At 70.1% G+C, this 54516-nt stretch carries 55 protein-coding genes, 2 tRNA genes and 1 pseudogene (1 of these 58 only partly in view); 40 read left to right on the top strand and 18 right to left on the bottom strand.

The window, feature by feature from the left end; translation table 11 throughout:
* On the bottom strand, window positions 1-133 hold the start of the coding sequence (trhA, locus tag ACTJKJ_RS22300; RefSeq protein WP_147241475.1) for a PAQR family membrane homeostasis protein TrhA. Its footprint begins 539 nt before the window's first position; only the first 133 of its 672 coding nucleotides appear in the window; it begins with the start codon at window positions 131-133; its stop codon lies beyond the left edge, outside the window.
* Between the two features lie 145 nt (window positions 134-278).
* On the opposite strand from trhA, the gene ACTJKJ_RS22295 reads away from it, so the two are divergent.
* The 10 genes from ACTJKJ_RS22295 (at window position 279) to ACTJKJ_RS22250 (ending at window position 12344) form a co-directional block, all read left to right on the top strand.
* Window positions 279-959 (top strand): helix-turn-helix domain-containing protein, encoded by a 681-nt coding sequence (locus tag ACTJKJ_RS22295; RefSeq protein WP_440822133.1) that lies wholly within the window; start codon window positions 279-281, stop codon window positions 957-959.
* A gap of 43 nt (window positions 960-1002) precedes the next feature.
* Window positions 1003-2175 carry a hypothetical protein gene (locus ACTJKJ_RS22290; RefSeq protein ID WP_440822131.1) on the top strand — a complete coding sequence of 391 codons (1173 nt, stop codon included), beginning with the start codon at window positions 1003-1005 and terminating at the stop codon, window positions 2173-2175.
* Window positions 2176-2375: 200 nt separating this feature from the next.
* Window positions 2376-2465 carry a K(+)-transporting ATPase subunit F gene (kdpF, locus tag ACTJKJ_RS22285; RefSeq protein WP_091733683.1) on the top strand — a complete coding sequence of 30 codons (90 nt, stop codon included), beginning with the start codon at window positions 2376-2378 and terminating at the stop codon, window positions 2463-2465.
* A 1-nt stretch (window position 2466) separates the two neighbouring features.
* Window positions 2467-4260: a potassium-transporting ATPase subunit KdpA gene (kdpA, locus tag ACTJKJ_RS22280; protein WP_440822128.1), complete on the top strand. Its 1794-nt coding sequence runs from the start codon at window positions 2467-2469 to the stop codon at window positions 4258-4260.
* A gap of 16 nt (window positions 4261-4276) precedes the next feature.
* The gene (gene kdpB / locus ACTJKJ_RS22275) at window positions 4277-6508 is read left to right on the top strand and encodes a potassium-transporting ATPase subunit KdpB (RefSeq protein ID WP_440822126.1); all 2232 of its coding nucleotides are present in this window, start codon (window positions 4277-4279) and stop codon (window positions 6506-6508) included.
* A gap of 16 nt (window positions 6509-6524) precedes the next feature.
* Window positions 6525-7115, top strand: coding sequence for a potassium-transporting ATPase subunit KdpC (kdpC, locus tag ACTJKJ_RS22270; RefSeq protein WP_440822124.1), 591 nt, complete (start codon window positions 6525-6527; stop codon window positions 7113-7115).
* Window positions 7116-7303: 188 nt separating this feature from the next.
* Window positions 7304-10048, top strand: coding sequence for a DUF4118 domain-containing protein (locus ACTJKJ_RS22265; RefSeq protein ID WP_440822122.1), 2745 nt, complete (start codon window positions 7304-7306; stop codon window positions 10046-10048).
* A complete protein-coding gene (gene kdpE, locus ACTJKJ_RS22260; RefSeq protein ID WP_183480068.1) occupies window positions 10045-10740 on the top strand; it encodes a two-component system response regulator KdpE in 696 nt (231 codons plus the stop codon). Before ACTJKJ_RS22265 ends, kdpE begins: the two co-directional genes overlap by 4 nt.
* A gap of 96 nt (window positions 10741-10836) precedes the next feature.
* Window positions 10837-11109, top strand: coding sequence for a hypothetical protein (locus ACTJKJ_RS22255; RefSeq protein ID WP_147241639.1), 273 nt, complete (start codon window positions 10837-10839; stop codon window positions 11107-11109).
* A 347-nt stretch (window positions 11110-11456) separates the two neighbouring features.
* Window positions 11457-12344 (top strand): RNA ligase family protein, encoded by an 888-nt coding sequence (locus ACTJKJ_RS22250; protein WP_440822119.1) that lies wholly within the window; start codon window positions 11457-11459, stop codon window positions 12342-12344.
* A 119-nt stretch (window positions 12345-12463) separates the two neighbouring features.
* Here the strand turns inward: ACTJKJ_RS22250 and ACTJKJ_RS22245 are convergent, their stop codons facing one another.
* Together ACTJKJ_RS22245 and ACTJKJ_RS22240 are read right to left on the bottom strand one after the other, a co-directional pair.
* Complete coding sequence (locus ACTJKJ_RS22245; protein WP_440822117.1) at window positions 12464-13189, bottom strand: glutamine amidotransferase; 726 nt, start codon at window positions 13187-13189, stop codon at window positions 12464-12466.
* Window positions 13190-13331: 142 nt separating this feature from the next.
* Window positions 13332-13841 carry a hypothetical protein gene (locus ACTJKJ_RS22240; RefSeq protein ID WP_440822115.1) on the bottom strand — a complete coding sequence of 170 codons (510 nt, stop codon included), beginning with the start codon at window positions 13839-13841 and terminating at the stop codon, window positions 13332-13334.
* A 208-nt stretch (window positions 13842-14049) separates the two neighbouring features.
* Between ACTJKJ_RS22240 and ACTJKJ_RS22235 the strand changes: the two genes are divergently transcribed.
* The 4 genes from ACTJKJ_RS22235 (at window position 14050) to clpB (ending at window position 18674) form a co-directional block, all read left to right on the top strand.
* The gene (locus tag ACTJKJ_RS22235) at window positions 14050-14544 is read left to right on the top strand and encodes a molybdenum cofactor biosynthesis protein MoaE (protein WP_440822113.1); all 495 of its coding nucleotides are present in this window, start codon (window positions 14050-14052) and stop codon (window positions 14542-14544) included.
* Window positions 14541-14921, top strand: a complete 381-nt coding sequence (gene crcB / locus ACTJKJ_RS22230; RefSeq protein WP_297390285.1) for a fluoride efflux transporter CrcB — start codon at window positions 14541-14543, stop codon at window positions 14919-14921. Before ACTJKJ_RS22235 ends, crcB begins: the two co-directional genes overlap by 4 nt.
* Window positions 14918-15964 carry a S66 family peptidase gene (locus ACTJKJ_RS22225; protein ID WP_440822111.1) on the top strand — a complete coding sequence of 349 codons (1047 nt, stop codon included), beginning with the start codon at window positions 14918-14920 and terminating at the stop codon, window positions 15962-15964. The genes crcB and ACTJKJ_RS22225 overlap by 4 nt, the downstream gene beginning before the upstream one ends.
* 97 nt (window positions 15965-16061) lie before the next feature.
* The gene (gene clpB / locus ACTJKJ_RS22220; protein WP_440822109.1) at window positions 16062-18674 is read left to right on the top strand and encodes an ATP-dependent chaperone ClpB; all 2613 of its coding nucleotides are present in this window, start codon (window positions 16062-16064) and stop codon (window positions 18672-18674) included.
* 55 nt (window positions 18675-18729) lie between these two features.
* Here the strand turns inward: clpB and ACTJKJ_RS22215 are convergent, their stop codons facing one another.
* Both ACTJKJ_RS22215 and ACTJKJ_RS22210 read right to left on the bottom strand, forming a co-directional pair.
* Window positions 18730-19440, bottom strand: a complete 711-nt coding sequence (locus ACTJKJ_RS22215; protein ID WP_091733712.1) for a DUF599 domain-containing protein — start codon at window positions 19438-19440, stop codon at window positions 18730-18732.
* Between the two features lie 61 nt (window positions 19441-19501).
* Complete coding sequence (locus ACTJKJ_RS22210; RefSeq protein ID WP_297388869.1) at window positions 19502-20224, bottom strand: pirin family protein; 723 nt, start codon at window positions 20222-20224, stop codon at window positions 19502-19504.
* Between the two features lie 122 nt (window positions 20225-20346).
* On the opposite strand from ACTJKJ_RS22210, the gene ACTJKJ_RS22205 reads away from it, so the two are divergent.
* The 4 genes and pseudogenes from ACTJKJ_RS22205 (at window position 20347) to ACTJKJ_RS22190 (ending at window position 23158) form a co-directional block, all read left to right on the top strand.
* Window positions 20347-21309: a LysR substrate-binding domain-containing protein gene (locus ACTJKJ_RS22205; RefSeq protein ID WP_091733716.1), complete on the top strand. Its 963-nt coding sequence runs from the start codon at window positions 20347-20349 to the stop codon at window positions 21307-21309.
* Between the two features lie 104 nt (window positions 21310-21413).
* Window positions 21414-22307: a tRNA glutamyl-Q(34) synthetase GluQRS gene (gene gluQRS, locus ACTJKJ_RS22200; protein WP_440822201.1), complete on the top strand. Its 894-nt coding sequence runs from the start codon at window positions 21414-21416 to the stop codon at window positions 22305-22307.
* Window positions 22308-22432: 125 nt separating this feature from the next.
* A pseudogene (locus ACTJKJ_RS22195) lies at window positions 22433-22777 on the top strand (FKBP-type peptidyl-prolyl cis-trans isomerase); the annotation flags it as partial.
* Window positions 22778-22810: 33 nt separating this feature from the next.
* Window positions 22811-23158: an FKBP-type peptidyl-prolyl cis-trans isomerase gene (locus tag ACTJKJ_RS22190; protein ID WP_147241905.1), complete on the top strand. Its 348-nt coding sequence runs from the start codon at window positions 22811-22813 to the stop codon at window positions 23156-23158.
* 252 nt (window positions 23159-23410) lie between these two features.
* Here the strand turns inward: ACTJKJ_RS22190 and mnmH are convergent, their stop codons facing one another.
* From mnmH to ACTJKJ_RS22170, 4 genes are all read right to left on the bottom strand, one after another.
* A complete protein-coding gene (mnmH, locus tag ACTJKJ_RS22185) occupies window positions 23411-24478 on the bottom strand; it encodes a tRNA 2-selenouridine(34) synthase MnmH (protein WP_183491878.1) in 1068 nt (355 codons plus the stop codon).
* A 4-nt stretch (window positions 24479-24482) separates the two neighbouring features.
* The gene (locus tag ACTJKJ_RS22180) at window positions 24483-27146 is read right to left on the bottom strand and encodes a [protein-PII] uridylyltransferase (RefSeq protein WP_440822106.1); all 2664 of its coding nucleotides are present in this window, start codon (window positions 27144-27146) and stop codon (window positions 24483-24485) included.
* Between the two features lie 16 nt (window positions 27147-27162).
* Complete coding sequence (gene map / locus ACTJKJ_RS22175; RefSeq protein ID WP_091733726.1) at window positions 27163-27981, bottom strand: type I methionyl aminopeptidase; 819 nt, start codon at window positions 27979-27981, stop codon at window positions 27163-27165.
* Between the two features lie 113 nt (window positions 27982-28094).
* Window positions 28095-28922 (bottom strand): undecaprenyl-diphosphate phosphatase, encoded by an 828-nt coding sequence (locus tag ACTJKJ_RS22170; protein WP_147243002.1) that lies wholly within the window; start codon window positions 28920-28922, stop codon window positions 28095-28097.
* A 264-nt stretch (window positions 28923-29186) separates the two neighbouring features.
* On the opposite strand from ACTJKJ_RS22170, the gene ACTJKJ_RS22165 reads away from it, so the two are divergent.
* The 6 genes from ACTJKJ_RS22165 (at window position 29187) to ACTJKJ_RS22140 (ending at window position 34541) form a co-directional block, all read left to right on the top strand.
* Window positions 29187-29882, top strand: a complete 696-nt coding sequence (locus ACTJKJ_RS22165; protein ID WP_183480053.1) for a TetR/AcrR family transcriptional regulator — start codon at window positions 29187-29189, stop codon at window positions 29880-29882.
* 48 nt (window positions 29883-29930) lie between these two features.
* Window positions 29931-30584: a protein-L-isoaspartate O-methyltransferase family protein gene (locus ACTJKJ_RS22160; protein WP_440822103.1), complete on the top strand. Its 654-nt coding sequence runs from the start codon at window positions 29931-29933 to the stop codon at window positions 30582-30584.
* 256 nt (window positions 30585-30840) lie between these two features.
* Window positions 30841-32193: a TolC family outer membrane protein gene (locus ACTJKJ_RS22155; protein ID WP_091733733.1), complete on the top strand. Its 1353-nt coding sequence runs from the start codon at window positions 30841-30843 to the stop codon at window positions 32191-32193.
* Window positions 32194-32313: 120 nt separating this feature from the next.
* Entirely contained in the window at window positions 32314-33099 is a 786-nt protein-coding gene (gene yaaA, locus ACTJKJ_RS22150) for a peroxide stress protein YaaA (protein ID WP_440822100.1), read from the top strand.
* A gap of 53 nt (window positions 33100-33152) precedes the next feature.
* Complete coding sequence (locus ACTJKJ_RS22145) at window positions 33153-34013, top strand: 2OG-Fe(II) oxygenase (protein WP_440822098.1); 861 nt, start codon at window positions 33153-33155, stop codon at window positions 34011-34013.
* 90 nt (window positions 34014-34103) lie between these two features.
* The gene (locus ACTJKJ_RS22140) at window positions 34104-34541 is read left to right on the top strand and encodes a hypothetical protein (RefSeq protein ID WP_440822096.1); all 438 of its coding nucleotides are present in this window, start codon (window positions 34104-34106) and stop codon (window positions 34539-34541) included.
* Window positions 34542-34657: 116 nt separating this feature from the next.
* Here the strand turns inward: ACTJKJ_RS22140 and efp are convergent, their stop codons facing one another.
* Together efp and earP are read right to left on the bottom strand one after the other, a co-directional pair.
* On the bottom strand, window positions 34658-35212 hold the full coding sequence (efp, locus tag ACTJKJ_RS22135) for an elongation factor P (protein ID WP_091733741.1): 555 nt from the start codon (window positions 35210-35212) through the stop codon (window positions 34658-34660).
* Window positions 35213-35358: 146 nt separating this feature from the next.
* Window positions 35359-36465 (bottom strand): elongation factor P maturation arginine rhamnosyltransferase EarP, encoded by a 1107-nt coding sequence (earP, locus tag ACTJKJ_RS22130; protein ID WP_440822094.1) that lies wholly within the window; start codon window positions 36463-36465, stop codon window positions 35359-35361.
* Between the two features lie 32 nt (window positions 36466-36497).
* Between earP and uvrC the strand changes: the two genes are divergently transcribed.
* From uvrC to ACTJKJ_RS22095, 7 genes are all read left to right on the top strand, one after another.
* Entirely contained in the window at window positions 36498-38648 is a 2151-nt protein-coding gene (gene uvrC / locus ACTJKJ_RS22125; protein WP_440822092.1) for an excinuclease ABC subunit UvrC, read from the top strand.
* 29 nt (window positions 38649-38677) lie between these two features.
* On the top strand, window positions 38678-39223 hold the full coding sequence (locus ACTJKJ_RS22120; protein WP_440822090.1) for a hypothetical protein: 546 nt from the start codon (window positions 38678-38680) through the stop codon (window positions 39221-39223).
* A gap of 48 nt (window positions 39224-39271) precedes the next feature.
* On the top strand, window positions 39272-39838 hold the full coding sequence (gene pgsA, locus ACTJKJ_RS22115) for a CDP-diacylglycerol--glycerol-3-phosphate 3-phosphatidyltransferase (RefSeq protein WP_091733749.1): 567 nt from the start codon (window positions 39272-39274) through the stop codon (window positions 39836-39838).
* Between the two features lie 115 nt (window positions 39839-39953).
* Window positions 39954-40226 carry an HU family DNA-binding protein gene (locus tag ACTJKJ_RS22110; protein ID WP_067270581.1) on the top strand — a complete coding sequence of 91 codons (273 nt, stop codon included), beginning with the start codon at window positions 39954-39956 and terminating at the stop codon, window positions 40224-40226.
* A gap of 9 nt (window positions 40227-40235) precedes the next feature.
* Window positions 40236-40311: transfer RNA gene (locus ACTJKJ_RS22105), tRNA-Val, on the top strand.
* 147 nt (window positions 40312-40458) lie between these two features.
* Window positions 40459-42369 carry a peptidylprolyl isomerase gene (locus ACTJKJ_RS22100; RefSeq protein ID WP_440822087.1) on the top strand — a complete coding sequence of 637 codons (1911 nt, stop codon included), beginning with the start codon at window positions 40459-40461 and terminating at the stop codon, window positions 42367-42369.
* Between the two features lie 116 nt (window positions 42370-42485).
* Window positions 42486-42561, top strand: a tRNA-His gene (locus ACTJKJ_RS22095).
* A gap of 209 nt (window positions 42562-42770) precedes the next feature.
* On the opposite strand, the gene ACTJKJ_RS22090 is transcribed toward ACTJKJ_RS22095, so the two are convergent.
* Window positions 42771-43079: a T6SS effector amidase Tae4 family protein gene (locus ACTJKJ_RS22090; RefSeq protein ID WP_440822085.1), complete on the bottom strand. Its 309-nt coding sequence runs from the start codon at window positions 43077-43079 to the stop codon at window positions 42771-42773.
* A 110-nt stretch (window positions 43080-43189) separates the two neighbouring features.
* Between ACTJKJ_RS22090 and ACTJKJ_RS22085 the strand changes: the two genes are divergently transcribed.
* From ACTJKJ_RS22085 to ACTJKJ_RS22075, 3 genes are read left to right on the top strand one after another with little or no spacing between them, the layout of a single operon-like run.
* Window positions 43190-43432: a hypothetical protein gene (locus tag ACTJKJ_RS22085; RefSeq protein ID WP_440822083.1), complete on the top strand. Its 243-nt coding sequence runs from the start codon at window positions 43190-43192 to the stop codon at window positions 43430-43432.
* 9 nt (window positions 43433-43441) lie between these two features.
* Window positions 43442-43639, top strand: coding sequence for a hypothetical protein (locus tag ACTJKJ_RS22080; RefSeq protein WP_440822081.1), 198 nt, complete (start codon window positions 43442-43444; stop codon window positions 43637-43639).
* 33 nt (window positions 43640-43672) lie between these two features.
* Window positions 43673-44290 (top strand): hypothetical protein, encoded by a 618-nt coding sequence (locus ACTJKJ_RS22075; protein WP_440822079.1) that lies wholly within the window; start codon window positions 43673-43675, stop codon window positions 44288-44290.
* A 52-nt stretch (window positions 44291-44342) separates the two neighbouring features.
* Here the strand turns inward: ACTJKJ_RS22075 and ACTJKJ_RS22070 are convergent, their stop codons facing one another.
* Window positions 44343-44918, bottom strand: coding sequence for a hypothetical protein (locus ACTJKJ_RS22070; protein ID WP_440822077.1), 576 nt, complete (start codon window positions 44916-44918; stop codon window positions 44343-44345).
* Between the two features lie 50 nt (window positions 44919-44968).
* On the opposite strand from ACTJKJ_RS22070, the gene ACTJKJ_RS22065 reads away from it, so the two are divergent.
* From ACTJKJ_RS22065 to ACTJKJ_RS22045, 5 genes are all read left to right on the top strand, one after another.
* Entirely contained in the window at window positions 44969-45154 is a 186-nt protein-coding gene (locus tag ACTJKJ_RS22065) for a hypothetical protein (protein ID WP_440822075.1), read from the top strand.
* 142 nt (window positions 45155-45296) lie between these two features.
* Window positions 45297-46829 carry a YXWGXW repeat-containing protein gene (locus tag ACTJKJ_RS22060; protein WP_440822073.1) on the top strand — a complete coding sequence of 511 codons (1533 nt, stop codon included), beginning with the start codon at window positions 45297-45299 and terminating at the stop codon, window positions 46827-46829.
* A gap of 30 nt (window positions 46830-46859) precedes the next feature.
* Window positions 46860-48491, top strand: a complete 1632-nt coding sequence (locus ACTJKJ_RS22055; RefSeq protein ID WP_440822071.1) for a sensor histidine kinase — start codon at window positions 46860-46862, stop codon at window positions 48489-48491.
* The gene (locus ACTJKJ_RS22050; RefSeq protein ID WP_091733757.1) at window positions 48488-49177 is read left to right on the top strand and encodes a response regulator transcription factor; all 690 of its coding nucleotides are present in this window, start codon (window positions 48488-48490) and stop codon (window positions 49175-49177) included. Before ACTJKJ_RS22055 ends, ACTJKJ_RS22050 begins: the two co-directional genes overlap by 4 nt.
* A 254-nt stretch (window positions 49178-49431) precedes the next feature.
* Window positions 49432-49878 carry an SgcJ/EcaC family oxidoreductase gene (locus ACTJKJ_RS22045; RefSeq protein ID WP_091733912.1) on the top strand — a complete coding sequence of 149 codons (447 nt, stop codon included), beginning with the start codon at window positions 49432-49434 and terminating at the stop codon, window positions 49876-49878.
* Here the strand turns inward: ACTJKJ_RS22045 and ACTJKJ_RS22040 are convergent, their stop codons facing one another.
* The 4 genes from ACTJKJ_RS22040 to ACTJKJ_RS22025 form a co-directional block, all read right to left on the bottom strand.
* A complete protein-coding gene (locus ACTJKJ_RS22040; protein WP_440822069.1) occupies window positions 49879-51426 on the bottom strand; it encodes a S8 family peptidase in 1548 nt (515 codons plus the stop codon). It abuts the gene before it with no gap.
* 3 nt (window positions 51427-51429) lie between these two features.
* The gene (locus ACTJKJ_RS22035) at window positions 51430-51852 is read right to left on the bottom strand and encodes a hypothetical protein (protein WP_440822067.1); all 423 of its coding nucleotides are present in this window, start codon (window positions 51850-51852) and stop codon (window positions 51430-51432) included.
* A complete protein-coding gene (locus tag ACTJKJ_RS22030; RefSeq protein WP_440822065.1) occupies window positions 51801-52163 on the bottom strand; it encodes a zf-HC2 domain-containing protein in 363 nt (120 codons plus the stop codon). The genes ACTJKJ_RS22035 and ACTJKJ_RS22030 overlap by 52 nt, the downstream gene beginning before the upstream one ends.
* Window positions 52160-52780, bottom strand: coding sequence for an RNA polymerase sigma factor (locus ACTJKJ_RS22025; protein ID WP_147240562.1), 621 nt, complete (start codon window positions 52778-52780; stop codon window positions 52160-52162). The genes ACTJKJ_RS22030 and ACTJKJ_RS22025 overlap by 4 nt, the downstream gene beginning before the upstream one ends.
* A gap of 52 nt (window positions 52781-52832) precedes the next feature.
* Here ACTJKJ_RS22025 and ACTJKJ_RS22020 point away from each other — a divergent pair, with 52 nt between their 5' ends.
* A complete protein-coding gene (locus ACTJKJ_RS22020) occupies window positions 52833-53594 on the top strand; it encodes a hypothetical protein (protein ID WP_440822062.1) in 762 nt (253 codons plus the stop codon).
* Window positions 53595-53604: 10 nt separating this feature from the next.
* Here the strand turns inward: ACTJKJ_RS22020 and trxB are convergent.
* On the bottom strand, window positions 53605-54516 hold a 912-nt coding region (gene trxB, locus ACTJKJ_RS22015; protein ID WP_440822060.1), incomplete at its 5' end, for a thioredoxin-disulfide reductase.

Raw genomic sequence — 54516 nt, 5'->3', positions numbered from 1 at the left:
GCCCCATCGCCCGCGTCACGAGGATGGGCAGGGCGGCCACGGCCAGCAGGGCGCCCAGGCCGTGGCTGATGGCATTGGCGATCTCTTCGCCGCGGGTCTGCGGACGGTCGGCGGGGACGGTGCGAGCGGTCATGAAGGCGGGCGTGCCGGGTGAGCGTGACGGGGGCGGCGATCGGGCGATTGTCCACGCGCGGGACCAGGTGGCGATACTCCACCGCCTCGGCCGTCCGCTGCGCGGCGCGGCGCCGCGATTCGCGATCTGGCCAGAGGGACAGCCCATGACGACCGTGATCTCCATGCACAGCGCCTTCGAGCGGATGCCCCGGCACCGCCATGATCACGGCTATGTCGCGCTCGTGCTGGCGGGCGGATACGTGGAAGCCGGCGACCGGGGCCGGCTCCGCGTCGAGGCCGGCCAGGCCGTGTTCCACGGGGCGCATGAATCGCATCGCAACGAGTTCTGCGGTCGCGGGGCACGGGTGTTGAACCTGCCGATCGCGGGAATGGGCTGGCCCCCCGTGGCCCCGAGCGATGCGCGAGGCGACGCGCTGGGCCATGTCGACGACGTCGACGCGATCGCCCGTCTCGCCGAGCGCGATCCGGTCCAGGCCGCCGATCTGCTGCGGCGCAGCTTTCGTCCCGTGAAGTCCCGGCTCCAGGACTGGCCCGACCTGCTGGCCGAGGCGCTGGCGGACGATCCGGCGCTCGGCATCGCCGACTGGGCCGATGCGATGGGCCTCGCGCCGCAGTCGATCAGCCGGGGCTTCCGTCTCGCCTACGGCATCAGCCCGAAGCGATACCGCCTGGAACTGCGCGCGCTGCAGGCCCTGCGCCGGCTGCCCGGCTGGCGCGGAACGCTGGCGGCGCTTGCCGCCGAGACGGGCTTCGCGGATCAGGCCCATTTCACGCGCGCCATCGTCGCCCTGACGGGCCAGACGCCGAAGCGGCTCTTGGGTTAAGTCCGTTCAAGAGCAGGCGGGGCGGGCCACCTAGCATCGCGGCATGAAACGCCGCACCTTGCTCTCCGCGCCCGCGATCGTGGGCCTCGCGTCCCTGCTGCCCGCCCTGCGCGCGCGAGCGCAGGCCAAGCCCAATCGGACCCGATGGCGGGTGCGCGCGTCCGAAGGCGCCGATGCGATCGCCTTCCTTGGTCCGCTGTCGGGCACGCAGCTCTACCTGGACTTCTATGCCGCGGAGGCCGCCGCCTTTTCGCCGCGGTTGCCGGCGGCGGTCCGGGACGACGTGGCGCGGCTGTGGAACGAGGCGACGAAGGACGGCTTCGGCCTGCTCGGCCCCAACCTGCAGGTGCTGTTCTCGGCCGACGGCAACGACGCCACGCTCGACAGCTTGCTGACCGCGCTGCGGTCACGGCGGACGGCGATCCTCCCAAGCTACCGGGCGAGCAGCTACTGGAGCGACGCCGACTGGGCCTGGTTCGAGCGCGCGGCGCTGCGGCTCGAGGCGATCCTGGTCGGCCTGCGGGACGCCGGCTTCGCGGCCTTCCGCAAGGAGCGGATCGGCGACCTGGAGCGCCGCATCGCCGAGGTCGGCCGCGCGCTGGCCGGCTTCGACGTGATCGCCTGGCAGGAGAAGCTGACCGGCCGGCACTTCGATCCGGAGATCCAGATCGTGCTGCTGCAGTTCGCCAAGCCGCACGGCATCAAGGTGCAGGGGCAGACCTTCCTTCAATCGGCGGACTACGACACGGCCACCACCGTCCGCATCGCCGCGCACGAGATGCTCCATCCGCCGGTGCCGATGGACGGCCCCGCCGCGACCGCCGCGCTGGCCGCCTTCGAGCGCGATCCGCTGGTCATGCGCATCGTGCGCGAGCACGATCCGCGCTGGGGCTACACGACGCTGGAGGGCCTTGTGAACGAGGACCTGGTCCAGGCGCTGGACCAGTTGATCAGCGAGGCCCTGGGCGTCGCCCGCAATCCGGCCGACCGCTGGCGCAAGGCCGATGACGGCATGCACGTCATCGCCGCCGGGCTGTACGGCCTGCTGCGGCAGGACCGATGGGTGGAGCAGGGCGGGTCGATCGAGCGCTGGCTCGCCGAGGCCGTCCGCGACGGCCGGCTGGCTCCGGCCGTGTTCCATCCCGTCGCGGCGCGGGTGCTGGAACGGCCGGTCGACGCGCTATGGCCCGTGCCGGCGGCCAAACCGTCTTCTTGATGAGATCTTGATACCCGGGCCTCGACCTTCTACACGCCCTTGACCCGCTGATTCCTAGAGTCCATCCATCCCATCCCGCCCTCAATCCAGAGGGCATGGGACCTCGAAAAAATGGATGCACTCTTTCTCGGATTGAGCGTGGTCCTGTTCCTCGTCGCTGTCGGGCTGGCGGTCGCCAGCGACCGGCTGGGGAGCAGGCCATGAACGCGCTCTACTGGCTGACCGGACTCCTCAGCGCCGGTCTGTTCGTCTACCTCCTGATCGCGCTCTGGCGCGCCGAGGAGTTCTGACATGACGAACCTCGCCTGGGCCAACCTGGCCCTCTACCTCGCCGTCACGCTGCTGCTGGCCTGGCCGCTTGCCCGCTGGATCACCGCGCTCGCGCAGGGCCGCGTGCCGCGCTGGATCGCTGCCATCGAGCGCCCGCTGTTCCGCCTGGCCGGCATCCGGTCCGATGAAGGCATGGGCTGGAAGCAGTACGCCGTCGCGCTGCTGGTCTTCAACTTCATCGGCGTGCTCGCGGTCTATGCGCTGCAGCGCCTGCAAGGCGTGCTGCCGCTCAATCCGCAGGGCCTGGGCGCGGTGACGCCCGACTCGGCCTTCAACACCGCCGTCAGCTTCGTCGCCAACACCAACTGGCAGGGCTACGGCGGCGAGTCGACGATGAGCACCCTCACCCAGATGCTGGCGCTGACGGTGCAGAACTTCCTGTCCGCCGCGACCGGCATCGCCGTGGTGTTCGCGCTCATCCGCGGCTTCGCCTCCCGGCTGTCCGGCCACGTCGGCAACTTCTGGGCCGACATCGTCCGCTGCACCCTCTGGCTGCTGCTGCCGCTGTCCTTCCTGCTCGCGGTCGTCTTCGTCCAGCAGGGCGTCATCCAGAACTTCGACGGCTACAAGACCGTGCAGACGATCGAAGCCCAGGACTACCAGACGCCCAAGCTCGGCGCCGACGGCCAGCCGCTCAAGGACGCCCAGGGCCAGCCCGTCATGGAGCACCAGCGCACCGGCGAACAGCAGCTCGCCATGGGTCCGGTCGCCTCGCAGGAGGCGATCAAGATGCTGGGCACCAATGGCGGCGGTTTCTTCAATGCCAACTCCGCGCATCCCTACGAGAACCCGACGCCGCTGACCAACCTGCTGCAGATCGTGGCGATCTTCGTGATCCCCGCGGCGCTGTGCCTGAGCTTCGGCCAACTGGTCGGCGATCGCCGGCAGGGCGTGGCGATCCTGGCCGCGATGAGCGCGCTGTTCATCGCCGGCGTGCTGGTCGCCACCCCCGCCGAGCAGGCCGGCAATCCGCTGGTGGCCGCGCAGGGCGTCGATCTGCAGGCCTCCGAGCTGCAGGCCGGCGGCAACATGGAAGGCAAGGAGACCCGCTTCGGCATCTCGGCCAGCGCGCTCTTCGCGGTGGTCACCACCGCCGCCTCCTGCGGCGCGGTCAACGCGATGCACGACAGCTTCACCCCGATCGGCGGCGCCGTGCCGCTGGTGATGATGCAGCTGGGCGAGGTCGTCTTCGGCGGCGTGGGCACCGGCCTGTACGGCATGCTGATCTTCGCGATCCTCGCCGTCTTCATCGCCGGCCTGATGATCGGCCGCACGCCCGAGTACCTGGGCAAGAAGATCGAGCCCTTCGAGATGAAGATGAGCGCCGTCGCCATCCTCGTCACGCCCATCGTCGTGCTGGCGGGCACCGCGATCGCGGTGCTGTCGGGCGACGGCAAGGCCGGCATCGCCAACCCCGGCGCCCATGGCTTCAGCGAGATCCTCTACGCCTTCACCTCCGCGGCCAACAACAACGGCAGCGCCTTCGCCGGCCTGTCCGCCAACACGCCCTTCTACAACACGCTGCTGGGCATCGCGATGTGGCTGGGCCGCTTCCTGGTGATCGTGCCGGTGCTGGCCATCGCCGGCAGCCTGGCCGCCAAGAAGCGCATCCCCGTCGGCGAAGGCACGCTGCCCACGCACGGCCCGCTGTTCGTCGTCCTGCTCATCGGCACCGTCCTCCTGGTCGGCCTGCTGAACTACGTGCCCGCGCTCGCGCTCGGCCCCGTCGTCGAGCACCTGATGCTCTGGAAGTGAAGCTTCGGAGCCTGACATGACCCAACCCCTCAAGACAGTTCACACCTCGGTGCCGACTTCGGTGCCGACCTCGACGCGCGCCGAGGTCCTCGGCGGCGCCACGCCCTCCGGTCCGGCACCGCACGATCCACCCCCGCCACCGTCACGTTCCAGCGGGAACGGCGGCCTGTGGGATCCCGCGCTGGTGAAGCCGGCGATCCGCGAGTCCTTCGCCAAGCTCGCGCCGTCGGTGCAGCTGCGCAACCCGGTGATGTTCGTCGTCTACGCCGGCAGCCTCCTCACCACCGGCCTGTGGCTGGCGAGCTTCGCCCAGCCCGCGCTGGCGGGCGCCGAGGGCCCCGGCTTCATGCTCGCGATCGCGCTGTGGCTGTGGTTCACCGTGCTCTTTGCCAATTTCGCCGAGGCGCTGGCCGAGGGCCGCTCCAAGGCGCAGGCCGCCTCGCTGCGCGGACTCAAGGCCAAGACCTGGGCGAAGAAGCTCGAAACGCCGCGCCATGGTTCGTCCTGGCATCCGGTGGCCTCGGAGGAGCTGCGCAAGGGCCATGTCGTGCTGGTCGAGGCCGGCGACCTGGTGCCCCTGGACGGCGAGGTCATCGAGGGCGTCGCCTCCGTCGACGAGAGCGCCATCACCGGCGAGTCCGCGCCGGTGATCCGCGAGTCGGGGGGCGACTTCTCGGCCGTCACCGGCGGCACGCGCGTGCTGTCGGACTGGGTCGTCGTGCGCATCGCCGTCAATCCGGGCGAGGCCTTCCTCGACCGCATGATCGCGATGGTCGAGAGCGCCAAGCGCCAGAAGACGCCCAACGAGATCGCGCTCACCATCCTGCTGGTCGCGCTGACGCTGGTGTTCCTGGTCGTGACCGTGACGCTGCTGCCGTACTCGCTGTTCGCGGTCGAGGCGGCCGGCGCGGGCACCGTCGTGTCGATCACCGCGCTGGTGGCGCTGCTGGTGTGCCTGATCCCGACCACCATCGGCGGCCTGCTGTCGGCCATCGGCGTCGCGGGCATGAGCCGGCTGATGCAGGCCAACGTGATCGCCACCTCCGGCCGCGCGGTCGAGGCCGCCGGCGACGTCGACGTGCTGATGCTCGACAAGACCGGCACGATCACGCTGGGCAACCGCCAGGCCAGCGCCTTCCTGCCGGCGCCCGCGCTGCCGGAGCAGGTGCTGGCGGACGCGGCGCAGCTGGCCTCGCTGGCCGACGAGACGCCCGAGGGCCGCAGCATCGTCGTGCTGGCCAAGCAGCGCTTCAACCTGCGGGAGCGCGAGCTGGCCGCGCTGCAGGCGCACTTCGTGCCGTTCACCGCGCAGACCCGCATGAGCGGCGTCGACTTCGGCGATCCCGAGCATCCGAAGCGCCAGCTGCGCAAGGGCGCGGTCGACGCGATCCGCCGCTTCGTCGAGCAGCACGGCGGCCAGATGCCGGCGCAGGTCACCGCGGTGGCGGAGGAGGTCGCGCGCCGCGGCTCCACGCCGCTGGTGGTGGCCGACCTGGCCGACGGCCAGGCGCGGGTGCTGGGCGTCGTCGAGCTCAAGGACATCGTCAAGGGCGGCATCAAGGAGCGTTTCGCGCAGCTGCGCCGGATGGGCATCCGCACGGTGATGATCACCGGCGACAACCGCCTCACCGCCGCGGCGATCGCGGCCGAGGCCGGCGTCGACGACTTCCTCGCCGAGGCCACGCCCGAGGCCAAGCTCAAGCTGATCCGCGACTACCAGGCCGAAGGCCGGCTGGTGGCGATGACCGGCGACGGCACCAACGACGCCCCGGCGCTGGCGCAGGCCGACGTGGCGGTGGCCATGGCCAGCGGCACGCAGGCCGCGAAGGAAGCCGGCAACATGGTCGACCTCGATTCGAATCCGACCAAGCTGCTGGAGATCGTCGAGACCGGCAAGCAGCTGCTGATGACGCGCGGCTCGCTGACCACCTTCTCGATCGCCAACGACGTCGCGAAGTACTTCGCCATCATCCCGGCGATGTTCCTGGGCGTGTACCCGCAGCTGGCCGCGCTCAACGTGATGGGCCTGCACAGCCCGGCGTCGGCGATCCTGTCGGCGGTCATCTTCAACGCGCTGATCATCGTGGCGCTGATCCCGCTGGCCCTGAAGGGCGTGGCCTACCGCCCCATCGGCGCGGCCGCGCTGCTGCGACGCAACCTGTGGATCTACGGCCTGGGCGGCCTGATCGTGCCCTTCATCGGCATCAAGGCGATCGACCTGCTGCTGGTCGCGCTGCGTCTCGTGTGACGCGGAGGAACTCACCATGAACTCGACTCTCAAGATGCTGCGTCCGGCGCTGGTCGGCTTCGCGCTGCTCAGCGCCGTCACCGGCCTGCTGTACCCGGCCGCGGTCACCGGCGTGGCCAGGACGCTGTTCCCGTTCCAGGCCGAGGGCAGCCTGGTGCTGCGCGACGGCCGCGTGATCGGCTCCGAGCTGATCGGCCAGAGCTTCTCGTCGCCGCGCTACTTCTGGGGCCGTCCGTCGGCCACCGCGCCGATGGCCAACAACGCGACCGGCTCCAGCGGCTCCAACCAGGGACCGACCAACCCGGCCCTGGTCGACGCGGTCAAGGCACGCGTCGAGGCGCTCAAGGCCGCCGACCCGGACAACCGCGCGCCGGTGCCGGTCGACCTGGTCAGCGCCTCGGCCAGCGGGCTGGACCCGCACATCAGCATGGCCGCCGCCCGCTACCAGGCCGCCCGCGTCGCGCGCGAGCGCGGGCTGCCGGTCGAGGCCGTCCAGCGCCTGATCCAGGCCAACACCGAGGCCCGCGACCTGGCGGTGCTCGGCGAGCCGCGCGTCAACGTGCTCAAGCTCAACCTCGCTCTCGACAAGGCGCCCTCCGCTCGTTGAATGTCATGAAGACCTGTCTGTCCGCCAGCTCATGGCCGTTCCGGGTCGGCTTCGACGACGCTCATGCAGCGCGCGAAACGGCTGGGAGAAACGGCTGGGCGAAACGACTGGGCGATACGGGCGTCGTGCTGAGCGTCTCCCGGACCTTCTGACCGCCGCGGCCCGCCATCCAGGGAGAGAATCGCCGAATGCCCAGCGCCGCCGACGAGAGACCTGACCCCGACAGCCTGCTGGCGCAGCTCCGCCAGCAGGAGGAGGCGGCGTCGCGCGGTCGCCTGCGCATCTACTTCGGCGCCTCGGCCGGGGTGGGCAAGACCTTCGCGATGCTGCAGGCGGCGCGGCATCTGGCCGGGCAGGGCCGTGCGCCGCTGGTCGGCGTCGTCGAGACCCATGGCCGCGCCGAGACCGCCGCCTTGCTCGAGGGCCTGCCGCGGCTGCCGATGCAGCAGGTGGCCTACCGCGACCGCACGCTGCCGGAGTTCGACCTCGACGGCGCGCTCGAGCGGCTGCGCGGCCAGCCGGACGCGCTGATCCTGGTGGACGAGCTGGCGCATTCCAACGTCGCCGGCTCGCGGCATCCCAAGCGCTGGCAAGACGTCGAGGAACTGCTGGCCAACGGCATCAGCGTCTACACCACCGTCAATGTCCAGCACCTGGAGAGCCTGAACGACGTCGTCGGCGGCATCACCGGGGTGCGGGTGCAGGAGACGCTGCCCGACACCTTCTTCGACCGCGCGGACGAGGTGGTGCTGGTGGACACGCCCGCCGACGAGCTGCTCGCGCGGCTCAAGGCCGGCAAGGTCTACCAGGGCGCGCAGGCCGAGCGCGCCGGCCAGCACTTCTTCCGCAAGGGCAACCTGATGGCGCTGCGCGAGCTCGCGCTGCGCCGCACCGCCGATCGTGTCGAGGACGACGTGCAGGCCTGGCGCAGCAACGAGCGCATCGCGCCGGTCTGGAAGACCGAGGCGGCCATCCTCTGCGCGATCGGACCGGGCGACGAGGCGGAATCGGTGGTGCGCAGCGCCGCGCAGCTGGCGCAGCAGCTGGCGGTGAGCTGGCATGCGATCCATGTCGAGACGCCGGCGCTGCACCGGCTGCCGGATGCGCGGCGCGAGCGCACGCTGCGCGTGGTGCGACTGGCGCAGGACCTGGGCGCCACGACGGCGGTGCTGGCGGGGCAGGACCCGGCGCCGGCCCTGGCCGAGTACGCGCGCGAGCACAACCTGTCCAAGCTGCTGATGGGCCGCGGCGCGCCCTCGTCGCGGCGCTGGGGCCGCCGCGGTGTGGCGGCCCGCCTGGGCGGCGCCGCGCCGGAGCTGGACCTGATCCAGGTCGGCGCATCGGCCACGCAGCGCAGCAGCGCCGACGAGCGCGACCCCGGCTTCGGCGCCGCGCCGCGTCGCTACCTCTGGGCGACGCTGGCCTGCGTGGGCGTGGCGCTGGCCTGCTGGCCGCTGTCGCACCGGATCGCCAACGACAACATCGTCATGCTGTTCCTGCTCGGCGTCGTCGGGGTGGCGATGCGCTGGGGCCGCGGGCCGGCGGTGCTGGCGAGTTTCCTGAGCGTCGCGCTGTTCGACTTCCTCTTCGTCGCGCCCAAGCTGAGCCTGGCGGTCAGCGACGTGCAATACGTGATCACCTTCGCGGTGATGCTGGCCGTCGGCCTGGTCACCGGGCAGCTGACGGCGGGGCTGCGGTATGAGGCCCGCGTCTCTTCCGAGCGCGAGGCGCGGGCGCGCGGGCTGTTCGAGCTCACCCGCGAGCTGGCCGGCGCGCTGCAGACCGAGCAGGTGGTGGCGACGGCCGAGCAGCAGATCGCGCAGCAATTCGGCGGACGGGCGCTGCTGCATGTGCTCGACGAGGACGACCGGCTGCAGCCGTCGCCCACCGAGCAGGCGCTGCCGCCGGGCGAGCGCTCCGACGCGGGCACGGCGCGCTGGGCGCTGGACCACGAGCAGGCGGCGGGACTGGGCACCGACACGCTGCCGGGCAGCCAGTGGTTCTACCTGCCGCTGCGCGCGCCGATGCGCACCCGCGGCGTGCTGGCGCTGCGCCCCGGCGACGCGCGCACGCTGCTGCTGCCCGAGCGCCGGGCGCAGCTCGAGACCGCCGCGCGCATCGCCGGCCAGGCGCTGGAGCGGGTGCATTACGTCGAGGTCGCGCAGCAGGCGCTGCTGCAGATCGAGTCGGAGCGGCTGCGCAACTCGCTGCTGTCGGCGCTGTCGCATGACCTGCGCACGCCGCTGGCGGCGCTGCAGGGCCTGGCCGAGACGCTGGCCCGGCGCGAGCTCGATGCCGGCGCCGCCGAGACCGCGCGGGCGATCGAGCAGCAGTCGCTGCGCATCAACGCGATGGTCCACAACCTGCTGGACATGGCGCGTCTGCAGAGCGGCGCGCTCAAGCTCAACCGGCAGTGGCAGCCGGTGGACGAGGTGGTCGGCAGCAGCCTGCAGCTGATGGGGACGACGCTGGCGCGACATCGCGTCGTGCTGGATGTGCCGGCGACGCTGCCGATGGTGGAACTGGACGCGGTGCTGATCGAGCGGGTGCTGGTCAACCTGCTGGAGAACGCGGCGAAGTACACGCCGCCGGGTAGCGAGATCCGCGTGATCGCGCGGGCGATCGGCGACGCGCGCGCGCTGCAGGCGGGCGAGGGCGAGATGCGCCTGTCCGTCGAGGACAACGGCCCGGGGCTGCCGCCCGGTCGCGAGGAGGCGCTGTTCGAGAAATTCGCGCGCGGCCATGCCGAGTCGCACCTGCCGGGCGTCGGCCTGGGGCTGGCGATCTGCCGTGCCATCATGCAGGCCCACGGCGGCAGCATCCGGGCCGAACGCGCGACGCCGCAGGGCGGGGCGCGCTTCAGCCTCTCGCTGCGCCTGGGTCAATCGCCGGCGCTGCCGGCCTTCGAAGAAGACGGGGAACCGCTGCCGTGAGCGAGCCGCAGCCGATCGCGCTGATCGTCGAGGACGAACCGAACATCCGCCGCTTCGTGCGGCTGGCCCTGGAGGGCGAGGGCTGGTCCGTGCACGAGGCCGGCACCTTGCGCCAGGGCCTGATCGACGCCGGCACCCGGCGGCCGGACCTGGTCATCCTCGACCTGGGCCTGCCGGACGGCGATGGCCAGGACTTCCTGCGCGACCTGCGCGCCTGGTCGCAGGTGCCGGTGATCGTGCTGTCCGCGCGTGGCGCGGAGGACGACAAGATCGCCGCGCTGGACCATGGCGCCGACGACTACCTGAGCAAGCCCTTTGGCGTCGGCGAGCTGATGGCGCGCGTGCGCGTCGCGCTGCGCCGCAGCCAGGCGCGGGCCAGCGAGCAGCAGGATCCGGTGTTCCGTTTCGGCGAGGTCGAGGTCGACCTGGCCGCGCGCCGCGTGCGCCGCGCGGCGCAGGACGTGCACCTGACGCCGATCGAGTACCGCCTGCTCAGCCACCTCATCGGCAACGCCGGCAAGGTGCTGACGCACCGCCAGCTGCTGAAGGCGGTGTGGGGGCCGTCGCAGGTCGAGCAGAACCACTACCTGCGCGTCTACATGGGCAACCTGCGCCAGAAGCTGGAGGCCGAGCCGGCCAGCCCGCGGCACCTGTTGACCGAGACTGGCGTGGGCTACCGGCTCATGCCCTGAGCGCCGGCGATCCCGCGCGGGCCGCGTCCCCTGTAGCATTGCCCGCACGCCCGCCCCGGGCGCTGGCTCGATAACACGCTCAAAAGGAGAGATCTCATGATTCAGCAGGCCCAGGTCGAACTCGCCAAGACCTTCTTCGAGCAGTCGAAGAAGGCGTTCGAGCAGAACTACGCGGCGTGGAGCACGGTGCTCGCGTCGCAGAAGGCGATCATGGAATCGATGCGCGCGGCGGGCACGCCCTTCGAGGTCGCAGCCGACGAGTTCCAGAAGCTCATCGATTTCCACGAACAGCAGTTCCGCGCGACGGTCGACTTCATGACCAAGCTGCAGGCGGACTACGCCAAGCTGGTGCAGAAGAAGGGCAAGTGAGCCCGCGCGGCCGTCGTGGCCGCGTCCCCGGCCCTGCGGCGAGCAGGGGCGTCACGCGCGGTTGACGCCGTCATCGCCGCGGTGGAAGAATCGCGCCCACGCCGCCGAGGCCCACCGCCCGCGCGCTCCCTCAACCTCTTTGCCATCCAGGAGGTGCCCGATGAAGAACCCGACGCTCACCCTTCGCTGATCGCCGACGGCTGTCCGGATCCTTCCGATTCCTTCGCCGCGATGCCCCCACCGGTCCTGATGCCGGTGCCGCATGGCGCGCCACCTTCCGCTCCCCGTCGGTCCCTTGACCTCATGAGGTCCTGCTCGCGCCAACAACGCGACAGGCCGACGGATTCATGCATCTCATCTCCCTGCCGCTGCCGCCCTCGGCGCGCGCGGCGACCCCTGCGGGCCTGAGCCCGCTGCCTGACCCCACGGGCCCCGGCGTCGAGCGGTTGCCGCTGTCGACGCTGGCCGGCCAACAGGTCGTCATCGAGGAAGCCTTCGATGGCGCCGATGCCGAACTGGGCTTCGACGCGCGCGGCGAGTTGCGGCTCGCCTCGAAGGGCCGGCCCCTGGCGGGCGGCTTCGGCGAGCGCCCCTTCATCCCGCTGAAGATCTGGGCCCTGGCCCATGAGCATCGACTGATGGAGCGGCTCGGCGACCGCCTCGCGCTGCACGGCGCCTGGACCTACGCGATGCGTCGCGTCTGGTACGACCGGCTGCCGCATTACTTCATCGCGACCGAACTGGTCGATCGCGACAGCGGCCACTGCCTGTCGACATCGCGTCGGCTGGCGCTGCTCGAAGGCTCACCGGTGCTGAGCGCGCCGGTGCTCTACGCGGGGCCGATGCCGACCCACCCGCAATGGCTGGAGCCGCTGCTGCGCGCGTCGCTCGCGGCCTCGACCGACTGGCGCCGCGCCTTCGAGGCGGTGGCGATCCGCGAGTCGCTGCCGGCGGCGCTGTGGCAGTCGCGCGCCGACCGCAGCGGCCCGGCGGCGGGGCTGATCGTCAAGGTCGAGGACGACCGGCAGGTGCTGGCGCGCTACCGTCTGGTGCAGTCTGCGGAAGAGGGCCCGAGCCCCTTGCCCTCGCTGCTGCCCAACGCGCTCGCGGGCGGCGCGGACCTGTTCGCGGCGCAGCCGACGGTGCACTGGCGCGACCTCGGCCTGAAGACGCTGCGCTCGCTGGGCGCGCTGCGAGCGCTGTCCGCCGGCGCGCCCGAGCGGCGGTGCGCCTGATGCCGGCGATGCGCTTGAACGCCTGTTGCGTGCCTGCCTCTTGCGACGGGCCTGGCGCCGGAGATGCGCCCGCGTCGCGTGGTCGAATGCCTTGGCGGACGGCCGGCCCGATCCGGGCGTCAGGTCCGGCCGGGCCAGCCCGCCATCCAGCGGTCCATCACATCGCCCAAGGCCACGCGCAGCGCCGGCCCGTGCGCCTTCGCGTCGCTGCGCAGCGCGTCCAGCGGGACCCGCGCCTCCGCGAGCTCGCCGGCATGCCCGATCAGCCATTGCTCCAGCCGCGCCGGATCGCATTCCAGATGGAACTGCAGGGCGAGTGCGAAGTCCTCGACCGCGAAGGCCTGATGCGGGCACAGCGGCGTTGTCGCGAGGCTGGCGCATCCGGCGGGGATCTCGAACTGGTCGCCGTGCCAATGCAGCACCGGCTGGCCTTGCGCCAGCGGCGCGAGCGGCGAATCGCGGCCGGCGTCGGTCAAGGTCAACGGCGCGAAGCCGATTTCCTTGCGGCCGTGCGCCATCGGCCTCACCGATGCGCCGAGCGCCCGCGCCATCAACTGCGCGCCCAGGCAGATGCCCAGCAGCGGCCGCCGCGCGGCGAGGCGCCGATGGATCAGCGCCAGCTCGTCGTTCAGATACGGATACAGCGCGTCGTCATACGCGCCGATCGGGCCGCCGAGCACCACGAGCAGGTCGACCGCATCCAGGTCCACGTCCCGCAGGTCGTCCACGCCGGCATCCCGCGTGAGGAAGCGCGTGAAGTCGCGCGCCTCGAGCGCTGGCCGCAGCAGGCCGAGGTCTTCGAAAGCCAGGTGGCGCAGGGCCAGGACGGTCTTGAGCGTGGACATGGTGCGGGCGCGGCCGGCGCGCGGGAGGAGGGTGAGCGCCGAGTATCCGCGCCCGCCCGGCCCCGGCCATCGTCTGATCGTCCAGACGACCTATCCATTCGTACAGGCTCGCCGATGGGCGCTTCAGGCTTGGGGGCTGCGCTCAGGCGGGATGCGGCTGCCGTGCGGCCGCGGGGCCCTTGCGGATGCGCCAGGCCTGTACCGCCATGACGATCAGGAAGAGCAGCAGCACCACGCCGATGGCCTTCTGCAGCGCCGGGTCGTCGGGGCCGGTGAACAGCGGCGCGCCGACGGGCACGCGGGTGAAGGTCTCGTTGAGCCCCGGGATCATGTGGAAGAACAGCGTGGCGGAGTAGCCCAGCGTTTCCGCGTACGGCGAGAAGCCGCCGAGGAAGCGCGTGCGGGCCGCGGCGGCGGCGATCGCCAGCGTGACCAGGGTGACGATGGCCAGCGTGTGCGCGATGTTGAAGCCGCCGTGGCGGAAGATGCCGAAGGCCGTCAGGCAGGTGACGACGGTGCACCAGACGTAGAGGCGTCCCCAGGTGGATGCGCCGTCGATGCGGCCGTGGCGCAAGAGCATCGCGTAGCCGGCCACGAGGGCCACCAGCGCGAAGGCCGTGTGCACGGCGCCGAGAAGGGTCAGACCGAACATGAATGCTCCTGCAAGGCCGCATCGGCGCGGCGAGCCGGAGCGCGGCGCACTCCAGGTTCAAAGCTAGAGGGCGGGTGCGGTAGGCGCATCGATCGGATGGGGGAGGCGACGGGGTGGGTTTTCCCCAGGAACATGCCTGCGCCGCTGCCCGCCCGCCGGCCCCGCCGCGGGCCGGTGGGCGCCGCGGGCCATGGGCCAGAATGGCGGGATGAATCCGCCCGCCGCGACGCCGCGCGTCACCGTCCAGACCGAAGACTTCGACCTCAGCGCCGAGACGCTGGCGCTGCGCGCCGCGGATGGTGGCGTCGGGGCCGTCGTCAGCTTCGTCGGCACGGTCCGCGACGGCGCGGACGGGACGCCGGTGTCGCTGATGGAGCTGGAGCATTACCCCGGCATGACCGAGGCCTCGATCGAGGCCATGATCGACGAGGCCTTCCGCCGCTTCGACCTCCGGGGCGCGCGCGTCATCCACCGCGTCGGCCCGTTGCGGCCGCGCGAGCAGATCGTGCTGGTGCTGGTCAGCGCGCGGCATCGCGGCCAGGCCTTCCAGGCCTGCGAGTTCCTGATGGACTACTTGAAGACGCAGGCGCCGTTCTGGAAGAAGGAGCACGGACCGGACGGCGCCCGCTGGGTCGACGCCCGCGTCGCCGACGACGAGGCGCTCGCCCGATGGGGCATTCACGTGGAGGGGAATGGTCGATGAGCTGGTTGCAAGTGGCGGCGGTGTCCGTCGGGGCCTCGGGCGGCGCGCTGGCGCGCTGGGGCGCGGGCCTGTGGCTGAACACGAAGTGGCAGGGCTTTCCGCTGGGCACGCTGGCGGTGAACCTGGTCGGCGGCTTCCTGATCGGCATGGCGCTCGAGTGGTTCGGCCGCTATCCCGATGACCTGCTCAAGCTGCTGCTGGTCACTGGCTTCCTGGGCGGCCTCACCACCTTCTCCTCGTTCTCGGGCGAATCGCTGTCGCTGCTGCAGCGCGGCGAGTTCCTGATGGCGCTGTCGCACTCGGCCGCGCATGTCGTCGGTGCGCTGGCCGCGGCCGCGGCCGGCCTCAAGGTCATGCAGATGCTGACCTCGGCATGAGCGCCGCAAGCACCGTGAGTCCAGCAGGCATTGCGAGCGCAGCAGACTCGGTGAACGCCGGGCGGCCGCGTTTCCCCCCCGCGTTGCGGCCGGGTGACACCGTCGCGGTGATGGCGCCGTCGTCTGGCGTCCGTCCCGCGATGCATGAGCGACTCGATGCGGCACTGGCGTTGCTGCGCGCCAAGGGGTTCGCGGTCCGCGAGGGGCGCTCGCTGCGCCGGCAGGAGCAGGGCGCGAGCGCGAGTGGTCCCGCGCGCGCGGCGGAATTGATGGCGGCGCTGCTCGACCCCACGGTCGCGGCGGTCATCCCGCCCTGGGGAGGTGAGTTGGCCATCGAGGTGCTGGAGCATCTCGACTTCGACCGCCTGCGAGAGGCGCCGCCCAAGTGGTTCAGCGGCTTCTCGGACCTGTCGACGATCCAGTTGCCTTTGCTGGTGCGGGCGGGCTGGGCATCGCTGCAAGGGCCGAATCTCATGCAGCTGGCCGATCCGGCGCTGGATGCGGTGTCGGCACGGATCTTCGATGCCTGGGCCAGTGGCGCCGGCGCCGAACTGGCGCAGCCGCAGGCACCGGGGACGCTTGTCCGTGCGCTGGACGATGGCGCCGGGCCGCTGACCATCGAGGGCCGGATGCTCGGCGGCTGCCTGGATTCGGTGTCGAGGCTGGCGGGAACGCCGTTCGGCGACATCCGGGCGTTCCGGGCCGCCTGCGGCGCCGGCGAGCGGCCGATCCTGTTCTTCGAGGTGGCCGAGCTGCCGCCCTTCGAGTTGGCGCGGGCACTGCATGGCCTGCGGTTGGCGGGTTGGTTCGAGGACGCGGCGGGCGTGGTCCTGGGGCGCAGCGCGGTGCCGGAGGCGGTCGCGTCGGCCGGCGACTTCACCGAGCGCGATGCGCTGCGGCGCGCGCTCGGCGGCCTGAGCTGCCCGGTGCTGGTGGACGTGGACATCGGCCACGTGGCGCCGCAGTGGTCGATCGTGCAGGGTGCTTCCACCCGCTTGCACGGGGCGGATGGCCGCCTGGTGCTGGAGCAGAGATTGATCTGAAGCGCAGGCCGCCGCTGGGCACCCGCCTTGCCACGATCCCAGCATCTTGAAATATGGGGACACACTCCCAGTTGGGGTCGCAACGGAGGTTTTTCCCATGCGAGTCGACAAGCTCACCACCCGGTTTCAGGAAGCGTTGGCGGAGGCCCAGAGCCTCGCGGTGACGCGCGACAACCCCTACATCGAGCCCGCCCACGTGCTGGGCGCGATGCTGGCCCAGGACGAGGGCCCCAAGGCGCTGCTGGAGCGGGCCGGCGTGAAGGTGCCGGCCTTGAAGGCGGCCGTCGACGCGATCCTCACCGGCCTGCCGCAGGTGCAGGGCGAGGGTCAGCAGGTCCAGCCCAGCCGCGACCTGATCGGCCTGATTCAGGCCGCGGAGAAGGAGGCCGCCAAGCGCGGCGACCACTTCATCGCCAGCGAGATGTTCCTGCTCTCCCTGGCCGACGCGAAGAGCGACCTGGCCGGCGTCGTGCGCGGCCATGGCCTGACGCGCAAGGCCCTGGAGACGGCGATCGAGGCGGTACGCGGCGGTCAGAAGGTCGACAGCCAGGAATCGGAAAGCAACCGCGAGGCGCTGAAGAAGTACACCCTCGACCTGACCGAGCGCGCCCGCGCCGGCAAGCTCGATCCGGTGATCGGCCGCGACGACGAGATCCGCCGCGCGATCCAGGTGCTGCAGCGCCGCAGCAAGAACAACCCGGTGCTCATCGGTGAGCCCGGCGTCGGCAAGACCGCCATCGTCGAAGGCCTGGCCCAGCGCATCGTCAACGGCGAGGTGCCCGAATCGCTCAAGGACAAGCGCGTCCTGGTGCTGGACATGGCCGGCCTGCTCGCCGGCGCCAAGTTCCGCGGTGAATTCGAGGAACGCCTGAAGTCCGTGCTCAAGGAAGTCGCCGCCGACGAGGGCCGCATCATCCTGTTCATCGACGAGATCCACACCATGGTCGGCGCCGGCAAGGCCGAGGGCGCCATCGACGCCGGCAACATGCTCAAGCCCGCGCTCGCGCGCGGCGAGCTGCACTGCATCGGCGCCACCACGCTGGACGAGTACCGCAAGTACGTCGAGAAGGACGCCGCGCTCGAGCGCCGCTTCCAGAAGGTGCTGGTCGACGAGCCCAGCGTCGAGGCGACGATCGCCATCCTGCGCGGCCTGCAGGAGAAGTACGAGGTCCACCACGGCGTCGAGATCACGGACCCGGCCATCGTCGCCGCGGCCGAGCTCTCGCATCGCTACATCACCGACCGCTTCCTGCCCGACAAGGCCATCGACCTGATCGACGAGGCCGCCGCCAAGATCAAGATCGAGATCGACTCCAAGCCCGAGGCGATGGACCGGCTCGACCGCCGCATGATCCAGCTCAAGATCGAGCGCGAGGCCGTGCGCAAGGAGACCGACGAGGGCTCGCAGCGCCGCTTCACGCTGATCGAGGAAGAGCTGCTCAAGCTCCAGCGCGAGTACAACGACCTGGAGGAGATCTGGACCGCCGAGAAGGCACAGGCCCAGGGCTCCGCGCACGTCAAGGAAGAGATCGACCGGATCAAGTTCCAGATCGAGGAGCTCAAGCGCAAGGGCGACTTCAACAAGGTCGCCGAGCTGCAGTACGGCAAGCTGCCGGAGCTGGAGAAGCGCCTGAACGAAGCCCAGGCCAAGGAGGCCGGCAAGGCCAGGGACAAGTCCGTCCCGCAGTTGCTGCGCACGATGGTCGGCGCCGAGGAGATCGCCGAGGTGGTCTCGCGCGCGACCGGCATCCCGGTGTCCAAGCTGATGCAGGGCGAGCGCGACAAGCTGCTGCAGATGGAAGCGAAGCTGCATGAGCGCGTCGTCGGCCAGGACGAGGCCATCGTCGCCGTGGCGGATGCGATCCGCCGCTCGCGCGCCGGGCTGTCCGACCCGAACAAGCCGCTGGGCAGCTTCCTGTTCCTGGGCCCGACGGGCGTCGGCAAGACCGAGCTGTGCAAGGCGCTCGCCGGTTTCCTGTTCGACAGCGAGGACCACATGGTCCGCATCGACATGAGCGAGTTCATGGAGAAGCACTCGGTCAGCCGCCTGATCGGCGCGCCTCCGGGTTATGTCGGCTACGACGAGGGCGGCTACCTGACCGAGGCCGTGCGCCGCAAGCCCTACAGCGTGCTGCTGCTGGACGAGGTCGAGAAGGCCCATCCGGACGTGTTCAACGTGCTGCTGCAGGTGCTGGACGATGGCCGCCTGACCGACGGCCAGGGCCGCACCGTGGACTTCAAGAACTGCGTGATCGTGATGACGTCCAACCTGGGCTCGCAGCACATCATGGCGCTGCAGGGCGAGTCCGACGAGGTGATCCGCGACGCGGTGTGGGGCGAGGTCAAGGCGCATTTCCGCCCCGAGTTCCTCAACCGCATCGACGAGACGGTGATCTTCCATGCGCTGGGCCAGGCGCACATCAAGTCGATTGCGAAGATCCAGCTGCGGCAGCTGGAACAGCGGCTGGACAAGCTCGAGATGAAGCTCGACGTCAGCGACGAGGCGCTCGACGAGCTGGCCAAGGTCGGCTTCGATCCAGTCTTCGGCGCGCGGCCGCTCAAGCGCGCGATCCAGCAGCGCATCGAGAACCCGCTGTCCAAGCTGATCCTGCAGGGCCGCTTCGGTCCGAAGGACGTGATCCCGGTCGGTGTCGAGCACGGCATCGGCGGCGAGCCGGGCGAGTTCTCGTTCGGACGCGTCGTCCACTGATCGCGCCGGCGGGCGCCGGAACGACCGCGGGGCGCCCAGGCGCCCCGCGCCTGTTTCAGGCCCGCAGCTTCTCCAGCACCTCGGACCGGAACTCGCGCTGGTACAGCACGTAGACCACGCCGGCCGTGGCGAGCATCAGCGCCCAGGGCGAGAAGAACCAGGCCACCACCGGGAAGGCCAGGTAGTAGCCGCGCAACCCGTCGTTGAAGGCCTCGGCGGCCATGCCCACGACCGCGCCGGCGCGGTCGGCGAACTGCTCGCGGGCCTCGGGCCCCTGTTGCTCGAACTGGCCCGCCTCCGGCGCGGAGGCCACCAGCAGCGCGCCGAAGGTGTACTGCCGCATGCTCCAGGTGAAGCGGAAGAAGGCGTAGACGAAGATGCCGGTCAGCAGCGCCAGCTTGATGTCGAAGACCAGGGTGCTGGTCTTCACCGTGAAGGGCAGCTCCAGCACCATCGCGCTGGTCTGCTCGCTCGCGCCCAGCGCGGCCAGCAGGCCGCCGATGATCAGGATGGTCGTCGACGCGAAGAAGGACGGACTCGATAGCAGCGCCTGGCTGACCGCGCCGTCCAGCACCCGCATCTCGCGGTAGGTCAGCTGCAGCATCCACTGGCGCCGCACCCGGTTCGTGATCGCCAGCAGCGAGCCTTGCCCCTCCGCATGGTGCTTGGAGAAGTGGGCGTAGGCGACCCAGGTCAGGAAGTACAGGCCCAGGGCGGCCCAGTCCAGCAGCGGCAGCGCGGTCAGCAGTTGTCGGAGCGATTGCATCGCGCGAGTGTAGAGGCCGGGGTGCGCGGCGGGACCGGGACGGCCCCGCCGCCGGCAGGCGTCAGACCGGCAGGTCGAACACCAGCACCTCGGCGTCCTCGCCGGCTTCCAGCGTGATGGCCGCTTCCTTGGCCAGCTGCAGCGCGTCGCCCGCGCCCAGCGCCTCGCCGTTGACGCTCAGCCGGCCGCGCACGACATGCACGTAGGCGAGCCGGTCCGGCGCCAGCGGCAGCTCGGCGCGTTCATCGCCGTTGAACAGGCCGGCGTACAGGCGCGCGTCCTGGTGGATGGACACCGAGTCCTGCGCGCCGTCCGGCGAGGCGACCAGGCGCAGCCGGCCGCGCTTGTCCGCCTCGGCGAAGTGCTTCTGCTCGTAGCCGGGCGTCACGCCCTGCCGGTCCGGCATCACCCAGATCTGCAGGAAGTGGGTCTCGCCGTCCTTGGAGTGGTTGAACTCGCTGTGCATCACGCCGGTGCCGGCGCTCATGCGCTGCACGTCGCCCGGGCGGATCACGCCGGCGTTCGCGCCGCCCGGCTTGCCGTTGCCCATGCTGTCCTGGTGCGCCAGCTCGCCGCTCAGCACGTAGCTGATGATCTCCATGTCGCGGTGGCCGTGCGTGCCGAAGCCGGTGCCGCCGGCGATGCGGTCCTCGTTGATCACCCGCAGCGGGCCGAAGCCCATGCGGCGCGGGTTGTAGTAGTCCGCGAACGAGAAGCTGTGGAAGCTCTTGAGCCAGCCGTGATCGGCATAACCGCGGTCCGAGGACTTGATGACTTCACGCATTTGAATGCTCCTTCTCTGGCCTGTGGTGGCGGGCCGTTGTGTTGCGATGGGTTCACTGTAGGGACGAGGGCCTCTCCCGAGGGGGAGGGGGCTTGAAGCCACCATTCAAATAAGATGAAGGAATGTCACAGCAAGACAAACGACGGGTGCTGACGCCGGAGGCGCTGGCCATGATGGACAGCATCGCGCGCAGCGGCAGCTTCGCCGCGGCGGCGCGGGAGATGGGGAAGGTGCCGTCGGCGCTGACCTATTCGGTGCGGCAGCTGGAGGAGGCGCTGGACGTGCTGCTGTTCGACCGCAGCTCGCGCCAGGCGGTGCTGACCGCCGCCGGCCATGAACTGCTGACCGAGGGCCGGCGGCTGCTGCAGGAGATGGACGCGGTCGCGAACCGGGTCAAGCGCGTGGCCACCGGCTGGGAAAGCGAGCTCACCATCGCCTTCGACGACGCGGTCGCGCGGCGCGCGATCTTCGACCTGATGGAGACCTTCTACCAGGAGAAGGAGGACGGCAAGCCGCCGCCCACCCGCCTGAAGTTGCGCACCGAGGTCTTGTCGGGCACCTGGGAGGCGCTGATCTCCGGCCAGGCCGACCTGGCCATCGGCACCAGCGCGCAGCCGCCGGGCAGCTCGGTGGTCTGCGAGGTGCTCGGGCCGATGGAGATGGTGTTCTGCGTCGCGCCGCACCATCCGCTGGCGGAGTTCGAGGGCGTGCTGACCTCGGCCGAGATCGCGCGCCACCGCATCGTCGCGGTGGCGGACACGGCGCGCAGCCTCGCGCCGATGACGGTGGGGGTGGTGCCCGGGCAGGAGGTGCTGACCGTGCCCTCGATGGCAACCAAGCTGGAGGCCATGCTGCGCGGCCTGGGCGTGGGGTTCCTGCCGACGCCGATGGTGCGCCGCCACATCGACGCCGGTCGGCTCGTGAGGAAGGAGACCTTCCAGGGGAAGCGGATCTCGCCGATGCATTACGCGTGGCGCAACACTGGCCACCGGCCCGCCAAGGCGCTGGCCTGGTGGCTCGAGCGGCTCAAGAGCGAGGCGACGCGGCGCTCGCTGCTGGAGCAGCACGAGGGCCTGCTGCTGTGAGCGGTGCGGGGCGCTCGGGCAGCGGCGAGGCGCAAGCCGCCGATGCTGGCGTCGATCACGTTGATCAAGGCGATCGCGGCGATGGCCGCCGCGCCGGCAGGTATGTGGGCCGCTTCGCGCCATCGCCGACCGGGCCGCTGCATGAGGGCTCGCTCGTGGCCGCGCTGGCGAGCTGGCTCGATGCGCGGGCGCATGGCGGACGCTGGCTGATCCGGATCGAGGACGTCGACGGGCCGCGCTGTCCGGCCGGTGCCGATGCGATGGTGCTGTCGCAGCTCGCCCAGGTGCGATTGCTGCCGGACGCGCCGCCGGTGTGGCAGTCCCGGCGCGGTGCGGCCTACCAGGCGGCGCTCGACCGGCTGGTCGCCGCCGGCTGGGCCTATCCCTGCGGCTGCTCGCGCAAGGACATCGCCGAGGCGATCGCGGCGCGCGGCGGGCTGCGGGAGCGCCATGGCGAGCTGGTCTATCCCGGCACCTGCCGCCATGGCCTGCACGGCAAGCCGGCGCGCGCCTGGCGTCTGCGCAGCACCGCCGGCGTCGGGGAGGGCAGTGACGCGCAGGCGCCGCTGTACATCTCCTGGCAGGACCGCCGGCTCGGGCCGCAGTCGCAGGACCTGACGGACGAGGTGGGCGATGTCGTCCTGAAACGCGCCGACGGGCTGTGGGCCTATCAGCTGGCGGTCGTCGTCGACGACGGTTGGCAGGGCGTGACCGACGTGGTCCGCGGCGAGGACCTGGCCGACAACACGCCCCGGCAGATCCGGCTGCAGGAATTGCTGGGCCTGCCGCGCCCGCGCTACCTGCACACGCCGCTGGTGCTGGGCGACAACGGCGAGAAGCTGTCCAAGCAGAACGGCGCCCGGGCGCTGGACCTGGGCGACCCGCTTGCCTCGCTGCGCCGTGCCGGCGAGCGCCTGGGCCTGCCGGCCCTGCCGGCGCGGACGATGCCCGAGTGGCTCGAGCGCGCGGTGGCCGCGTGGCCGGCCCGCCAGCCCTGAGGCTCGGCCGCGCCGCGTCCAGCCCGTGCGTGAACCCGTGGCACGGCCGGGCGGTCCGGCGGCTGGCATGATCACGCCTTTGCGTTCCCGATGTCTGCGGACATCCCCTTTCAAGGAATCCTTCGATGAAAACGACCGACAGCGGCCTGCAATACGACGACACCACGCCGGGCACCGGCGCCACGGCCCGTGCCGGCCAGGACGTGAAGGTCCATTACACCGGCTGGCTGTTCAAGGACGGCCAGAAGGGCGCCAAGTTCGATTCCAGCAAGGACCGCGGCGAGCCCTTCGAGTTCGAGCTCGACGGCGGCATGGTCATCAAGGGCTGGGATGAAGGCGTGCAGGGCATGCAGGTCGGCGGGACCCGGGTCCTGGTGATCCCGCCGCAACTCGGTTATGGCGCGCGCGGCGCGGGCGGCGTGATTCCGCCGAACGCGACGCTGATGTTCGAGGTGGAACTGTTGGGCGTCTCCGGCGGCGCCGAGCCGATCACGCTGAACCAGCTGACCAAGACCGCCAGCGGCCTCGAGTTCGAGGACGTCACCACCGGCGAGGGCGCCGTGGCCGAGGCCGGCAAGCGCGTGACCGTGCATTACACCGGCTGGCTCTACAAGGACGGGCAGCGTGGTCGCAAGTTCGATTCGTCCAAGGACCGCCGGGATCCGTTCCGCTTCCACCTCGGCGCCGGGGAAGTCATCAAGGGCTGGGATGAGGGCGTGCAGGGCATGAAGGTCGGCGGCACCCGCTTCCTGGTGATTCCGTCGGAACTGGGCTATGGCGCGTATGGCGCCGGCGGTGTGATCCCGCCGCATGCGACGCTGCTGTTCGAGGTGGAACTGCTGGCCGTCTGACGGCACGGTTTCCCCTCACCCCCGCCCTCTCCCCGCAAGCGGGGCGAGGGAGTGCTCGGCACGCATCAGCCCCTCGCGAGCTATCCCGAGTGATCCTCTTGCCGGCCCTTCGCGAGCTATCCCTCTCTCGAATCATCCCCTCCCAATCCATCCCCCCGCGAACCACCCTTTTGCGAGGGCGAGTGATCCCCTCTCCCCCGCGAGGGGGAGAGGGTTAGGGTGAGGGGGCTCGTCGCAGGCCGCGAGAGAGGGTCATGCGCCAGCGATGGCCAGCAGTGCCTGCACCGCCTGACCGGTGCTGCCGGGGCCGCTGTCTTCCAGGCTGATGCGCGGCGCCGAGCTCAACTGCGGAAAGTGGTTGGTCAGCGACCGTTCGTAGCCAGGGTCATAGTGATCGCGCATGAGCTCCCCGAAGAGCTCAGCCCATTGCCCGCTCCGCGCCATCCCTTGCCAGCGCTCCACGCGCTCGCGACCGCGCAGCGTCACCAGACCCGCGATCAGCGCATTGAAGCCCTCCGCGTCGGACCGGAAGTGCGCATAGTCCTCCAGCAGCAGCTGCACGCGCCCGGCCTCCGCCATGTCGATCCACACGCAGCGCCCTTGCTGACGCAAGCGCAGGTGCAGCGGCTCCGGCAACTGCACGCCGCCGATCTTGCGGCTCTCGCTCTCGACGAACACCGGCCGCGCCGGGTCGAGCCGCACCATCGCCTGCCACAGCGCCGTGTCGAAGGCCTTCTGGCTCGGCTGGGCCTGGTCGGGCAGGGCGCCGAGCACCGATCCGCGATGACGCGCGAGCGCCTCCAGGTCGAGCACCTGCGCCCCCGCGCCCGCGAGCGCCTGCAGCAAGCGCGTCTTGCCCGAGCCGGTCCGCCCGCACAGCACCACGAAATCGAAGCGCGCCGGCAGCTCGGCCAGCGTCCGGATCACCTCGCCGCGGAAGGCCTTGTAGCCCCCCACCAGCTGCAGCGACTTGAACCCGATCTGGTTCAGGAACCAGTTCATCGCCCCCGAGCGCTGCCCGCCTCGCCAGCAATAGACCAGCGGCCGCCAATGCTTCTGCATCAGCGCCCGGTTCGCGTCCAGATGGGCGGCGATGTTGCGCGCCACGATCGCGGCGCCGACCTTGCGCGCCTCCAGCGGATCCTGCTTGTAGAGCGTACCGACGATGCGGCGCTCGTCGTTGTCCAGCACCGGCCAGTTCACCGCGCCCGGCAGGCGGTCCTCGGCGAACTCGGCCGGCGAGCGCACGTCGATGACCGTGCTGAAACCGTCGAGCCGCGCGAAAGCCTCGGCCGACGCAATGACGTGGTATTGGCTCATCGCCTCACTGCACCGACAGCGCGTCCAGCAGCTCGCTCTCGATCTGCAGCTGCATCCGGCTCTGCTGCAGCGCCGCGCCATCGAGCAGGAAGGTGTCCTCGACGCGCTCGCCCAGGGTCGAGACCTTGGCGAGCTGCAGGTTGATGCCGTGCCGCGCCAGCACGCGCGCGATCGCGTACAGCAGGCCGGCGCGGTCGGTCGCGCTGACCGACAGCAGCCAGCGCTGCGCGCGTTCATCCGGGCGCAGCGAGATGCGTGGCGTGAACGGGAAACTCTTCACCCGGCGCGACAGCCGCCCCTTGCGCGGCTCCGGCAGCGGGCCCTGCGCGACCAGCGCCTGGCCGAGCTTGGATTCCACCAGCGCGGTCAGGTCGCGATGGTGCAGGTCCAGCTCGGGCGCGATGACCTGGAAGGTGTCCAGCGCATAACCGCTGCGCGTGGTGTGCACCTTGGCGTCCAGGATGTTGAAGCCCGCGCCGTCGAAGTAGCCGCAGATGCGCGCGAACAGGTCCTGCTGGTCCTTGGCGTAGACCAGCACCTGCAGGCCCTCGCCGACCGGCGACGGGCGCGCCCGCACCACCGGCTCGGCGCTCGCGACATGGCGCCACAGCGCCCGCGCGTGCCAGGCCAGGTCCGGCGCGTCATGGCGCGCGAAGTAGCTCAGGTCCAGCGTCTTCCACAGCGCGTCCTCGGTGCCCGGCAGCTGCGCCTTCAGGGCCAGCTCCTGCCGCGCTTCCTGCTTGCGGGCCTCGATCTCGGCGGCCATGTTCAGCTTCGCGCCGCCCAGCGCGCGCAGCGTCAGCCGATAGAGGTCCTCCAGCAGCTTGCCCTTCCACGCGTTCCAGACCTTGGGGCCGGTGCCGCGGATGTCGGCCACGGTGAGCAGGTACAGCGCCGTCAGCGTGCGTTCGTCCTTCACCAGCTGCGCGAAGTGCTGGATGACCTCGGGATCGGACAGGTCCTCCTTCTGCGCCACCCGCGACATCGTCAGGTGATGCTCGACCAGGAACACCACCAGCGCCGCATCCGCCTTGGGCAGGCCGTGCGCGCGGCAGAAGCGCCTCGCCTCGACCGCACCCAGGTCCGAGTGGTCACCGCCGCGTCCCTTGGCGATGTCGTGGAACAGCGCCGCGATGTAGAGCAGGGAAGGGCGGTCGAACTGCGCCGCCAGTTGCGAGCAGAAGGGGTACTCGTGGGTGTGCTCGGGGATGAAGAAGCGGCGGATGTTGCGCAGCACCATGAGGATGTGCTGGTCCACCGTGTAGACGTGGAACAGGTCGTGCTGCATCTGCCCGACGATGCGCCGGAACACCCACAGGTAGCGCCCCAGGACCGAGGTCTGGTTCATCAACCGGAACGCGTGCGTCTGGCCCTGCGGCTCCTCGAGCACGCGCATGAACATCGCGCGGTTGGCCGGATCGCGCCGGAACGCGCTGTTCATCAGCCCGCGCGCGTTGTAGAGCGCGCGCAGCGTCTTCGCCGACAGCCCCTTGATGCCGGGCGTCTGCTGGTAGATCAGGAAGGTCTCGAGGATGGCGTGCGGCTCGCGCTCGTAGAGGTCGTCGGCCGCGATCTCCAGCATGCCGCTGCGCTCCAGGAAGCGGTCGTTGACCGGACGCGGTTCGTTGCCCCGCGTGCCGTTGATCTGGTCTTCCAGGTTGAGCAGCGTGATCTGGTTCAGCTGCGTCACCGCCTTGGCCGCCCAGTAGTAGCGACGCATCAGCTTCTCGGACGCGCGCAGCGAGCGGGTCGACTCGTAGCCGAAGCGCTCCGCCACCGCCGTCTGCAGGTCGAAGACCAGCCGGTCCTCGCGCCGCTTCGCCGCCAGGTGCAGCTGGCAGCGGATGCTCTTGAGCACGCCTTCGTTGCGCTGCAGCTGGCGGGCCTCGAAGGGCGTGATCAGGCCTTTGGCCGCGAGCTGCGACCAGGTCCGGCCCAGGCCCGCGCCGCGCGCGATCCAGATCAGCACCTGCAGGTCGCGCAGGCCGCCGGGACTTTCCTTGCAGTTGGGCTCCAGCGCGTAGGGCGTTTCCTCGTACTTCGTGTGGCGCTGGCGCATCTCCAGCGTCTTGGCGCGCATGAAGGCGCGTGGATCGACCGCCTCGCGGAAAGCCTTGTCGAAGCGCTTGACCAGTGGCCGCGAGCCGGCCAGCCAGCGCGATTCGAGCAGCGCGGTCTGGATGGTGACGTCGCCGGCGGCCTCGTCCAGGCACTCGCGCACGGTGCGCACCGACGAGCCGATCTCCAGCCCGATGTCCCAGCAGGCGGTGATGAAGGCCTCGATCGCCTGCTTCAGCGGGCCGGGCTGGTCGGGCATCAAACCGCCCGGCAGCGCATCGGGCAGCAGCACCAGCACGTCGACGTCCGAATGCGGGAACAGCTCGCCGCGGCCGTAGCCGCCGACGGCGACCAGCGCGGCCTCCGGCGCCGCGGCGGCGATGCCGGAATGCGTCCAGAGCGCCTGCAGCGTGCCGTCGACATGCCGGGCCAGCAGGCGCATCAAGCGCGTGGCGGCGGCGACGCTGGCCTTGGCGGCCGCGAAGTCCTCCAACAGCTGCTGCTTGCCGGCCTTGAAGCGCTGGCGCAGATCGGCGACGGTCAGCGGGGCGGCGTCGGAGGGCGCCGCGGCCGGCGATGCGCCGGCCTCGCCCGGCGTCCTGGCGTTCATGCGCGGTCCGCCGCGATCAGGCCGGGACGGCCTGCGGCGCGACGAAGGCCGGCGGCGGCGGCGTGCCGGCCGACTGCGTCAGGATCTCGAAGCCGGTCTCGGTGACCAGCACCGTATGCTCCCACTGCGCCGACAGCGAGCGGTCCTTGGTGACGATGGTCCAGCCGTCTCCCATCTCGCGGATCTCGCGCCGGCCGGCATTGATCATCGGCTCGATGGTGAAGACCATGCCCGGCACCAGCTCCTCGAGCGTGCCCGGGCGGCCGTAGTGCAGCACCTGGGGCTCCTCGTGGAACTTCTGGCCGATGCCATGGCCGCAGAACTCGCGCACGACGCTGAAGCCGGCGTTCTCGGCGAAGGTCTGGATCGCATGGCCGATGTCGCCCAGGCGCGCGCCCGGCTTGACCTTCTGGATGCCCTTCCACATCGCGTCGTAGGTGAAGGAGCACAGCCGCTTGGCCGCGATCGAGCCCTCGCCGACGACGAACATGCGGCTGGTGTCGCCGTGCCAGCCGTCCTTGATGACGGTGACGTCGATGTTCACGATGTCGCCGTTCTTCAGCGGGCGGTCGTTGGGAATGCCGTGGCAGACCTGGTGGTTGATCGAGGTGCAGATCGACTTCGGGTACGGCGTGTAGCCCGGCGGCTGGTAGTTCAGCGGGGCGGGGATGCCTTGCTGGACATTCACGATGTAGTCGTGGGCCAGCTTGTCGAGGTGGTCGGTGGTGACGCCCGGCTTGACGTGCGGGGTCAGCATGTCCAGCACCTCGGACGCCAGACGGCCGGCGATGCGCATGGCGTCGATGTCGGCGCCGGTCTTGATCGTGATGGTCATAAGGCCGGCATTTTAGGCGTTCGGCCATCCCCCCGCAGGGGTGGACGCGTTCCCCATCCGGGGGAACGCGTCATCGGGGCGTCAGCTTCGCAGCGTGCCGGGCCGGGCGGCGCTCACTCGGCCCAGACGATCAGGCCGGTGTAGGCGGTGACCAGCACCACGATGCCGAAGGCGATCCGGTACCAGGCGAAGGGCACGAAGCTGTGGCTGGCGATGTAGCGCAGCAGCCAGCGCACGCAGATCCAGGCGCTGACGAAGGAGAAGAACAGGCCAACCGCGAACAGCGGGATGTCGCCGGTCGACAGCACCGAGCGCTCCTTGTAGAGGCTGTACAGGCCGGCGCCGATCAGCGTCGGGATCGCCAGGAAGAAGCTGAAATCGGTCGCCGCCTTGCGCGACAGGCCCAGCAGCATGCCGCCGATGATGGTCGCGCCCGAGCGGCTGGTGCCCGGCACCATCGCCAGGCACTGCACCAGGCCGACCTTGAGCGCGTCCAGCGGGCTCATGTCGTCGACCTCGTGGATGCGCACGGCGCTTTGCTGGCGGCGTTCCGCCCACAGGATGATCACGCCGCCGATGATGAAGGTGCTGGCCACCACGACCGGGGTGAACAGGTGTTCCTTGATCGCCTTGCCGAACAGCAGGCCCAGGACCACCGCCGGCAGGAAGCCGATCGCGACGTTGAGGACGAAGCGGCGCGCGCGGGCGTCGCTGCCCAGTCCGGCGGCCGTGTCGCGCAGGCGCTGCCAGTAGACGATGATCACGGCCAGGATCGCGCCGGTCTGGATCGCGATGTCGAAGACCTTGCCCCGCGCATCCTCGAAGCCGCCCAGCAGCGCGCCCGTGAGGATCAGGTGGCCGGTCGACGAGATCGGCAGGAATTCGGTCAGGCCCTCCACGATCCCCATGATCGCGGCCTTGATCAGCAGCACAGTGTCCAAACTACGACTCCAGAATGCCGCCTCGCTCGGGTCCGGAGGCGGTCGGCGCGGATCATAGCCCTGGCTCGGGAAGGGTTTGCCGCAGCGCAGCATTGATGTGGGCGCTCCGGCGTGAGGGGCGCGTGACGGTGCCGCCACGCCGTCATGCGGGGCGTCGCCTGGCCAGGGGACGCCGCGCGCGGCGGGTACTGCCGGCTTGACCGGGCTGAAAGCGCGCCGCTACATTACTGACCGGTTAGTCAGTTAGCAGTCCTCCATCCCCCCATGCCTCGCGCTTCCGCCAAGACCGACAGCTCCGCGCCGTCCTCCGCCCGACAGCGGCGCAAAGAGGCGCGTCCGCAGGAGCTGCTCGAAGCCGCGCTGTCGCTGTTCGTCGAGAAGGGCTTCGCCGCCACCCGTTCGGAGGAAGTGGCCGCCAAGGCGGGGGTTTCCAAGGGCACGCTCTACCTCTACTTCCCCTCCAAGGAGGAGCTCTTCAAGGCGGTGGTGCGCGAGGCCCTCGGCAGCAAGATCGCGGAAGGGATTTCCGAGCTCGCCAAGCACCAGGGCTCGATGGCGGAGCTGCTCACCTGGATGCTGTGGACCTGGTGGGAGCGCCTGGGCCGGACGCCGGCCGGCGGCATCCACAAGATCATGATGAGCGAGGCCCGCAACTTCCCGGAGCTGGCCGCGTTCTACAACGACGAGGTCATCGATCCCTGTTGCGAGCTGCTGGCAGAGGTGGTGCGCCGCGGCGTCGCCTCGGGCGAGTTCCGCGAGGTCGATCCGGATGCGGCGGTGATGGTGCTGATCGGGCCGATGCTGCACCTGGTGCTGCATGAGCACTCGATCGGCGCGGCCGGCGTGACCCACGACCACAAGTGCACGCCGGAGCAGGTGCTGTCGCTGCAGCTCGAGCTGATGTTCGAGGGACTCCTCAACCGCCCGCGCCATCCGGCCCCACCCCGGTCGCCCGCCTAGAATACCGCCCGCATTCGGCGCGCCAAGGGGGCCGCCAGAGGACTGAACATGAACTTCGAACAAGCCCGCTTCAACATGATCGAACAGCAGATCCGCCCGTGGGATGTGCTGGATCCCTCGGTGCTGGCCCTGCTGGCCGTGGTCAAGCGCGAGGACTTCGTGCCCGCCGCCTACCGCAACGTGGCCTTCACCGACGTCGAGCTGCCGCTGGCCAATGGCCAGAAGATGCTGCCCCCGCGGGTCGAGGCCCGCTGGATGCAGGAGCTGCAGATCGAGCGCCACGAGAAGGTGCTCGAGATCGGCACCGGCAGCGGCTACATGGCCGCGCTGCTGGGCCACAAGGCGCAGCAGGTCTTCAGCGTCGAGAAGGACGCCGCGCTGGGCGGCGCCGCCCGCGACGCGCTGCGCCGCAATGGCGTGCTGAACGTGACGGTGGTCGAGGGCGACGGCGTCAAGGGCCTGCCCGGCGAGGCGCCGTTCGACGTGATCCTGCTGTCCGGCTCGGTGCCGCAGGCGCCGCAGGCGCTGCTGGACCAGCTCAAGATCGGCGGCCGCATGGGTGTGATCGTCGGCGACGAGCCCGCGATGAGCGCGCGCATCATCACCCGCACCGGCGAGCGCGAGTTCACGACCAAGAACCTGTTCGAGACCGTCGTCCAGCGCCTGGACGGTTTCGACACCGGATCGCATTTCACGTTCTGAGCGGAGGGCGCGCGGCGGGCGGGGCGCTGGCAGCCCATCGCGCGTTATTGCCGTCACGGGGTGCGAAGACTGCAAGTCGTCGCATTTCTTTCGAGACAGGGGGGCGAGGTGATCTATAACCTCGCCCGGCACCGGAGCCGGGTCGGCGGCGATCGACCGGCGGGTGCCCTGGACCTGGATACCGGCCGCGGCACGTCCGCGGCCGGTCCGCAGTTGGATCGCTCCGAAGAACATCACATCGACACGAGGAAGCCTCATGGCCGCTGAACGCCGTACGTCTCCGATCTCCCGCCTGCCGCGGGTTTCGCTCCTGGCCGCGGCGCTCGCGCTGATGGCCGGGGCGGCCCAGGCGCAGAGCCTGCAAGAGCTGTACGACGCGGCCCGCGCCTACGACGCCACCTACCTGGCGGCGCGGGCGACGGCGGAATCGGCGCAATACCGCTACGGCCAGGCGCTGGCGCTGGCGCGTCCCTCGGTCGGCGTGGGCGTCAGCTCGACGCGCTCGGAACTCGACCCGCCCGGCAGCGGCGTGCAGCGCGACCGCTTCGGCAACACCGTCACCAATGCCGGCCTGAATGCCAAGTACGCCGTCTTCAACCGTCCCAACCAGGGCTCGATCGACCAGGCCCGACTGGGCGTCGATGTGGCCGAGTCGGACCTCGCCACGGCCGAGCAGGACCTGATCGTCCGCGTCGCGCAGGCGTACTTCGACGTGCTGGCGGCCAAGGACACGCTCTCGACCTCGAGCGCCAACAAGGCCGCGATCGCGGAGCAGCTGGCTTCGGCCAAGCGCAACTTCGAGGTCGGCACCGCGACCATCACCGACACCCGCGAGGCGCAGGCCCGCTACGACCTGGCGACCGCCCAGGAGCTGGCCGCCGACAACGACCTGCGCGTCAAGCGCGTCACGCTGGACCAGCTGGTGGGGCGCGTCGGCGTCGAGCCGCGTCCGCTGGCCGTGCCGGTGGTGCTGCCGCCGGTGGCGCCGTCCACGGTCGATCCGTGGGTCAGCCAGGCCGAAGGCGGTCATCCGGCGATCCGCAAGGCCCAGCTGGGCCTGGACATCGCGCGCTACGAGATCGAACGCGCCAAGGGCGCGCGCCTGCCGACGGTCGACCTGACCGCGCAGCTCGGCGTGCAGCGCTCCACCGGCGAGGGCGTGCAGTACACCGGCAACCTCAAGAACGCCTCGGTCGGCGTCGCGCTGAACATGCCGATCTACAGCGGTGGCGCGATCACCAACCGCATCAAGGAGACGGTCGCGCTGGAGGAGAAGTCCCGCAACGACCTGGACTTCGCCCGCCGCAGCGTCGAGGAAGGCACCAAGCGCGCGTTCTTCGGCGTGCAGTCGCTGCAGGCGCAGGTGAAGGCCTACGAGGCGGCCGAGGCCTCGTCGAAGCTGGCGCTGGAGGCGACCCAGCTGGGCTACAAAGTTGGCGTGCGGGTCAACCTGGACGTGCTGAACGCCCAGACCCAGCTCTACACGACGCAGCGCGACCTGGCCAAGGCCCGCTATGACGTGCTGGTGAACAGCCTCAAGCTGCGCCAGGCGTCCGGCCAACTGCGTCCCGAGGACGTGACGGCGATCAACGCCTTGCTCGCCCGCTGAGCGTCGCGGGACGTCGCAAGGCGTCGCGAACCACCGATGAAGGCCGCCCCAGGGCGGCCTTCGTTCATCCGGCGGCCTGGTGACAGGTCTTGCGCCCCGGACGCGCGACAATCCGCCCCCATGCTGTATGTGATCTCCCCCGCGAAGTCCCTGGACTACGACACCCCCACGCCCGAGGCGCTGGCCGCGTTGGCGGGTCGTCCCCACTTCGTGTCCCAGGCGGCCGAGCTGATCGGGGTCCTCAAGACCAAGACGGCGGCCGACATCGGCGGCCTGATGGACATTTCCGAGTCGCTCGCGACCTTGAATGTGGCCCGTTACCACGCGTGGTCGACGCGTTTCACCGACAGGAACAGCAAGCCCGCCGTGCTGGCCTTCAATGGCGACGTGTACGACGGCCTGCAGGCCGCGACGCTGTCGGTCGATGATCTGCAGTGGGCCCAGCGCCAGCTGGCGATCCTCTCGGGGCTCTACGGCGTGCTGCGGCCGCTGGACCGGCTGCAGCCCTACCGGCTCGAGATGGGCACCGCGCTGAAGAACGAGCGCGGCGGCAACCTCTACGCCTTCTGGGGCGACATCATCGCGGAGCACCTGAACGCGCAGTGCGCGCAGCTGTCGGCGCCGGTGATCGTGAACCTGGCCTCGCAGGAGTACTTCAAGGCCGCCGCCCGCAAGGTGCTGAAGCCGCGGGTCATCGAGTGCCAGTTCGAGGACTGGAAAGGCGGCCGCTACAAGATCATCAGCTTCTTCGCCAAGCGCGCGCGGGGCCTGATGGCCCGGTATGCGATCCAGCACCGGATCGGCACGCCGGCGGGGCTGCAGGATTTCGCGGTCGACGGCTACGCCTACGCGCCCGAGGCCAGCGAGCCGGATCGGCTGGTGTTCCGCCGCCGCGTCGCTGACTGAGCTGGCACACCGGGATACAGGCAGACACCGATCAGTTTGATACCGTTGCGACCATGAGCAATTCGCAATACCTCACGCCTGAACTGCGCGACTGGGTGGCCGCGCAGTTGCGCAATGGCATCACGCGCGAGGCGCTGTATCAGGCCATGCTGACCAGCGGCTGGCAGCCCGACATGGCGCAGCAGGCGCTGGCCGAGCACCGGCCCTTTGAGCCGCCGCTGACGCTGCCGGAGTTGCCCGAGCCGGCGATCGAGCCGGGCTCGCTGCCCGAACCGGACCTGACCGACCAGCGCAGCGTGCTGCTGCCCGACGGCCACCGCGTCGAGATCCTGATGGCGCTGCAGCGGCCACGGGTGATCGTGTTCGGCAACCTGCTGAGCGCCCAGGAATGCGACGCGATGGTCGCCGCGGCGGGTGCCCGGCTGGCGCGCTCGGAGACGGTGGCGGCGCAGCGCGAGGGCAGCGAAGTGAACTCGGCGCGCACCAGCGAGGGCATGTTCTTCGAGCGCGGCGAGAACGAGGTCGTCGCCCGCATCGAGCGCCGCATCGCGACGCTGCTGAACTGGCCGCTGCGCAACGGCGAGGGCCTGCAGGTGCTGCGTTATCGCGTCGGCGCCGAGTACCAGCCGCACTACGATTACTTCGACCCGCGACACGCGAGCAGCAAGGCGATTTTGGAGCGAGGCGGCCAGCGCGTCGCGACGCTGGTGATGTACCTGAACACGCCGGCGCGCGGCGGCGCGACGGTCTTCCCGGACATCAAGCTCGACGTCATGGCCCAGAAGGGCAATGCGGTCTTCTTCAGCTACGACCGGCCCGATCCCAGCACGCTGACGCTGCATGGCGGCGCGCCCGTCGTCGAGGGCGAGAAGTGGGTCGCCACCAAATGGTTACGTCGGGGTGAGTTCGTTTGACGCGGCCTTGACCGGCGCGCGGCTAGACTCGCTGATCATTCCCATGAGCGCTGGCCTGCGCGCCGGCGCGCCTCGAAGAAGGACCACTTGATGAAGTCGTTGATCGCCGCCCTGGGCACCGTGTTGCTGAGCACCCTCGCGCAGGCGCAAGGCCAGCCGCAGCCCCAGCCGGTCCCGCCGGCCACGGCGCCGATCCCCGCCGCGCACGCCGACATGGCCGCGCCGGCCACCGCGCCCGCCGCCACGGCTGCGAAGTCGGACAAGTCCGCGACGTCCACGAAGTCGGGCACCCGGCACAAGACGGCGGGGAAGGCCACGGGGAAGACGACTGGCAAGACCGCTGGCAAAACTGCCGGCAAGACGGCGAAGTCCGGCGGCAAGTCGCACGCTACCGCGAAGAAGTCGGGCGCCAGGAAGTCCGGTACCAAGCAGACGGCGCAGCACGCTTCGTCGGCAGGCAAGACCGGTTCGAAGAAGCTGGCCACGGCCAAGTCGAAGAAGAGCAAGGCGCGGCAGGTGGCCGCCTGAGCCTGGCGGTCGACCGGGGGCGCCCCGCGACGCGGCAACAAGACGCGGCCACAAAAAAAGCAGCCCGAGGGCTGCTTTTTTGTTGGGCGAGGAGCCGGTGCCGGCTCCGGCATCGCTCAGACGCGCTTGCGGTACTCGTGGGTACGCGTGTCGATTTCGATGTTGTCGCCCTGGGCCACGAAGATGGGCACGGGGATTTCGAAACCGGTGGCGATCTTGGCGGGCTTCAGGACCTTGCCCGAGGTGTCGCCCTTGACGGCCGGCTCGGTCCAGGTCACTTCGCGCACGACGCTGGTGGGCAGTTCCACCGAGATCGCCTTGCCGTCGTAGAACACCACTTCCACTTCCATGCCGTCCTGCAGGTAGTTGATGGCGTCGCCCATGTTCTCGGCTTCGACTTCGAACTGGTTGTATTCGGTGTCCATGAACACGTACATCGGGTCGGCGAAGTAGGAGTAGGTGCACTCCTTCTTGTCGAGGATGATCTGGTCCATCTTGTCGTCGGCCTTGAAGACGACTTCGGTGCCGGAGTTGTTCAGCAGGCTCTTCAGCTTCATGCGCACCGTCGCGGCATTGCGGCCACCGCGGCTGTATTCGGTCTTCAGCACGACCATGGGGTCCTTGCCGTGCATGATCACGTTGCCGGCGCGAATTTCTTGAGCGATCTTCATGATGATTCCGGGAGATTGGGTCCGGGCACAGTCACTTGGATGCTTGGAGATCCGAACTGTTCCGGCGGTGTGAGGCGTTCGGCGCTGGTTCGGGGAACCGCGCGTTCAGAACGCGAAAAGCCGCGCATTCTAGCTCGAAAGGCCTGTCACGCGCCACTCGCGCGCCGGGCAAAGGCCTGCAGCCGCGAGGTCAAATCCACTTGCGCCGCCAATTCGGCACGCCATGCGCGCGCCTGCGCGACGGCGGCCGGCCGCTCGCGCAGGGCCTCGGCGCAGGCCGGCGTCCACGGCCCCAGCCCGTTCCACGCGCGCGACAGGGCGCGCCAGTTCGTGGCCCACCGGCCCTCGGCGCCTGCCAGCGCGGCGTCCAGGAAGGCCTCCAGCTTCGGCCCGTGCGCGCCATCGTCCTGGAAGTAGATCTGCCACAGCATCGGCTGGCCGGCCCATTGCGCGCGCACGAAGGAGTCCTCGCCGCGCACGAGGTTGAGGTCGCAGGACCAGAGCAACTGGTCGTAACCGTCCTGCGTCAGATGAGGGAGCGCGAGCGCGCGCTGCCCGTCGCGCAGCAAGGCCGGCACGGCGCTCTGGGCCGCCCCGGGGCAGAGCAGCAGCAGCCAGCCGGGACCGAGCGCCTCGAGCAAGGGCGCCAGCGGCGCCTGCGGATACGCGAACAGGCTCAGCACCCGCTCGCCGGGCCGGCGGCCCCAGCCGCGCGCCGCGCGCCAGGCGTCGCCGTGATGCGCGGTGACGGCGTCGAGGAGCCCGGGCTCCCGGATCAGGCCGCCGGTGCGATCGTTGAAGCCGGGATAGAAGAACCACTTGTCGAGTCCAGCGCCCGGTCCGGAGAACTGCGGCGACTTCAGTCCATGGCTGCGCTCGACGTAGCTTTCGGCGCTGAGGTATTCGAGGTTGATCCACGCCGGCCGGACGGACCGCGCGGCCATCGCGGCGACGAAGGGCGCGGGCAGCTCGCAACCGAAGGTCTCGACGACGACGTCGCCCGGCGCCGCCCCCAAGCTCTCGTCCCAGGGTCGGCAGCTCAGGCCCGGGACGGCCTCCGGCTGCATCCAGGCCAGCGGCGACAGGTCGTCGCACCAGAGCCGCGCCTGCTCGCCGCGCCGGGCCAGGTCGCGCGCCAGCCGCAGGCAGACGCCGAGATCGCCGTAGTTGTCGATGACGCGGCAGAAGATGTCCCAGCTCATCGTGTCAGGAGACTGCTCGGGGGAAGCGGATTCGGCGAGGGCGTCGGGCATCGCGGAATTATCCGGCGGCACAATCGCGCCCCATGAGCACGACCCCCGCCGGCGCCAGCGAAGTGCCGGAGCCTTCTTCCCCGACCGTCCCCGCGGAGCCCCCGCGCGCCGATGCGCCGGCTGCAACCGATGCGCCCGCCGCGCCGCCGCCGTCCCACGCCGAGGCGTGGAACGCCCAGTCCGAAGCCATCGAGGCGGCCGAGTCCCGCCGCGTCGCCGACATGGAGCGCGCCGCCCGCGCGGTCCGCGACCGGCTGCTGGCCGAGGTGCTGGCGCTGCCGGCGCTGCCGGGCGTCTACCGCTACTTCGACGCGCAGGACCATGTGCTCTACGTCGGCAAGGCCAAGAACCTGAAGCGGCGCGTTTCGAGCTATTTCCAGAAGGACCACGGCGGCACGCGCATCGGGATGATGGTGGCGCGCATCGCGCGGCTCGAGACCACGGTGGTGCGCACCGAGGCCGAGGCGCTGCTGCTCGAGAACAACCTGATCAAGGCGCTCAACCCGCGGTTCAACATCCTGTTCCGCGACGACAAGAGCTATCCCTACCTGCGCCTGTCGGGCCACGCCTGGCCGCGCATCAGCTACTACCGCGGCGCGGTCGACCGGCGCCATCGCTACTTCGGCCCGTTCCCCAGCGCCTGGGCGGTGAAGGAATCGATCCAGCTGATCCAGAAGGTCTTCCAGCTGCGGACCTGCGAGGACACCGTCTTCAACAACCGCAGCCGACCTTGCCTGCTGCACCAGATCCACCGCTGCACTGGCCCCTGCGTGCCCGAGGGCCAGAACGACAACTACCGTCGCAACGTCAGCAACGCGGAGCGCTTCCTGCTCGGCGAGACCCAGGAGGTCCTGGACGCGCTGCAGGCGCAGATGATGAGCCACGCCGAGCGCTTCGAGTACGAGCAGGCCGCCGGCATCCGCAACCAGATCACCGCCTTGTCGAAGGTGCTGCAGCAGCAGGCCGTCGACGAGAACAGCGCCACCGGGCGCGATCGGGACGTCGACATCCTGGCGGTGAAGCTGCAGGGCGGACGCGCCTGCGTGAACCTGGCGATGGTGCGCGGCGGTCGGCATCTGGGCGACCGGGCCTACTTCCCGAAACACGTCGACGACGCGACGGCGGTTCAGCTGCTCGACGACGACGATCTGCCGGAGCTGGACGCTTCGGCGGCGGGCGAGGGCGCCGCCGGTGGCGCGGCCCAGCGCCCCGCGCCGCCGAGCCCGGAGCGCCAGGTCCTGGAGGCCTTCATCGCCCAGCACTACCTCGAGATGGCGGTGCCCTCGCTGCTGGTGCTGTCGGAGCCGGTCGATCCGGCGCTGGCCGAGGCGCTGAGCGCGCAGGCCGGCTATCGCGTCACCACGCAGGCGCAGCCGCGCGGCCAGCGCCGCATCTGGCAGGAGATGTGCGTCAAGGGCGCCGAGATCGCGCTGGCGCGGCTGCTGTCGGAGGAGGGCTCCCAGCAGGCGCGCACGCGCGCGCTCGTGGATGCGCTGGACCTCAGCGTCACCGAGCTCGACAAGTTCCGCATCGAGTGTTTCGACATCAGCCACACCGCCGGCGAGGCGACGCAGGCGTCCTGCGTCGTCTTCGAGGGCCACCAGATGCAGAGCAGCCAGTACCGGCGCTTCAACATCGAGGGCATCACCGGCGGCGACGACTACGCGGCGATGCGGCAGGTGCTGACACGCCGTTACAGCAAGATGGCCGAGGCCGCACAGAATGGCACCGGTCGTCTGCCGGACCTGGTCCTCGTTGACGGCGGCAAGGGGCAGGTGTCGATGGCGCGCGAGGTCTTCGAGGAACTCGGCGTCGACCTGAGCCTGATCGTCGGCGTCGAGAAGGGCGAGGGCCGCAAGGTCGGACTGGAGGAACTGGTCTTCGCCGACGGGCGGGAGAAGGTCTACCTGGGCCGCGATTCGGCGGCGCTGATGCTGGTCGCCCAGATCCGGGACGAGGCCCACCGCTTCGCCATCACCGGCATGCGGGCCAAGCGGGCGTCGATCCGCACCGGCGGCTCGCGGCTGGAGGACGTGCCGGGCGTGGGACCGAAGAAGCGCGCGCAGCTGCTGCAGCGTTTCGGCGGCGTGCGCGGCGTGGCGGGGGCGAGCGTCGAGGAGCTGTGCAGCGTCAAGGGCATCTCGCGCGAGCTCGCCGAGGACATTTATCGCGCGCTGCATTGAATGCGGCGCGGTGGGTTGGGAATGGAGTCATGACAACGATCGATCGGATCCCCGGGAGGGACGCGGCGCGCTGGGGCGCCAAGGTGGCGCTCGCGCTGATGCTGGCCGCCTGCGGGGCGCCCGCGCCGCAGGCGCCGTCGCGGCCTCCGGCCCAGCCACCGGCCGCCGCGCCGGAGGCGGCGGTGACGCCCGCGGCGCCCGCCGCGCCGGTCGCGCGCCGCGGCCTGCCGCTGCCCGCGCCGCGCGCGGTGAGCTCTCACGAGGCGCTGCGGCGCCAGGCGGCCGAGCGCATGGTGGCCGCCAATCCGGACGGCACCTACATGGGCGAGGTGCCGCCCCAACTGCTGGCGATCCCGGTGCTGGAGATCGAACTCAACCAGGACGGCTCCATCCGGCACATCCGCGTGCTGCGCAAGCCGAGCCAGGCCGAGGACACCATCGAGGTCGCCATCGCGGCCGTGCGCCGTGCCGCGCCTTTCGGCGACGTGAGCCGGCTACCCAAGCCCTGGAAGTTCGTCGAGGTCTTCCTCTTCGACGACGACCGCCGCTTCAAGCCGCGCACGCTGGACGATTAAGCGACAGCCGACGGTTCGCCGCCTGGAACCTGGGCCACAATGCCGCCCATGTTCTGGACGCTGCCAACCCTGCTGACCTGGGCCCGCATCGTGGCCATCCCGCTGATCGTCGGGGTGTTCCACCTGCAGATGACGCCCGCCCATCAAAACCTGCTGGCCACCGTCCTGTTCATCACGGTGGCCCTGACCGACTGGGCGGACGGCTACCTGGCGCGCAAGCTCAACCAGACCTCGTCCTTCGGCGCCTTCCTGGATCCGGTGGCCGACAAGTTCCTGGTCTGCGCGGCGCTGCTGGTGCTGCTGGAGCAGGGCCGTGTCGACGCGCTGGTGGCGCTGGTCATCGTGGGGCGGGAGATCGCCATCTCCGCGCTGCGCGAGTGGATGGCGCAGATCGGCGCGTCGCGCTCGGTGGCCGTGCACATGCTGGGCAAGCTCAAGACCACGGTGCAGATGGTGGCCATTCCCTTCCTGCTCTTCAACGGCACGCTGTTCGGCGTGATCAACACCGCCGCGTGGGGCACCTGGCTGATCTACCTGGCCGCGGTGCTGACCATCTGGTCGATGGTCTATTACCTGCAGAAGGCGCTGCCCGAGATCCGCGCCAAGGTGCGCTGAGCCGTCCCCCCGCTTGTATCGGGACTTCCCCCTTGTCGGGGCCCGAGGGCAATGCGTCTAGAATCCGCTTCCCGCGCCGTTCGGCGGCCTGGCAAACCAATGAGGGGGTACCTTCGTGAACAAGTCCGAATTGATCGAGCACATCGCCAAGCAGGCGGACATTTCCAAGGCCGCCGCGGGGCGTGCGCTGGAAGCCGTGATCGGCGGTGTGAAGACCACGCTCAAGAAGAACGGGACGGTGTCGCTGGTGGGCTTCGGCACCTTCAGCGTCACGAAGCGCGCCGCGCGCACCGGCCGCAACCCGCGCACGAACGAGGCGATCAAGATCAAGTCGGCGAAGGTGCCGAAGTTCCGTCCGGGCAAGGCCCTCAAGGACGCCGTGAACTGACCAGTTCCCGGGCGCTTAGCTCAGTTGGTAGAGCGGCTCCTTTACACGGAGTAGGTCGGCGGTTCGAGACCGTCAGCGCCCACCAAACCCGAGGCTAGAATGCCGCGGCGCAAAGGCGAACCCCGGTTCGCCTTTGTCGTATGTGACGCCGCCCGATGGGCGGCCAGACGCGAGGCCGGCCCCTGCACCGGCCCGTGCGCGTCGACCCTTCCGAGATGACCCGAGGTTGTTGATGTTTGATTTCGTACGCAAGCACACGCGGCTGCTCCAGTTCCTGCTGCTGATCGTGATCCTGCCGTCCTTCGTGCTGGTGGGCGTGGAGGGCTACAGCCGCTTCATGGAGGGGGGCAACACCGCCGTGGCGAGCGTGGACGGCCACAAGATCACGCAGTCGGAATGGGACGCGGCGCTGCGCCAGCAGGTCGAGCGCATGCGCCAGCAGGCGCCGACGATGGACCCGAAGGTCTTCGACTCGCCGGAAGTGCGCAAGGACGTGCTGGAGAACCTGCTGCGCGAGCGCGTGCTGGCCGCGGTCGTGACCGACGAGCACCGCAACATCACCGATGCGCAACTGGAGGAGATCGTCCGCACCGATCCCCAGCTGGCGCCGCTGCGCGGCCCGGAAGCCAAGCAGATCCTGGCCCAGCAGGGCCTGACGGTGGACGGCTTCCTGCAGCGCCTGCGCCAGGAGCTGCAGATGAACGGCGTGCTGGGCCCGATCGCGCAGAGCGCGCTGCCCACGCAGGCCAGCGCCGGCCTGGCCTTCGACGCGCTGCTGCAGCAGCGTGAGCTGCGTTTCCAGAACTTCGCCGCGAAGGACTTCGCCGCGACGCTGGTGCCCAAGGACGCGGACCTGGAGGCCTACTACAAGGACCCCAAGGTCTCGGCCAAGTTCCAGCTGCCCGAAAGCGCCGACATCGAATACGTCGTGCTGGACGCCGCCGCGCTGCAGGGCGGGGTGACGGTCAGCGCCGACGACGTGCAGAAGTTCTACGAGCAGAACAAGGCGCGCTTCACCAGCGATGAGGAGCGCCGCGCGAGCCACATCCTGATCAAGGCCGGTGCCGACATGTCGGCGGCGGACAAGGCCAAGGCGAAGGCCAAGGCCGAGGCCCTGCTGGCCGAGGCGCGCAAGAACCCGGCCGGCTTCGCCGAGCTGGCGAAGAAGAACTCGGAAGACCCGGGCTCGGCGGCGAATGGCGGCGACCTGGACTTCTTCGGCAAGGGCGCGATGGTCAAGCCCTTCGAGGACGCGGTGTACGCGCTGAAGAAGGGCGAGATCAGCAACGTGATCCAGTCCGACTTCGGCTACCACGTGATCATGCTGACCGACCTGCGCGGCGGCCAGGTGCGCCCGTTCGAGACGGTCAAGGCCGAGATCGAGTCCGAGCTGCGCAAGCAGCTGGCGCAGAAGCGCTACACGGAGATGGCCGAGGACTTCGGCAACACCGTGTATGAGCAGAGCGATTCGCTGAAGCCGGCGGCCGACAAGTTCAAGCTGGCCATCCAGAAAGCGACGGTGCGCCGCAAGGCCGCGCCGGACGCGACCGGCCCGCTGGCCTCGGCCAAGCTGCTGGAGGCGGTGTTCGATGCCGACTCGCTGAAGAACAAGCGCAACACCTCGGCGATCGAGGCGGGCGGCAACCAACTGGTGTCGGCGCGCGTGGTCGCGTACAACGCCGCGCGCGTGCCGGCGCTGGCCGAGGTCAAGGCGGCAGTCGCGGCGGCCTGGGTGCAGGACCAGTCGGCGGCGGCCGCGAAGAAGGCGGGCGAGGCGCGCCTGGCCGAACTGCAGAAGGGCGGCGACGCGAAGGGCCTGGGCGAGCCGGTGACGGTGTCGCGCGCCAAGCCGGGCGTGCTGCCGCAGAAGGCGCTGGACCAAGTCCTGCGCGCGGATGCGTCCAAGCTGCCGGCCTATGCGGGCGTGGACGTCGGCGATGGCAGCTACCTGGTCGTCAAGATCGAGAAGGTGCTGCCGCGCGATCCGGCGTTGATCGATCCCAAGCGCGCGGCCGAGCAGTACGCGCGGGCGTGGAGTGCCGCCGAGATGGCGGGCTACTACAACGTGCTGAAGAGCGAGTACAAGGCCACGATCAAGCCGTCGGCGCTGGCGGCGACGGCCGCCTCGGCGCCGACGAACTGAGGGCGTCGCGCTGAATGAAGCGGGGCGGCACTCGCGCGATTCGAATGATTTTCAGAAGAATCGCAGAAAGTGCTTCCCACAGAGGAGAAATTCAGCCATAATCTAAGGCTTCTCCGGTGGCTGTAGCTCAGTTGGTAGAGTCCCAGATTGTGATTCTGGTTGTCGTGGGTTCGAGTCCCATCAGCCACCCCACCGAATAGAAGAAAACGCCCGCAAGACGCAAGTCCTGCGGGCGTTTTGTTTTGGCGCCGCAGAACTCTCTACGTCGCCCCATATTTCCAAATTGGGAATATCGCGGTCACCTGGACCGGGCGCGCTTGGACAACTTCAAGCTGTCCCACTTCGCCGAACGCTGCCCGAGCGCCGGCTACGTCCACGACTTCGTGCGCGGTGCGGCGGAGCTAACGGGGCAAGTCACTCGGTAGCGGCGTCTTCGCTTTGCTGAGACTGGAGAACCCTGGACCTGACTCTATCCCCAGCCCGAAGCGCAGGAACGTGACGGCTGCACCCTCAAGGCCGGAGGCCGTGAGGCGGCTGCCGTTCCAGAGGTCGATGTGATCGCCGGTCGACACCTTCTCATTGCCCCGGGTCCAGTAATCCGCGAAGTAGACGATCCCGGTTCGCCCTTTGATCCTCTTCTCCCAGTTCTCACCGGTGATGGTCTCGGGCGACGGGGCAATTCTTTCGATGCGCTGACTCTTCAGCCACACGGCTTGAATGAGCCAGACTCAACGCTGGCGAACGCTGATGGCCTTCATATGAGGGCTCCGGCTCGAGGAGGGGGCTGCATAGAATCGGCCTCACATTCAAGGGAGGCCCCATGGGCGGAGAGATTCGAGAGGAAGCCGGCGGACGCTTTGCGTCCACGATGGTCTACAAGGGTTGGACCATTGAGGCCGCCAGTGGATACGACGCAGTGCAGGACAACTTCACGGCGCATCTCTACTTGACCGCTCCAGGCGGAAGGCCCAAGAAGGAAGACATTCCGCTTCGTTTCTCGTCGCACGAGGCGGCTATTCAGCACGCCATGAACAACGGGATCTCGATCGTCGACTTGCGCTGACAGGCGCTCATGAGCGAGCAGATCGACACCGTCCCCAGGGAGCGCGCCGCGCTCTACTTCATCCAGCTGTCCGTCGGCGGGAAGGTCGTCCCGAAGGAACTACAGCAACGGCTGCAGGACAAGGGCTTCGTCACCGCGCTGTGCGAGGGCGGCCGGCGCTGGCTCACGGAGCGTGGCGATACGATCCACCGCCGTGGCAGGGAGTAGATGAGGCGCAGGTTCTGGACATGGACCAACCGGGTGGGCCTCGCCGTTGGTTGGATCGCTTCGATAGTGGTGTTCGGTGTGGCCCGCGAGTTCAACGCTTCGGAGTGGCTGAAAGCGCTGGAAGTGGCGATCAGCATGTTCGCGGCGGTTGGCACCGTCGGGGCCGTTGTTGTCGCGCTCGATTTGGCCGGACGCAGCGACTCGCTCGAGGACCGACGAAGCACGGTGGCGGCGCGAATGGCCGCTGTGCGGCTTCTTCCTCCGTTGCAGGCGCTTGAGGACCAAGCTTCGACGGTAGCGAGAGAACTGAACTACACCGACATTCCTCACGTTGGCCGACACAGGGGCATGCGAGATCGAATGCTCCGAGGCGAGCTCTTCGGAGAATCCGTTCTTAACCTGGAAGATGCTGATGTCGCGGCGACCGAATGGTTGGTGCCGAATCTTGCGCAAGATCTGTCCCAAGCGCTGATGGCATTCCGACTGCTCAGAGCGGAAATCGTGGAGTTTGACGAGCATAAATTCGGTGATCGCGGCCCGATCAGCGGAGAGGACATGCTGCGGTGGGAACGCGAGTCCAAAGAAGGGGCGGAGTTGATCTCGCGAAGTGTGAAAGCGCTTCTTGACCTCACCCCTCGTCGCGTTCGATAGGGCGCTGCTGGCCGCCCTGTGCGTCGGCTTCCCTCCGACCTCGATGGCGCCTTCAAGACGTCGAACTGATGTGCGTGATCAGCCCTTTCGAACCTCCATTCAGGAAGTACCCCGACAGGACTGCGCTGCCGATCGAGAAGGTTTTCGGCCTGTTCGATCCGTCCCAGTAGGCCGTGTGGCCCGAGACATCCATGAACAGCGAGAAGTCGTAAGTGACGCCGCTGCCCTTGCTGGTGACCGGGGCGACCTCCGTCGCGGCGTGATTGCCATCCAGATCGTCGAGCGTCGTCACGGGCGCGGTGTCGTCGTGGTCCGCCTGGTAGCGTTGGCGCAGTACCGCAATCGCTCGTTCAGCGCCCCCGACGTGGTCCCTGCGGAAGTCCTTGCCGAGGAAATACTCGTAGGTGAAGCCGCCTGAGCTGATATTCAGCTTCGCCTGCACGACGGAACGGTTTGAAGATTGCGGTCCGAGCGCCGGCTGAAGCATCCGGCGCTGGGCAAGCACCCGAGCGGAGCGATCAGCGAGCGATTGGATCGCGTCCGGATCGCTGCCTTGAAGCTGCCGAGTTGCCGTCGCCGCGGCCGGCTTCTGGTGCTCGGGGTGAGCGTTGATGTCTCGACCTCTCATCTCCCACTCCCATGGTGATTGCGGGCTGGCTCGAGCCGCGCCAAGGGATGATGACCGCCGTCGACCGCGGACGCCATCGGTCGATTGCTGAGATCGGTCCGTCCAAATCGCTTAGGCGTTCGTGGGAATGGCTAGCCGCTGCTTCGGAGATCCGCCCTCGTTTCGGCGCCCCGATGCCGCTGGCGCGCGAAGTCTTGCATCAACGCTTCATTGAAGTGAAATTCGCGCTGGCATGACGACTTCTTGAGGCTTGCGCGACCCCTGCTTGATCCCCTCTTGATCTGGCTAACAGCCCGATACGAAACGCCATTTCGAGGGTCAACGACTGGCACCGCCCCCCCGTTGGCGGGACATCACAGCCACCCTGGATGTCCCTCCATGCGCATCTCCTTCCGTCTCACCGCGCTGGCGACCGCGGCGCTCGCCACGCTCCTCGCCGGATGCGTCGCGCCGTCGCACACCGTCGTCCATGCCGATGCCTCCTACCGCGTCGCGCCCGTCTGGACACCGCCCCCTCCCGAACCCGTCATCAGCGTCCAGGTCGAACCGCCGCTGGTGCAGCCGGCACCCGTCCTCGTCGACGTCGCGCCGCCGCCGATGCTGGTGGAAGTGCCGCCGCCCCAGCCTTATCCCGGTGCCGTCTGGACCGGCGGTTATTGGGGCTGGCAGGGCCGCTGGGTGTGGTGCGCGGGGCGGTGGGCATCGCCGCCGCGCACCGATGACGTCTGGGTCCAGCCCTATTACGAGCATCGCGATGGCGCCGTCGTGTTCGTCTCCGGCTTCTGGGCGGCGCGCGGCGTGGCCTTCGTGCCGCCAGCGCCGGGACTGCATCTCTCGATCCAGGTCGCGATCGGGGGAGGGACCCGCCCCGTCGGCCCGATGGGCGTGTTCGTGCCGCCGCCGCCCGGGTCGCGTCCGGGCCTCATCGTGCCGGCGCCGATCGGCACGCCGCCGGCGGTCGTCGTCAGCGCGCCGCCGGTGACCAACATCGGCATGCGCATCCAGAACAACACCACGCAGATCAATCACACGGTCATCAACAACACGGTGAACAACACGACGAACGTCAACAACGTTCGCAATGTCACCAACATCACCAACGTCACGATCGTGGCGCCGCCCGGATCGACCGCCGACGGCAAGGCCTTCCATGGCGATGTGCCCGCGGCCTCGCACCTCGCCGCGGCCATGCCGACCTTCGGGCATGTCCATGCGGCCGCGCCGCCGCCCGTGAGCGCGCCGCCGCTGCCCAATGCCAACGGCGGTCGTCCTGCCGCCTTCGGGGCAGCGCCACAGGCCATGCCGACCTCGGCGTCAACGCCGATGCCACCCGGCCATGCGGCACCGCCGCAGGCGGCGACCGGCCTGCCGCCATCCACGCGGCCGACATCGGATCCCGCCGCCCTGCAGCATGAGCGCGACTTGCAATTGCTGGAACGTCAACAGCAAGAGCACCAGCAACAAGAACGCCTGCTGCAGGAGCGCCAACAGCAAGAACGCCTGCTGCAGGAGCGCCAACAGCAAGAACGTCTTCAGGAGCGTCAGCAGCAAGAGCGCCAACAGCAGTGGGGCCAGCAACAAGCGCATCAACAGCAAGAGCAGCAGCAACGCGAGCAGCAGTTGCAGGAGCAGCGTCTGCAGCAGCAGCAGCAGCAGCAGCACCGCCAGCAATGGGAACGGGCGCAAGCGCGCGAGCAGGGCCATGAGGACGCCCGCGACGGCAACCCGGCGTCGCACCGCCCGCCGGCCAGCGCGCCGCCGTCGCGCGAGGCCGGTCGCCCGGACGATCACCGCCGCGATGCCCGCGACGCCGAACGGGCGCGCGCCCGCGGGCAGGACCGGTCGCACGGGCAGGAACAGGAGAAGGAAAAAGAGAAGGAAAAGGAGAAGGAGAAAGACCGGGACCGCTGACGCGCGCGCGGTTCCCTAGAATCGCGCCGCATGTACCGACTCCGACTCACGCTCGCGCTGTCCGCCATGCTGACGCTGGTCTGCCTCCAGGCCGGCTTCGTCTACCTGGGCACGGTGCGCGTGGATGGCTACGCGCGCCACAGCCGCCTGACCAGCGACCTGTTGTCGGAGTTGCTGGACCTTTCCGCCAACAAGCAGCGCCTGCGCAACTGGGCCGCCCAGCAGGTGATGGGGGCCGGCGCCACCGACGCCGCGCGCGAGCGCCTGCTCGACGCGATGGATGCCAGCGTGCGGCGCCTGGACGAGGTGACGCGCCGCCATCTCGAGTCCTGGCAGGACATCGCCGAGCGCGACGGCGTCCCGGTCCCGGCCGAGGCCACGCAGCTGGTGGACATCAGCGCGCTGCTCGGCGAGAGCCTCGTCGAGTTGCGGGACCAGTTGCGCGCGCTGACGCCGCACCAGGACCGGGAAGGCTTCGAGGCCGTCTGGCGCCAGCTCAACCAGGTCTTCGACATGACCCACGGCCGCGACCTGCGCGACCTGCTCAACGGTGCGATCGAGAGCCAGCGCAAGGCGGTCCCGATCGCCCGCGCCGCCACCGAGCAGGGCATCGAACGGCTGCGGCTGCAGGCGGTGGCGATGGTCGGCATCACCTTCGCGCTCGCGGTCCTGCTCAGCCTGCACCTGAGCCGGCGCCTGAAGCGGCCGCTGGATGCGCTGCTCGAGGGCGCCCAGGCGGTGCAGGCCGGTCGGCTCGATCACCGCATCCCCGTCGGTAGCGGCGACGAGTTCGACCATGTCGCCCGGCGCTTCAACGCGATGGCCCAGGAGGTCCAGCAGCACCGCGAGGCCGCCGAGGCGGTGCGGCGCGGCCTGGAGGACGAGGTGCGCGCCCGCACCGGCGAACTCGAGCGCGCGCATCAGTCGCTGCAGCAGCTCGACCACCGCCGGCGACAGCTCTTCGCCGACCTCGGCCACGAGCTGCGCACGCCCGCGACCGTGATCCGCGGCGAGGCCGACGTCGCGCTGCGCGCGGCGGCGCTGCCGGTCGAGGACTACCGGCTGGCGCTCCAGCGCATCGTCGCCGCCGTCAAGCAGCTGACCGGCCTGGTGGACGACCTGCTGCTGATCGCGCGGGCCGAGGCGAACGAGCTCGACATCGCGCGCGACTGGCTGCCGCTGGGAACGCTGCTGGACGGCGCGATCGCGCAGGCGAGGGCGCTGGCCGCGGTCCATCGCCTGACGCTGGCGGTGGACGCGGTGCCCGATGGCATCGACGTGCATGTCGACGAGACCCGGCTGCGCCAGGCGCTGGTCATCGTGATCGACAACGCGATCCGCTACTCCCGCCCGGACAGCACGGTCCACGTCGCCTGGGCCGCCGGCGAGGGCCGGCACCGGATCAGCGTGATCGACACCGGCATCGGCATTCCCGAGGACGAGCTGCCGCTGGTGTTCGAGCGCTTCATGCGCGGGCGGCTGGCCCGCGACCATCGCGCCGACGGCACCGGCATCGGCTTGTCGATCGCCCGGTCCATCCTGGCCGCGCACGGCGGCGCGCTCGAGATCGAGAGCCGCGTCGGCGCCGGCACCACCGTCCACCTCATCTTTCCCGACTCCCACGACGCGCCGCTGGTGACAGCCGGTGCCCACGACGAATGAACCGACAGATCCTGCTCATCGAGGACGATGCCCGCATCGCCGACTTCCTGCGTCGCGGCCTGAGCGCCGAGGGCTACGTGGTCGAGGTGGCGACGACCGGGCCCGAGGGCCTGGCCCGCGCCCGCACCGGCGAGGCGGCGCTGATCATCCTGGACCTGATGCTGCCGGGCCTGGGCGGCCTGGACCTGTGCCAGACGCTGCGCGCCGAGGGGCATCACGCGGCCATCCTGATGCTGACCGCGATGGACAGCACCGCCGACAAGGTCCGCGGCCTGCGCCTGGGCGCGGACGACTACATGGTCAAGCCCTTCGACTTCGAGGAGCTGCTCGCGCGGCTGGTCGCGCTGCAGCGCCGCGGGCGCGAGCAGCGGGTCGAGGCCGCCGTGCTCCGCGTGGCCGACCTGACCTTCGATCGCGAGCGCATGCAGGTGCGCCGCGCCGACCGGCCCATCACGCTGACCGCGAAGGAGCTCGCCTTCCTGGAGCTGCTGATGAGCGCGCCGGGCCGGCTGTTCAGCCGTGAACGGATCCTGGCCAACGTGTGGGGCGCGCAGGTCGATCCGCTCACCAACGTGGTCGACGTCTACGTGCGCCGGCTGCGCGCCAAGATCGACGAGGGGCACGCGCTGCCGCTGCTCAAGACGGTGCGGGGCCTGGGTTACCGGATGGACGACGCGGCCGAGTAGCCGGCCTGTTCATCTGCGGTTCATCTGGATCGCCGCTTCGGTTCATCTTCCGTGCGGCTCGGGTTCATGCGGGCTTTCCAGAATCGATCCTGCGCCGGGTCTTCCGGCGCGGCGCCGAGCAGGCGCTTCTCTCAACGATCGATCTGGAGCCTTCCTACATGACCGTCACCGCCCATCTCCGCGATGCCTCCGCTGTCCGCTCGAGCCCGGGGTCGCTGTCCCGCGCCCGCTGGGTGCCCACGCTGGCCGCGCTGATGCTCGGCGCCGCCGCCGGCACCGCCTCGGCCCAGGACCGGGCCGCGTCCACCGCCAGCTGCGTTGCCGCGGACCGGGCGCAGATCGCGGCGCTCTTCGACCGCTGGAACGCGTCGCTGGCCACCGGCAGTCCCGATCGCGTCACCGCCAACTACGCGCCCGATGCCGTGCTGCTGCCCACCGTCACCAATGAGCCGCGCACCACGCCGGCCGAGATCCGTGACTACTTCGTGAAGTTCCTGAAGAACAAGCCGCAGGGAACGATCGACAAGCGCGTCATCAAGATCGACTGCAATGTCGCGCAGGACGTCGGCACCTACACCTTCCGCTTCGCCGACGGCAGCTCGGTCAAGGCGCGCTACACCTACGTGTACCAGTGGCGCGACGGGCAATGGCTGATCGCGCATCACCACTCGTCGGCGATGCCCGAAGCGACGCGTCCCTGATCAGCGGGCTGCCGTCGCGGCGGCCTCACCGTCGCAGCGCAGCCCGGACACGCCGAGCATCCGCGCCGCCGCGCAGGCATTGATGCCGCCGGTCGCGCTCATCGAACCCAGGAGCGCGCGCCGCAGGCGCGGCGCATCGGCCACCGGGTCGGCCGCGCGCAGCAGCGCGACGACGCCGGTGACGTTCGCGGCGGCGAGCGAGCTGCCGGTGTCCATGTCGTAACCGCCGTTGGGCACCGTCGTCAGCACCGCGCGCCCGGGCGCGACCAGCCAGCCGTCCGCGTCCGCCTCGGCCGCATCGCCGGCGCTGGCCACGACCAGCGCACCGGGCACCTCGCTGGGAAAGCCTTTGCCGAGCCGCTCCGGCGGCGCCGCGGCGACCAGCACCGCGCCGCGCGACTGCGCATGGCGCGCCAGGCGGGTCAGCAGCGGATCGCTGGGGCCGCCCAGGCTCAGGTTGATCACGTCGGCGCCGTCCGCGATGGCCGCGCCCAGCGCCTGCGCCAGCGTGAACGAGTTGCAGCGCGCCGTGCCCGGCCCGGGCCGCTCCGCGCGCGATTCGGTCCAGCAGGCGCGGTAGCTGGTGATCACCGCGCCGGGCGCCAGGCCGACGATGCCCTGGCGGTTGTTGGCGCGCGCGGCGATCAGGCCCATCACCTCGGTGCCGTGGCGCTCGGGCACGCCCTCGACCAGCGCACCGCCGCCCGAGACATAGTCCCGCTGCCGCGCGACCTGGCCGGACAGGTCCGGATGGCGCGCATCTACGCCGGTGTCGATCACCGCGACCTTCACCCGTGCGCCCACGCTGACCTGCTGCAGCGCGGCCGCGGACATCTGCTGGAAGCCCTTCTGCAGGCCGAAGTAGGGGTCGTTGTAGGGCGCTCCGGGCGTGCCGAGCGTGGTGCTGGGCGAGGTCGCCGCCGCGGCGGACGCCGAGGCCGTGCCCGTGTCGATCGACGGTCCACCCGTCGCACTCGTTGCGCTCGTCGCGCCGGGCCGCGTCGCGGCATCGCCGCCCTGCGGCCCGCCGGCCAGCGTCTCGAACTCGTTCAGCGGCTGCGCCAGCTTTACGCGCGCGTCGCGTCGCACGCGCGTCAGCAGCGCGCCCACGTCGTCGTCGCCGGTCAGCGTGAACAGCATGCAGCGCAGGTTCAGCGGCGCGATGGTCCACGCGGCTTCCTCGTGCAGGTGGTACTCGCGCGCCAGCGCCTCCGACAGCGCCGAAGCGCGGGCGCTGCCCGCGTAGCCGGCCATGCGGCGGTAGTCGCCGCGCGGCGATCCACCCGCGCCGGACAAGGGCTCGCCCCGGTCCTCGACGGCCAGGATCACACGGCGCGTTTCGGCCCGCGGCTCGGCCCGCGGCGCACTCGCCGCGGTCGACGGGCCATCGGGCGCGACCGTCGCCGTGGACGGCGCCAGCGGGGTCTCGTCGCCTGGTGTGGCCGCCAAGGCCGCCAGGGCCGGGGCGGCCATCACGGCGAGCGAGGCCAGCGCCACGAGCCGACGTGCGACGCCGCCGCGTCGCGCGAACTTGCGATCTCCAGCCACCGCTCAGCGCTCCGCGACCGCGCTGCCCACCGGCTCGGCCAGCAGCACACCGGGTTCCGCGCGCAGCTGCTGCACCAGCGCGTGCGCCGGCAGCGAGGCGCCCGATGCCGCCGGCATGGCGGGCGCCAGCAGCAGGCTGCTCGCGTCCTCGTCCGCGCCGACGATGCGCAGCCCGTGGTGCGCGAGCATCTGCCGCAGCCGGCCCATGTCGACGCGCTCTTCCGGCACCAGCCGGACGACCGCGCCGGAAGGCAGCGTCGACGGCTGGCTCAGCGTGACGTAGTCGGAGGCGGGCGCCTCGCCCGGCCAGATCCGCAGGCCGAGCACGCACAGCGCCACCGCCTGCACCGCCACCGCGGCGCTGAGCCAGCGCGTCAGGCGGCCGCCGTCATTGGCGGCCCGGCCCCGTGGCCCCTGGACCGGCATCGTGGGGGCGGCCTCCCGGTCGCGCGCCCAGAGGCGATNTGGATCGCGTCGGCGTCCGCCGTGGCGCCAGCGCTGCCCACGCCCGCGGGATCCTGCATCGCCGCGTGGATGCGCTGCTGCAGCGCGAGTTCGTCCCGGCAATGCGCGCAGTGCGGCAGGTGGGCCTGCACCAGGCGCTGCTGCTCCGGCGTCGCCGTGCCCGCGACGACCCAGGCGATCATGTCCCAGACCTGGCGGTGCTCGTTCGGCGTCACGTGGACCGGATCGGTGGTGGCCTTGCCGGCATCGGAGGGGGTGTCGTGGGAACTCATGGCTGTCCTTCGGTGCCGCTGGCGGGACGGGGGAGGCCGCCCAGCTCGGGCAGCACGTTGCGCAGCCGGACCCGCGCGTGGAACATGCGCGCCTTCACGGTGCCGGTGGCGCAATTCATGATGCGGGCGATGTCCTCGCAGGTCTCGCCCAGGTAATACGCCAGCTCCATCGTCACCCGCTGCTCGGTCGGCAGCGTCGCCAGGCCGCGCATCACCCAGTCGCGCTGCTCGCGGTCGGCGGCCTCGTTGAAGGCGGGTTCGGCCGAGGCCAGTTCCGCTTCATGGACGGCGGAGGCATTGATCTCCTCGGCCGTCACGCCGTCGCGCAGCGCCTTGAGCATGCAGCGGTAGGCGATGCCATGGATCCAGGTCGAGACGCGCGACTCGCCGCGGAAGTTGCCGGCGCTGCGCCACACGATCCAGAGCGCGTCGTTGACGACCTCGTCGGCCAGGTCGGGCCGTCCGCAGCAGCGCAGCACGAAGCGCGACAGGCGCGGCTGGCAATGCCGGTAGAGCTGCTCGAAGCCGGACCGGTCGCCGGCCGCGGCGGCCTGCAGCCAGGTGCGCAGACGCGACTCGAGGGCCGTGTCCGCCTCATTGGGAACAGATGGAAACATGGGGCGACGAATTCTGCAGAAGTGTCGTTCATGGGTGCCACAATCGCCGCCGATGGTTGTCGAGCCCCCTAAAAATGTCGTCATCGCCCTGCTCGTCAGAGGGAGAACCCGGGTCTGGGACCGGCCGCTGGCGGTGGGAATCGCCGCGCTGGCCGCCGCTGCCACGGTGCCCGGCGCCGCCGATGCACAGACTTGGGGCGGCACGCTGTCGGTGGTGTCGGAGCGGGTCTCGCGCGGGCTGAGCCTGAGCGGCGACCATCCCGGCGCGACCGCCGACTTCTTCTACCGCGACGACCGCAACTGGGCCCTGGGCCTGGGCCTGGGCACGCTGGATCCCGACGGCGGCGCGACCGCCGAGGCCATCGTGTCGGCGACGCGCTGGTGGCAGGTCGACGACCACCGGACGCTGACCTTGTCCGGCGCCTATTACGACTACACCGGCCCCGGCGCGGGGCGCCTGCGCTACAGCGAAATCTCCGTCGGCAGCCTCTGGGACGGCGGCGCCTGGGGTCAGTGGGGCGGCACGGTGTCGCTGTCGCCGGACCTGGCCGCGTCGTCCTCGCGGGGCTACGCGGTCGGCCATCCCGGCGCGACCATCGTCGAGCTGACCTGGCATCGGCGCCTGTGGGGCGCGCTCGCCGCCGACGTGGGCTGGGGCATCGTCAGCCCCTGGGGCGGCGAGGGCAGCTCCTACCGCTTCGCCAACGGCGGCCTGAGCTACACCGCCGGCGCCTGGCGCTTCACCGTGTCGCGGCTCTACAGCTCGGTGCCGCCCCAGCAGCGCTGGGTCGCCGGCGTGGCCTGGTCCTTCTGACCGCGGCCGCTCAGCCGGCCTGCTGCTCGAGGAAACGCTGCGCGTCCAGCGCCGCCATGCAGCCGGTGCCGGCGCTGGTGATGGCCTGGCGGTAGACGTGGTCCTGCACGTCGCCGGCGGCGAAGACCCCAGGCACGCTGGTCATCGTGGCGAAACCCTCGGAGCCGCTGCGCGTCAGCACGTAGCCATCGCGCAGTTCGATCTGCCCCCGGAAGATCTCGGTGTTGGGCTTGTGGCCGATGGCGATGAAGCAGCCTTGCAGCTTGACGTCGGTGGTCGCGCCGTCCTGCGTGCTCTTGATGCGCACGCCGGTCACGCCGCTGGCGTCGCCCAGCACCTCGTCCAGCGTGTGGAACAGGTGCAGCTCGATCTTGCCGGCCTGGACCTTGTCCATCAGCTTGTCGACCAGGATGGGCTCGGCGCGGAACTTGTCGCGGCGGTGGATCAGGTGGACCTTGCTGGCGATGTTGGACAGGTACAGCGCTTCCTCGACCGCGGTGTTGCCGCCGCCGACCACGCAGACCTCCTGCTCGCGATAGAAGAAGCCGTCGCAGGTCGCACAGGCGCTGACGCCGCGGCCCATGAAGGACTCCTCGGACGGCAGGCCCAGGTACTGCGCCGAGGCGCCAGTGGCCAGGATCACCGTGTCGGCGGTGTAGACGGCGCTGTCGCCGGTCAGCGTGAAGGGGCGCTTGGAGAAGTCGACGCTGTTGATGTGGTCGAAGACGATCTCGGTCTGGAAGCGCTCGGCATGCTGCTGGAAGCGCTGCATCAGCTCGGGGCCTTGCACGCCCATCACGTCGGCGGGCCAGTTGTCGACCTCGGTGGTGGTCATCAACTGACCCCCTTGCGCCATGCCGGTGACCAGCAGCGGCTTGAGGTTGGCGCGGGCCGCATACAGGGCGGCGGTGTAGCCGGCGGG

It is taken from the genome of Roseateles sp. 22389, assembly GCF_052044995.1.
In the GTDB taxonomy this organism is placed as follows: domain Bacteria; phylum Pseudomonadota; class Gammaproteobacteria; order Burkholderiales; family Burkholderiaceae_C; genus Roseateles.
Note: the sequence above shows the minus strand (reverse complement) of the source record. Positions and strands in the feature narration are given on the sequence as shown.

Bases quoted from the DNA above. Each gene is read 5' to 3' on its own strand.
- yaaA (WP_440822100.1), top strand. From the start codon at position 32,314: ATGCTGTATGTGATCTCCCCCGCGAAGTCCCTGGACTACGACACCCCC.
- ACTJKJ_RS22120 (WP_440822090.1), top strand. From the start codon at position 38,678: ATGACAACGATCGATCGGATCCCCGGGAGGGACGCGGCGCGCTGGGGC.
- ACTJKJ_RS22215 (WP_091733712.1), bottom strand. From the start codon at position 19,440: ATGCAATCGCTCCGACAACTGCTGACCGCGCTGCCGCTGCTGGACTGG.
- ACTJKJ_RS22250 (WP_440822119.1), top strand. From the start codon at position 11,457: ATGCATCTCATCTCCCTGCCGCTGCCGCCCTCGGCGCGCGCGGCGACC.
- kdpA (WP_440822128.1), top strand. From the start codon at position 2,467: ATGACGAACCTCGCCTGGGCCAACCTGGCCCTCTACCTCGCCGTCACG.
- ACTJKJ_RS22245 (WP_440822117.1), bottom strand. From the start codon at position 13,189: ATGTCCACGCTCAAGACCGTCCTGGCCCTGCGCCACCTGGCTTTCGAA.
- ACTJKJ_RS22225 (WP_440822111.1), top strand. From the start codon at position 14,918: ATGAGCGCCGCAAGCACCGTGAGTCCAGCAGGCATTGCGAGCGCAGCA.
- ACTJKJ_RS22205 (WP_091733716.1), top strand. From the start codon at position 20,347: ATGTCACAGCAAGACAAACGACGGGTGCTGACGCCGGAGGCGCTGGCC.
- ACTJKJ_RS22180 (WP_440822106.1), bottom strand. From the start codon at position 27,146: ATGAACGCCAGGACGCCGGGCGAGGCCGGCGCATCGCCGGCCGCGGCG.
- ACTJKJ_RS22080 (WP_440822081.1), top strand. From the start codon at position 43,442: ATGAGCGAGCAGATCGACACCGTCCCCAGGGAGCGCGCCGCGCTCTAC.
- ACTJKJ_RS22235 (WP_440822113.1), top strand. From the start codon at position 14,050: ATGAATCCGCCCGCCGCGACGCCGCGCGTCACCGTCCAGACCGAAGAC.
- ACTJKJ_RS22050 (WP_091733757.1), top strand. From the start codon at position 48,488: ATGAACCGACAGATCCTGCTCATCGAGGACGATGCCCGCATCGCCGAC.
- ACTJKJ_RS22100 (WP_440822087.1), top strand. From the start codon at position 40,459: ATGTTTGATTTCGTACGCAAGCACACGCGGCTGCTCCAGTTCCTGCTG.
- ACTJKJ_RS22295 (WP_440822133.1), top strand. From the start codon at position 279: ATGACGACCGTGATCTCCATGCACAGCGCCTTCGAGCGGATGCCCCGG.
- crcB (WP_297390285.1), top strand. From the start codon at position 14,541: ATGAGCTGGTTGCAAGTGGCGGCGGTGTCCGTCGGGGCCTCGGGCGGC.
- uvrC (WP_440822092.1), top strand. From the start codon at position 36,498: ATGAGCACGACCCCCGCCGGCGCCAGCGAAGTGCCGGAGCCTTCTTCC.
- map (WP_091733726.1), bottom strand. From the start codon at position 27,981: ATGACCATCACGATCAAGACCGGCGCCGACATCGACGCCATGCGCATC.
- earP (WP_440822094.1), bottom strand. From the start codon at position 36,465: ATGCCCGACGCCCTCGCCGAATCCGCTTCCCCCGAGCAGTCTCCTGAC.
- ACTJKJ_RS22265 (WP_440822122.1), top strand. From the start codon at position 7,304: ATGCCCAGCGCCGCCGACGAGAGACCTGACCCCGACAGCCTGCTGGCG.
- clpB (WP_440822109.1), top strand. From the start codon at position 16,062: ATGCGAGTCGACAAGCTCACCACCCGGTTTCAGGAAGCGTTGGCGGAG.
- ACTJKJ_RS22140 (WP_440822096.1), top strand. From the start codon at position 34,104: ATGAAGTCGTTGATCGCCGCCCTGGGCACCGTGTTGCTGAGCACCCTC.
- ACTJKJ_RS22210 (WP_297388869.1), bottom strand. From the start codon at position 20,224: ATGCGTGAAGTCATCAAGTCCTCGGACCGCGGTTATGCCGATCACGGC.
- kdpC (WP_440822124.1), top strand. From the start codon at position 6,525: ATGAACTCGACTCTCAAGATGCTGCGTCCGGCGCTGGTCGGCTTCGCG.
- mnmH (WP_183491878.1), bottom strand. From the start codon at position 24,478: ATGAGCCAATACCACGTCATTGCGTCGGCCGAGGCTTTCGCGCGGCTC.
- ACTJKJ_RS22035 (WP_440822067.1), bottom strand. From the start codon at position 51,852: ATGCCGGTCCAGGGGCCACGGGGCCGGGCCGCCAATGACGGCGGCCGC.
- ACTJKJ_RS22290 (WP_440822131.1), top strand. From the start codon at position 1,003: ATGAAACGCCGCACCTTGCTCTCCGCGCCCGCGATCGTGGGCCTCGCG.
- ACTJKJ_RS22240 (WP_440822115.1), bottom strand. From the start codon at position 13,841: ATGTTCGGTCTGACCCTTCTCGGCGCCGTGCACACGGCCTTCGCGCTG.
- kdpB (WP_440822126.1), top strand. From the start codon at position 4,277: ATGACCCAACCCCTCAAGACAGTTCACACCTCGGTGCCGACTTCGGTG.
- kdpF (WP_091733683.1), top strand. From the start codon at position 2,376: ATGAACGCGCTCTACTGGCTGACCGGACTCCTCAGCGCCGGTCTGTTC.
- ACTJKJ_RS22025 (WP_147240562.1), bottom strand. From the start codon at position 52,780: ATGTTTCCATCTGTTCCCAATGAGGCGGACACGGCCCTCGAGTCGCGT.
- ACTJKJ_RS22085 (WP_440822083.1), top strand. From the start codon at position 43,190: ATGGGCGGAGAGATTCGAGAGGAAGCCGGCGGACGCTTTGCGTCCACG.
- ACTJKJ_RS22165 (WP_183480053.1), top strand. From the start codon at position 29,187: ATGCCTCGCGCTTCCGCCAAGACCGACAGCTCCGCGCCGTCCTCCGCC.
- ACTJKJ_RS22160 (WP_440822103.1), top strand. From the start codon at position 29,931: ATGAACTTCGAACAAGCCCGCTTCAACATGATCGAACAGCAGATCCGC.
- pgsA (WP_091733749.1), top strand. From the start codon at position 39,272: ATGTTCTGGACGCTGCCAACCCTGCTGACCTGGGCCCGCATCGTGGCC.
- ACTJKJ_RS22060 (WP_440822073.1), top strand. From the start codon at position 45,297: ATGCGCATCTCCTTCCGTCTCACCGCGCTGGCGACCGCGGCGCTCGCC.
- ACTJKJ_RS22055 (WP_440822071.1), top strand. From the start codon at position 46,860: ATGTACCGACTCCGACTCACGCTCGCGCTGTCCGCCATGCTGACGCTG.
- ACTJKJ_RS22045 (WP_091733912.1), top strand. From the start codon at position 49,432: ATGCTCGGCGCCGCCGCCGGCACCGCCTCGGCCCAGGACCGGGCCGCG.
- efp (WP_091733741.1), bottom strand. From the start codon at position 35,212: ATGAAGATCGCTCAAGAAATTCGCGCCGGCAACGTGATCATGCACGGC.
- ACTJKJ_RS22065 (WP_440822075.1), top strand. From the start codon at position 44,969: ATGACCGCCGTCGACCGCGGACGCCATCGGTCGATTGCTGAGATCGGT.
- ACTJKJ_RS22070 (WP_440822077.1), bottom strand. From the start codon at position 44,918: ATGAGAGGTCGAGACATCAACGCTCACCCCGAGCACCAGAAGCCGGCC.
- ACTJKJ_RS22020 (WP_440822062.1), top strand. From the start codon at position 52,833: ATGGTTGTCGAGCCCCCTAAAAATGTCGTCATCGCCCTGCTCGTCAGA.
- ACTJKJ_RS22145 (WP_440822098.1), top strand. From the start codon at position 33,153: ATGAGCAATTCGCAATACCTCACGCCTGAACTGCGCGACTGGGTGGCC.
- ACTJKJ_RS22255 (WP_147241639.1), top strand. From the start codon at position 10,837: ATGATTCAGCAGGCCCAGGTCGAACTCGCCAAGACCTTCTTCGAGCAG.
- ACTJKJ_RS22155 (WP_091733733.1), top strand. From the start codon at position 30,841: ATGGCCGCTGAACGCCGTACGTCTCCGATCTCCCGCCTGCCGCGGGTT.